Genomic DNA, 57671 nt, shown 5'->3' with positions numbered 1-57671 from the left:
GCCGCGAAGCTTTCAGATGGAGGAGTCGGCAATCCCCGGATTCCTGACACAGAATCCGTTCGGCCAGTTGTTGATTGCGCGCGGCGACGGAAAATCTTCTGCCGACAAAACGGCCGCGGGGCTCGACCGCAATACGGGCTCTGGTTTTCCCGAAAACGGGATCGAGATCGGCTTGGCCCCGTTTATCCTCCAGAAAGGAAGTCCGAGCCCGGCGCATCTGCTCGGGCATATCGCGCGGGCCAGCCCTCTGGCACGGTCGCTGGCAACAGGCATTGAGGCGAGCGTTTTCTTTCTGGGCCCGCACGCCTACGTATCGCCGAACAACTACCTTTCAACGGGGTTGGTCCCGACCTGGAACTATCAGGCCGTTCTGGCCGAGGGCGCCCTCTCGGTGATCCACGACCACGACCAGCTCCGCGAGATCCTCGATAGAACCACTCAGCTGCTGGAAGGCGATAGCATCGATGCCTGGCGACCGGATTGGTCCGAGCCAGCGATGGAAAACCTGCTGTCCTCGATCGTCGGTATCGATCTGGAAGTCCGTCGATGGTCGGGCAAGGAAAAACTCTCGCAAAATCGATCCGACGACGACTACAACCGGCTCCGGAAGAACTTCGCAAACTCATCGGATGGACAGGCCCGATCTCTTGCCGCAGCGATGCCCGAAAGAACAGCCCCCTCCCAGCCCGGTCGCCCACGAAGGAGCTGACTAGCGGCGCCCGAACCTGTGTGGGGCGGGCGGTGCCATGCCTTTGACCGGATGCGCGAGGTAGGGGGCCTCGAGAAGGCGGCGCTCTTCTTGGGATAGCTCGATTTCGACCGCGGCCACGGCATCCTCGAGGTGTTCCATCCGTGTCGCCCCCACGATCGGGGCCGCGACGACGGGATTGCCCAGCAGCCAGGCGTGCGCGATCTGGGCGGGCTTCACGCCGCGCTCTGCGGCCAGAGCGCAGACGGCTTCGACAACATCCCAATCCGAGGGCTGGTCATAGAGAACCTGATCGAGACCGTCGGATGCCGATCGAACGGTCGAGTCGTCGCCTAATTTTTTACGAGTGCCAGCGAGCATGCCACGCGCGAGCGGCGACCAGGGGATCGAGCGAATGCCTTCGGTCTCGCAAAGCGGCAGCATCTCGCGTTCTTCCTCGCGGTAGACGAGATTATAGTGATTCTGCATGGTGACGAAACGGGCCAATCCGTTGGCGTCCGAGAAGGCGAGCGCCTTCATGAACTCCCAGGCATAGAGCGAGCTCGCACCGATGTAGCGCACCTTGCCTTGTTGCACGAGAGAGTCCAGGGCGCGCATCGTCTCGCTGATCGAGGTGCGGGGATCGAGTCGATGGATCTGCAGCAAATCGATCTCGTCCACACCGAGCCGTCGCAGGCTGTCCTCGCAACTTTGCTGGATATGCTTGCGCGAAAGTCCTCCCATATTCGGTTTGTCGTTCATGGGAAAGAAGACTTTCGTGGCGATGACCACCTCATCGCGTCGAGCGTATTTCTTGAGCCATCGCCCCGTGACTTCCTCACTGCGACCCATCGAGTACATATCGGCGGTATCGAAGAAGTTGATGCCCGCCTCGACCGCACGCCGAAAGAATGGCTCGGAGGCTTCCTCGTCCAAAACCCAGGGGCGCCACGCCGGGTCCCCATAACTCATGCACCCCAGACAGATGCGGGAGACCTGCACGCCCGTTTCACCAAGATACGTATACTTCATCAAGGAACCTCGTAGATCTTTGCGGCCGCGCTCTGCTCGGCCCAACGCTCGGCATCCGCGGTAATCCATTGCTCGAGATCACCGGGCGCTGATGCGGGATCATCGACCCATTCCCGCAGCCGCGGCCCGCCGGCGATCACATCGATCGCGAGGCGACCGGTGACGTATTCGTAGGGAAAATCACGCCAGAGATCATAATCGGGGTGGAGATTCCGAATCGATTTGAAAGCCAACGCGATCAATTTGAAGGGGGAGAACCTGTGGTGATCATAGAATGGACCATCGACGTGAATCTGCATCGCGGCACAGAGTTCTCCCGCATATTTGTGAAACGTCGGCTCAAAAAATGCCGGACGAATCCGGCAACCGGCCAGCCACTGCGGCGCGAGTCGCTCCATCTCGCCGAGAATGGCGGGAATATCCAGATCCGGCGCTCCCAGGCCTTCAAGCGGGCGGGTGGTGCCGCGCCCTTCCGATAGAGTCGTGCCTTCCAGCAGAACGGTGCCCGGGTAACAGCGCGCCATGGAAACATTCGGTGCGTTGGGGCTCGGGTTCACCCAGCTCAACTGGCTGTCCGGCCAGCCGTATCCCGGCCCCTCGTGCGGAGCCCACCCTTCCATCGCCACGATATGCAGGTCGGTCGATAGAGAGAAATGTTCCGCATACCAGCGCGCCAGTTCGCCAAGCGTCAGCCCGTGACGCATCGGGAAGGTCGCTGCACCGACAAAACTCTCGTGGCCGGGCTGCAGCGAAAGTCCGCCCACGGGGCGACCGATCGGATTGGGGCGATCGAGAACAATCACGGTCTGACCGGCACCTGCGGCCGCTTCCAGAACATAGAGAAGCGTGGTCGCAAAGGTATAGATGCGGCAGCCGAGATCCTGCAGATCCACGAGCAGAACATCGAAGTTTGCCAACATCTCGGGCGTCGGTCGCCGCGTCTCACCATACAAGCTGAACACGGGAATACCGAGCCGCGGATCAATCGTATCCGCCGTCTCGATCATATTGTCCTGCTTCTCACCGCGCATGCCGTGCTGCGGTCCCAAAGCGGCGGTCACCTGAAGCCCTTCCAACGAAACCAGGGCATCCAGCGAATGCGTCAAATCCGATGTGACCGAAGCCGGGTGCCCCAACAAGGCGACCCGACGCCCCCTGCATGCGCTCCGCAATTTCGGGTCGTCGAGAAAGCGATCGATCCCCAGTTTCATCGCGCGGACCCTCTCACGGGGAGGCCGTCGGAGCAATGGACCCAGCGCCAGGCCATCCGTGCGCCGCCGAGAAAAGGCGCCCGACCGATTGCTTCGGATCGGGAAGCCCGCGAGCGCCGCGCAAGAAGGATCTCAGGCTTCCTCTTGTTTTTTCGTGCGGCAGGGCTCGCAGACGCCGTAGAGTTCCATCCGATGATGCGAGAGCACAAATCCAAGGCGCGCGGCGATCTCTTCCTGCAGACGCTCGATCGACTCGTCGGCAAACTCGACAATTTTCCCGCAATCATCGCAGAGAATATGGTCATGATGTTCCTCGACATCGGCATTCTCGTAGCGCGTATGACCATCGGCGAAGTGTTGCTCCTCGGCGAATTCACAGTCCTTGAGAAGCTTCATCGTGCGGTAGACCGTGGCGTAGCCGACGCCAGGATTGATATCCCTCACCTCGCGATAAAGGTCATCGATGCTCAAATGCTTGCTGCTGGCAAAAAAAGTCCGGGCAATATCATCTCGCTGAGAGGTCGTTTTCAGCCCTTTTTGCTTCAAGGCTGCTCGAAAGGCGACAAATCTTTCTTCCCCGGAAGCCATCTTGCATCACACTTCCTGAAGCAACCGCCGGGTATCCGGCGTCAACTCCACAAGGCTCAGATCGCGGCCCGCAAGCACGCCGACCAGTAAATCCACCTGAATATCAGGAGAGAGATCACTCTCGAGCAGGAGAACCTCTTCGCCTTCCACGCGGCAAAGACCGCTGCGCACCGAGTAGCCGACTTCGCGCTTCAAACGCTCGCGTCGGACACGAATCCCGATCGACTCGGCAACATCACGCAGCTCTCCGACCAGGATCTGCAGTTTCTCATCCTGAGCCGAGGGCTTGGCTTTTTTCGAACCGGCCGCCGTGACCGATTTCTTGCCCCGTAAATCCTTGCGTCTCTTGCCCATCCTCGTTTGCGCCTATCATTCTCTCCGGCCCTGTAAAGACCGCGTGTGCGATCGTTCCGTCCTCGGAGATGACTCGTTCAGTTTGTTGGCGGCTCCGTACTCGCCGACTCCGCATGCCCCGGATCGGCTTTCCCGGCTTCCGCATTCTCCGGTTCGGCTTTCAGGGAAGCCTCTTCCGGGCCTGCTGCATTCTCCGGACGGGAATCCGCCGCTTCCTTTGCCTGCTCGGCCGCTTCCTCCTGCAGAAGAAGACTCCGAATCCGACCTTCGACTTCGCGAAGCCCGGCTTCAAGCTTCTCCAGTTCCGCACCGATGCCTGTGGCGTCGCGGAAGCGATCGATCGAATCGCGCACGCCATCGTCGATTTGCTTCTGCAGATTATCGAGCCGCGTGCGAGAACTGTCGATCACGCCCATAAACGCATCCCGACGCGATACGCCTTCGGCAACCAGGTCATTCACTCGTTGCTCGGCTTTCGAGCGGAAATCATCGATGACCTCGGTTGCCTGACGGGTAGCATCCACGATTGCGTCGCCACCGCCGCGCACCAAATCCTCCAAAAGGGGGATTGATACAAAGCTCTTCTTGCGACGTTCATCTTCCAGAATGATCTGGGCCAGAGTCACGGAGGTCAGATCATCTCCGGAGACGTTATCGAGGACTTGCACCTCTTCTCCGGCACGGACGAAGACCGCAACGTCATCCAGCGAAACGTACCGACTGGTCGCTGTGTCATAGAGTTTTCGGTTCGTATATCTTTTCACGACGCGGGGCATCAAGATCGGAGATACCACTCCGCCCCAGCCGTCGCCACCAAAACGACCCACACGGCCGGAGGTTTTTCAGCCTCCGGCATACGCCCCTTCACCCTGAAAGCGTTCCGTTCGAGGATCCGGCGGGGCTACCCGCCAAATCCTCAGGGCCAATCCAGCGCAAAGCCGGTAAAGGGACTATTGACCCGCTTCAGGTCCTGCAGGATTTCCTGCGCTTCTCCATCAGGAATCCCTTTGAATTCAATCGTTGTGCTGTCGGTAATCCCGCCGTAACGCGCCTCGAATTTGGGCGCCAATTCGCCATAGGTCCCAATCACCGTGAAGGCTTCGAGAACCTCATCAGGCACCTCCGCAGCCATTTTATCCCATTGCCCTTCCTTCGACATGGCATGCAGCTTCATTCCGAGATCCTCCCAGCCATGGATCTCCAGAACCGGGTGGTAACTGCGGGTCGAGCCGTAAAAGGCGATTCGGTAGCGAATCGCTTCGCAAGCCTTCGCCACGGCGTCCGAGTCCTTACCCGTCGCGAGAAACCCGCCACCCCAAACCTCGAAGGTGGACCGGTCGCGTCCCGCCGCGGCCAAACCTTCAGTGATTTTGGGCATGGCGACCTCATCCACGTATCGCTTGGTGGCAAAGCCATGCAGGCGAACGCCATCGCACATACGACCTGCGAGCCGCAGCATGGCCGGGCGGACCGCTGCGATCGTGATCGGGATCGGAGGCAATCCCGCGGGGGGCGGCGCGAACTCCGGGGTCATCAAGGTGAATTGATAGTGCTCTCCTCGAAAATCGAGCTTTTCCTTCTTTTCCCAACAGCGCCAGATGGCCCGCAAAGCCTGAATATATTCTCGCAATCGAGGTAGAGGCGGGGTCCAGGGAACACTGAAGCGCCGTTCGTTATGGCCTTTTACCTGCGTACCTAGCCCCAGGGTAAAGCGCCCCCCGGAGTGGACATGCAGATCCCAGGCCGTGTTGGCCACCACCATCGGGCTTCTGGGGAAACAGACTGCAATTGCCGTCCCGAGGCGGATTTTTTCGGTCGCCAGACAAGCGGGAATCAAGGGAGCGAACGGGTCATTGGTAATCTCGAAGCTCAGAAGCCCATCAAAGCCGTTCGCCTCGGCAGCCGAAGCCGCTGGGCCAACCTTGCGCCAATCCGTGATGGGTACACCGGTTTCAATTCTCATGACGGCGATTCTTGCCACCTGATCACACGAAGTTCGAGAGGAATCGCAAAGAAAAATCACGAATCGGCCTCCCTTGTTGCGCGATTCGCGGGTTTCTGTCGTAAATTCGTGTGTGCTTCGACCCAAACCGATTGTCCGTGGCGCTCGCCTTTTGAGCTGCCTGCTTCTTCTCCTGATGCCAGCCTATGCCAGCGCCCAGATGGGCGGAGGCGGTGGCGGTGGCATGGGTGGGAGCATGGGCGGCGGTGGCGGAGGAATGGGCGGGCAACCCAATGCGCAGCCCCCGGCCGCCAGCGGAGGCGGCAGCGAAGATGCCGAGGACTTCTCGGCGGAACTACGAGACAGCGACCCGACTATCCGTCTTTTTGCCGTGAAGCAGCTGGCGCAATCCAAGGACGAAAAAGCCGTCGAGTATCTCGTCGAGGCCTGCTCGGACGAAGACAACCGTGTGCAACTCAAGGCGATTGACTCTCTCGGAACCATGCGTGCCAGCGGCGCCACGACCTCATTGATCCAGATGCTCTATCTCCGAGAGAGCGAGCCCTGGCTAAAGCAGCGAGTTTTGGTCGCCCTCGGCAAAATCGGGGACCCTCGCGCGGCCCGGCCTATCGGTGACCTTCTGACCCGGGAATCGGAGCGACGCACTGTCGGCACCGGAATTTTCGCCCTCGGAGCGATCGGTGACCCCGCTTCGATCTACCGCCTCGAAGAAGTCGCCAAGGGGAACGACGATGCCGACCTCAAACGACTCGCCAACGATGCCATCGCCAAAATCAAAAAGCGCCAGATCAATCCGGAGATCGTGATCGAGGCGCTCCGTCCGGACCCCAATGAAGTCCAACGTCCGGCCTCGGCCAGTGTCGGCAATCCCCTCGCCTACTGATCGCCCCGAAGCAGGCGATATGGCATCCGAGGACAACAAACTCCGACCTGAAAAAACTCTTTCCGGGTTGCCGTTGCAGGCACTCTACGAAGCCGACCCGGATCGCGAGACCGTGGGTGCGCCCGGAACCTATCCCTTTCTGCGGGGTCCATACGCGACGATGTACCGCAGCCGCCGATGGACCATGCGGCAATTCGCCGGGTTCGGCTCGCCCGAGGACACCAACGAACGCTTCCAATTCCTCCTCGAAGAAGGGCAGGACGGTCTGTCCACGGCTTTCGATATGCCGACGCTGATGGGCTACGACGCGGACCACCCCCGAGCCTTTGGCGAAGTTGGTCGCGAGGGCGTCTCCATCTCGACCATCGCGGACGCCGAGATCTTGTTCCGCGACATTCCCCTTGATCAGGTCTCGACGTCGATGACGATCAACTGCTCGGCTTCGATCCTGCTCGCGATGTATATCGCCCTTGCCGAGCGACGCGGTATTCCTCGCGCGAAACTTTCGGGCACGATCCAGAACGACATGCTCAAGGAATTCATTGCGCAAAAGGAGTGGATCTCTCCACCCGAACCGTCAGTTCGAGTCGTCGCTGACATGATCGAGTTCTGTGCGGAAGAAATGCCGCGTTGGCATGCGGTATCCATTAGCGGTTACCATATTCGCGAGGCGGGAGCGACGGCGATTCAGGAAGTCGCGTTCACCCTTGCGGATGGTTTGGCCTATATTGATGCAGTGGTCTCGCGGGGCCGTCTGAGCATCGATGACTTCGGCCACCGGCTCTCGTTTTTCTTTGATATCCACAATGATTTTTTCGAGGAAATTGCAAAACTCCGCGCAGCAAGACGGCTCTGGGCCAAATTGGTACGCGAGCGCTACGGAGCAAAAAAGGAAGAGGCCTGCCGGCTGCGAATGCACGGTCAGACGGCCGGAGTTTCCCTGACCGCGCAACAGCCGCTGAACAATATCGTTCGAGTGACCTTGCAAGCTCTGGCGGGTGTTCTCGGCGGCGTGCAATCTCTGCATACGAACTCGTTTGACGAGACATTCGCCCTCCCGACCGAAGACGCCGTGACACTCGCCCTCCGCACCCAGCAAATCATCGCCGAGGAAAGCGGAGTGGCCAACATCGTGGACCCGCTCGGCGGCAGCTATGCCGTCGAGGCGCTCACGGATGCCATCGAAAAAGCCGCTCGCGATTTGATCGACGAGATCGACGCACGGGGGGGCATGATCGCTGCGATCGATGAAGGCTTCCCGCAAACAGAGATCTCCGAATCCGCATGGCAAACCCAATGCGAAACAGATCGTGGCGAACGCATCACCGTCGGCGTCAACGGTTTCCGTAGCGAGACCGCACAGGACCTGAAGATCCTGCGCATCCCGCCCGAGCTGGAGAAAACACAAATCAAACGAGTTCAGGAATTCAAGGCGGGGCGAGACCCCAAGTCTGTCGAAAACGCCCTGAATGCGATCCGAAAGGCTGCGGAAGGGGACCAGAACCTGATGCCTCATCTGATCAAGGCTGTTGATCTGGGATGCTCGGTTGGCGAAATCTCGGATATCTATCGCGACGTTTTTGGCGAATATCGAGACCCGGGGCACCTATGAAAATCGCGACGATCTCCGGACTTCTCGGCCTCGCATTTTCATTGGCGCTCACAGCAACCGCAGGGGCATCCACGGTGGCCGGATTTTGTAATCCATGGTTTCCGACGCCCGACGGTGCGCGATGGGAATACGAGGAGGTCTCTGGTGCCGGTCGCGCTCGGGCTATCCGCAGTGTGGTTGTCGCGACCGTGACAAAAAACTCATCGGGTGAAGTCGCGGAGCTTCGCCAAACCGTCCGTGAGGCGGCCCGAAAAAGCCGGGCGCGAGCGGCCGGTATCACTGAAGTCCGCTGCGAGAACGGTAATCTTGCGCTGACCACGCGTGGCGCGGCGGAGGGGAAATCCGGCGCATCCAGAGCCGCTGGCAGGGTCACCGCTGTCATCCCCGGCCTCCCTTCCGAAAAGTTTCTGAAGCCCGGCTATGTCTGGAAATCGCGCAGCCGCATCCTCGCCCAGGAAGGCGATGCCACGATCACCGTGGAGGGAGAACGGGAGAGTCGGGTCGGCCGGACGACCACTGTCGAGGTCCCCGCCGGCACTTTCTCGGATGTCTTGCTCGTCGAGACGAAACAGACCCTCACCCGCGCCGGCACACCGCCCGTCGTTCAGGACATCCGCGAGTGGTATGTCCGCGGGGTCGGACTGGTCCAGCGCGAAACCCGCGTGGCCGGCGGACCGCCGACTTCTTTCACTCTGGAGAAAATGCGCCACTTCTCGCGCGGCGAGTAAGCTCGCCTCCCCGCTCGGGCGGCCTTGCGAGAGGGGAATTCTGCAACCTTTGGCAGGCGGAGACGAGGTGGTAGAGTGTTTCGCATGAAGGAAAAGACAGTCCACGTGGTCAGCCATGGCCCTCATTGTTTTGACGGAGCGGCCGCAGCAGCCAGCATTGCGAGATTCCACGACGGGCAGAAGGTTGTCGCCCATTTCCCCTCCAATAAAACCGTCGGGGACACGATTCGACGCCTCCATCCCGCCCCCGGCGAGGAACTCTGGATCACGGATATTTCCTGGAACGACGAGGCGACAGAAGATCATCTGCGCCAACTCATCGCTTCCGGTGTCATCGTGCATTGGATCGACCATCATAAAACTGCGATGGACCGGCTTGCTGCGGGTGGCTACCAGCTCGATTTCGCAACCAAGATCGTGCGCGACGAGTATTCTGCAGCGAAATTGACGTACCAGCACCTCGCCAGTCTCGGAGGGGACAACCTCTCGCCCCGATTCAAGGCCTTTGCCCCGATGGTCGAGTCCGCCGACGATAATGATCGCTGGATTCATGCGGTGGAGGGCTCGCGCGATCTCGGTCTGATCCTGCGCGTCATGCCGGCCCGCGAGGGCTACGAGGCCTTTGTCGCCATGGATGACGATCTCTCCGACACGCCCGCGATGGCAGCCGCCCGCACGCGCGTGCTTGGCGAGCTGAAGCGGAACCGAAACCTGGCCACGGATACGCGCATCGACCGAAAACTCGAGGGCATGACGCTCACCTCTGCCTTATGCGACGGTTACGCCGGCGAAATCGCTGACGAGTGGGGCAAGTCGAGTCCACGCACCGTTTTCGCACTCTTCGATGTGCGAAGCCGTGCCATGTCGTTCCGCCGTTCTCCCGATTTCGATTTTGATCTCTCCAAACTCGCCGAAGCATGCGGCGGTGGCGGGCACCCCGCGGCGGCCGGTGCGACCATTCCCGGATTACCGGAGGCTCTCGGCGAGAGCGTTGGCGAGGTCATCCACCGATCAGGAATGGGACAATGGACCAAATAGACACGGGGCAAGACTGATTCACCTGAGAAGGCAGCGGAACTGGAGCTTTTGACTTGACGCTGGGCCTTCCGAGTTGGAGAGTTCCGGATGCTTCGAGAACTTCTCCACCGGATCAGAGGCCACCAAAAATCAGCGCCGGCCGGGATTCCTATCCATGATCCTTTCGCTCTCCTCGTACCCCTGATCCTGCCCCTGATCTTCGTCCTTCTCTGCCCCGTCACCGCCAGCCTCGCCTCGGCGCGGGGAGACGCTCTCGAGGGCATCCTGGCCGACGAGACTCCGAATACGTCACGTCGAGGTTTTGAGCTCCGCGGGCAGGCACCCCGGTCATCCGGGCCACCCCTGCGCCGGATGACCCAACTCGAATACGCCTACGCCCTCCGAGATCTTCTTCATATTGACGAAGATGCGGCGATTTTGATCAGTGAGTCGCTACCGCCCGAAGCAGACGCCGGCGGCTTTGATACCGTCGCCGAGAGCCAGGGAATCTCGGCCTTGCACATCCGCAGCTATCTCGAGGCCGCCAACCGCGCTTTGGATACGGCTCTGGTCCTCGGCACTCGACCGAAAAGCCTGGAGAGAAAAATTGACTATAGCCAAGGCTTGATGGCCTATTTCGCACTGTCGGAAACCTTTGGTCTGGGCGTGGTCAAGATGCTGGATGATGCCGCGGTTCAATTCGATGGTGCGGTCTGCACCTACACCATGGACTCCGAGCGCCACTACGTCCCCATCCTGCAAGAAGGGCGCTACAAGGTCACGCTGGATGGATACCGACACCAGGCCGACTCGCTGGTCGTCATGACTCTGTTCAAGGGAAAAACGCAGGGCATCGTCGCCTCGCTGGATGAACTGATTGGCAGTTGAGATCTTATTGACGACGAGACGCGGGTCGTCTCGACCGAAGTCTTCCTCCAACCAGGAGATCTGGTCGCACCGTGCATCGCTGAAGCCGACGTTCCCGCCGACGATCCTTTCTACCGCTATTTCGAAGCCAATATGCTGGCACAAAATTATACCGGCGAAGGAGTCGCATTTCGCTCCATGGTGATCGAGGGACCACTGACCGACGAGTGGCCGCCGGCAAGCTTCCGGGGGCTGCTGCCGGGGATCGAATTGGACGAAGCCGGAACCCTCCTGCTCAGTAAAAATCCCGAGGAGCACCTCATCGAGATTGTGGCAGACTTTGCACCACGCGCGTTCGGCCACCCCCTCAGCGAGCGTTCCATTGCCAGGATTGCACGGCTTGGGCTGACAGCTCTGGATGAAGGTCAGCCCTTTGTCGAGGCGTTGCGTACACCGCTTCTGGCGATCCTCACAGCCCCGAATTTCCTCTACCAGATCGACCAGCAGGGCATTTCGAAAGACTACGATTTCGCCAAGCGGCTGGCCGCATTTCTGTGGCGCGGCCCGCCCGATCAGGAACTCATCAACCTGGCATCACAGGGCCTTCTTCAGGATTCCTACCACCTCGACCTGCAAGTCGATCGCATGCTCGACGATCCGAAAAACACGCGGTTCGTGGAAGACTTCAGCGGACAGGCCTGGCGGCTCGACGAGTTCCGCGCAACATCGCCCAACCAGACGCTTTTTCCAGCGTACAATTCACAACTTGGTCAATCGATGGAAGCCGAGACGAACCTCTTTCTTGCCGCCCTGATTGCCGAGGACCTGGGCGTCGACCATTTGATCGACAGTGATTTCACCTTTGTAAACCGACCGCTGGCGCAACTTTATGGAATCCCGGGAGTTTCCGGACAGGAGATGCGGCGCATCGCGCTGCCACAGGACAGCCCACGCGGAGGCCTGATCACACAGGCCAGCATTCTGAAAATCACCGCGAACGGGACTTCGACCTCACCGATTCCGCGTGGCAACTTTATTCTCGAACACCTCCTTGGCACACCGATGCCACCACCGCCCGCAGGCGTCCCCGGCCTTGAACCCGACACCCGTGGGAGTTCCACGATTCGGGAGCAACTCGACTTGCACCGGACCAACCCGACCTGCAACGCATGCCATCGCTCGATTGATCCGCCGGGGTTTGCCCTCGAGTCGTTTGATGCTGTCGGCGCTTTCCGCGACGAATATCCGAATCGCAGACTTGTCGACCCCAGCGGAACCACCCCGACCGGAAGGTCTTTTGCCGGCATCCGCGAGTACAAGAAAATTCTTCTCGAGGAGAATATCGATCAGGTCGCGCGCCACCTGTTCCAGCAGATCGTTATCTTCGCGACTGGAGCGGAGACCGAGTTTGAAGATCGCGATGAAATCGATGTGATGCTCGACCGACTGAGCACGGATGGATACGGAGTGCGCAGCATGATCCATGAAATTGTTGCGAGTTCGCTCTTCCAAAAAACTTCAAGGCTGGATGTTCGCGACGAACCCGGCAGTGATGCTGCGCGCCAGCCTCTCGGAAGGCGGGAACGATGAACTGGAATCGACGAATACAACGACGGACGGTCCTGCGCGCGGGAGGGGTCGCGCTGGCCCTGCCCCTTCTTGAAGCCATGCGGCCGGTGCTTGGGCGAGCCCAAGCCGAGCCCGTCCGGCGGATGCTGAATATCTGCGGCACCCTCGGCTTCTACGCACCCTCCTGGCGACCCGAGACCACGGGCGATGCCTATGAACCCTCGGAATACCTGCAACTCCTCGACAGGCACCGATCACGTTACACCGTGATCTCGGGGCTTTCCCACGAAGACCAGCAAGGCCGACAGCCGCATAACTCCGAGATTACCTTCCTGAGCGGGGCGCGACGTCCCGGCATGGACGGCTTTACGAACACGATCTCGATGGATCAGGTGACGGCCAACCATCTCGGATACGTGACACGATTCCCGTCACTGAGTTTGGGCAGCCTGAAAGCTCAGAGCCAGTCCTACCTGTCCAGTGGCGTAATGGTCCCTGCCGAAACCAGTCCTTCCTCATTGTTCCGATCCCTATTCCTGCAGGGAAGCCCTCAGGAAGTCGCGCAAGAGATGGGACGATTACGTGAGGGCAAGAGTATCCTCGACCATCTGCGCCGACAGCGTGCCGCTCTGCTCGCCGATCTCGGCGGAGAGGACCGCCATCGGCTGCATTCATATTTCGAATCGGTTCGTGGCGCTGAGCGTGAATTGTCGGAGATGCAGGCTTGGGTCAATCGACCCAAACCCGTTGTCGGCTCAGAGCAGCCCACCGACATCGCCGGTGCGGGCGATCTCATCGGGCGTATTCGTCTCTTCTTCAACTTGATCCCACTGATTTTCGCTACCGATTCCTCGCGGGTGATCAGCTTGATGATGCAGGACCACTCCACGGTATTGGAGGTGCCCGGAACAACCAACGATCAACACAGCTTGTCGCATCACGGCCAGGAGGAGGGCAAGATCGACCAACTCCGCCTCGTCGAGAAGGCCATTCTCGTGGCCTTCGGAGAACTGCTCGACTCCCTCCACGCCGGCGTCGATGGCGGGAGTTCTCTGCTCGACAGTACGAGCATCCTGCTCGGCAGCAATCTCGGCAATGCCAATGCACATATAGCTTATGACTTGCCGATCATGGTGGCCGGTGGCGGCTTCGACCACGGCTCGCACGTCGACGTTGGAGGCGGCGGCAACCAGCCGCTATCGAACCTCTTCCTCACCCTGCTGCAGTCAATGGGGGTCGATACCGAATCGTTTGGCCAAAGCACGGGAGCTCTGCGCTGGGGCTGAGAGCTGCCCGATCAGGGATTGACCCTCTCGCGCCATAGACGCTCGACTTCGAGGCGTAGCTCGTCCGAAGTCCCATCGTTGTGCACGAGGACGTCGGCTCGCGATCGTCGCTCCTCATCTGACATTTGCTTGGCCGCGCGCGCATCCACTTCCGCTTCGCTCAAACCCCTCGCCTCGGCAAGACGTCGACGAATCTCGACGGGATCAGAAACCACCACCCATACTTCGTCTGTAATCGCATCCCAGCCACTATCAAGCAGGATGGCGGCTTCGAGCACCAACACCGGCACTTCCGGATCGCGGCGCGCGGCCGCGATCCGATCATCAACCATCTGCCGAATCCGCGGGTGAACGATTGCGGTCAACTTTTCCAGTTCCGACGCATCCCCAAAAACTTTCGCACCAAGTTGGGCGCGGTCAATCTGCCCGTTCGCATCGACAACTTCCGTGCCGAACGCCTCGACTACGGCAAGAAAACCTTCGGTCCCGGGCGCGTAGACTTCGTGACCAACCTTGTCAGCATCGACCACCCGCGCGCCGAGAGATTTCAGGATTTCGGCGACAAGGCTTTTGCCTGCACCGATTCCTCCGGTCAACCCAATTACGTGCATGACGCACTCCTGTCCGCGCGCGATGGGAGATTCGACGGATACGATCGACTGATTTTCATGGCGTCAATCGCTCCAACATCCTCGGGAAAGGAATGGTCTCGCGAACATGGTGAATCCCGCAAATCCATGCGACGGCCCTTTCGATGCCAAGGCCGAACCCCGAGTGGGGAACCGACCCATAACGTCGCAGGTCGAGATACCACTCGAAATTTTTGGGCTCGAGCCCGTGCTCCAACACCCGGGCTTCCAGCGCATCGAGATTCTCCTCGCGCTGCCCTCCCCCGATGATCTCGCCGTAGCCCTCGGGCGCCAGAACATCCACGCAAAGCGCGAGGTTCGAGTCCTCCGGATCCGGCTTCATATAGAAAGCCTTGATATCCGCTGGATAGCGGTGCACGAGAACCGGACGGTCAAATTCGTTGGCCAGAAGAGTCTCTTCCTCGGCACCAAAATCGGTGCCCCACTCCTTTTCATGACCCAGCTGCCGAAGTCTCTCGACAGCTTCCGTGTAAGTCAGCCGAGGGAAAGGGGCTTGGACGGCTTCGAGTTTGGAGAGATCCCTCTCCAACAACTCCAGCTCCGGACGGCGCTCGGCCAAAACCTCGGCTACGATCGTGGCGAGAAAGTCTTCCGCCAAATCCATGTCGCCTGCCAGGTCGAGATAGGCCACCTCGGGCTCAAGCATCCAGAATTCGGTCAAATGTCGGCGGGTTTTCGACTTCTCCGCGCGAAAGGTGGGGCCCAGACAATACACCTGCCCCAGTGCCATCGCGGCGGCCTCCATATAGAGCTGTCCGCTCTGCGTGAGGTAGGCTGGAGAACCAAAATAGTCGACCTCGAACAGATTGGACGTTCCTTCACAGGCCGATGGCGTGAAGATCGGAGCATCCACCAAAGTGAAATCCCGGCTGTCGAAATAACGCCGGCAAGCCGAGATCACGCTCGCTCGCACCCGCAAAATCGCGTGCTGTCGACTCGAGCGAAGCCAGAGGTGCCGACGATCATGCAGAAAGGATGCCCCATGGTCCTTGGGGGTAATTGGGTAATCCGCAGCGGCCGCGACGATCTCCAGGCCGCTCACGGCAAGCTCGAAGCCCCCGGCCGCACGAGCATCAGGCTTCACCTCGCCAGTGACGACAATCGAACTCTCCTGCCCAAGACCGCGCGCTTGCGCGAACAACTCGTCGCTCACATCAGGCCCGAACACCGTGCATTGCAGGGTCCCGGAACCGTCCCGTACCTGCAGAAAGACCAACTTCCCGCTGGAGCGTTTTCCTCGCACCCAGCCGCGGATCTGGACTTGCGTTCCGGAGTGCGCGCCAACCTCACTGATTCGCGTCCAATGCATTTGCGGCATTTAAAGGGTCGCTGGCAAACAGGCAACCGCACGGCTGGTTTTAACGCAGAGCATCAATTTTCGGACGTTTGCTGCTGGACGGGTTGACGGCTGATGGTAAGATATCTACTAATTCATACCAGATAGGTCTGAATAGGCTTTCTGCCCGCGCCACGTTCGGGCATTTCCCGAGGTTCTACAGGAATGTCATCGGAAAAACGCAGAATTTACATGGATAATCACGCGACCTCCCCACTCGATCCTCGAGTGCTGGACGCCATGATGCCCTACCTGACCGATTCGTTCGGCAACGCATCGAGCCGTAACCACCCGTATGGGTGGGAGGCTGAGCAGGCGGTAGATCAAGCCCGCGAGATCGCCGCCGGCCTGATCGGGGGCAAAGCCAAAGAAATCGTCTGGCTCTCGGGTGCAACCGAGTCGGATAACGTCGCCATCAAAGGCGCCGCCGAGTTCTACAAGGACAAGGGCAACCACATCATCACCTGTGTCACCGAGCACAAGGCGGTTCTCGACACCTGCAAGGCCCTCGAGCGCGCCGGTAAAGCCCGCGTCACCTACCTGGGCGTGGATACGACCGGTCGGGTGGACCCTCAGGAAATTCGCGATGCCATCGGGGACGATACGATCCTGCTGTCTTTCATGATCGCGAATAATGAAATCGGCACCATTCACCCGATCCGCGAGATCGGCAAGATCGCCAAGGAAAAGGGCGTTCTCTTTCACTGCGACGCCACGCAGGGCTTCGGCAAGATGCCCATTGACGTCAATGATCTGGGAATCGACCTCCTCTCGGCAACAGCCCACAAAATTTACGGCCCGAAGGGCGTCGGCCTTCTCTGGGTCCGATCCCGAGGACCGCGCGTCCGCATCACTTCCCAGATGGACGGGGGCGGACACGAGAGAGGCATGCGATCGGGTACCCTGAACGTGCCGGGAATCGTCGGATTTGCCAAGGCAATCGAAATTGCCCAAGAGGATATGCAGGCCGATCATGACCGCGTCCTCGGGATGCGCGAGCGACTTCACAAGCTCCTCGCCGACGAACTGGACGAAATCTATCTCAACGGACACCCGTCCGAGCGACTGGCGGGGAACCTGAACTTGAGTTTCGCTTATATCGAGGGCGAATCCATGCTGATGGGTCTCAATGGATCCGCTCACCCGGACGAGCCTGCGGTAGCGGTCTCCTCGGGTTCCGCCTGTACTTCCGCTACACTCGAACCCTCCTACGTCCTCAAAGCATTGGGCGTCGGCGATGAATTGGCTCATACCTCGATTCGCTTCGGTCTCGGCCGCTTCAACACGGACGAAGACGTGGATCAGGTGGCCAAACTCGTCATCAGCGAAGTGAAAAGACTACGCGAACTCTCTCCCCTCTACGAAATGGCAAAAGAGGGTATCGACCTGAAGGACTACTTCGCCGGCATTTCGCATTGAAATGGCATGGCAGAGGAATAGAAAATGGCTAGCTACAGCGACAAAGTTCTGGATCACTACTCCAACCCCCGCAACGTCGGTTCGTTTGAAAAGGACGAAGACAACGTCGGCACGGGGATCGTCGGCGCTCCCGAGTGCGGCGATGTCATGAAACTTCAATTGAAGATCAGCGACGACGGGGTTGTCGAAGACGCCAAGTTCAAGACATTCGGCTGCGGCAGCGCCATCGCGAGCTCGAGCTATGTCACCGAACTCGTCAAGGGTAAGGGCGTCGAAGAAGTCGCCGGGATCTCCAACGAAACCATCGTCGAAGAACTGTCGCTGCCTCCCGTCAAGATCCATTGTTCCGTTCTCGCGGAAGATGCGATCAAGGCGGCCGTCAACGATTGGAAGTCTCGGCACGGGGACACTTCGGAAGATTCCTGAGCCTGCCTCGGGAAACAAGAAGGAGCGAACGTTGGCTATCGGCCCCAAAGGTATCACACTGAGCGATCAGGCGATTGAAAAAATCCTGTCTCTGACGGCAGAGGATGCCCAGACAGAGAAAGGTCTGCGCGTGAAGGTCGTGGGCGGAGGCTGCTCGGGACTGTCCTATAAAATGGACCTGGACGAGGAGCGAAAGGGCGATCGTGTCTTCGAGCGCGATGGCGCCCGGATCATCGTCGATCGGAAAAGCTACCTCTATCTGAACGGCACAGAGCTCGACTACAGCGACGACCTGATGCAATCGGGCTTCCAACTGAACAACCCGAATGTTTCACGCACCTGCGGGTGTGGGCAATCCTTCGGGATCTAGAAGACCGATCATGGGTCGGATTCGATGCTGGCGCTGCTCGAAAGAGCAGAGCCCGGCCTTTTTCTGCACCGAGTGCGGCGCCGTCCAGATGCTACCCTCCAATACGGACTACCTCGAGGTTCTGGGCCTCCCCGATCGTCCCTCCGTCGACGTCGGAGCTTTAAAAGAAACCTGGTACGAGCTTACCCGGCGCTTGCACCCAGACCGCTTTCCGAACGCGACACCGGAGGAACTCCGCGCCAGCGTCGCCGGCTCTGCATTGCTGAACGCGGCCTGGCAAACACTGCGCGACCCGGAGAGTCGGGGCCGCTGGTGGTTGGAGCGACAATCCGAGCCTCTGGGGAAAAACAACAATCAAGTCCCGCCAGCACTCGCAGCATTGGTCTTCGAGGTTCAGGAAGAATTGCTGGCGATCGATGAAGGGCCGGGAAAAGTCCGAGACAGTCTCGAGGAAAGACTGGAAAATCTCGAATCGCGACGAGAATCCGACCGCACTCGGATCGAAGAGATCCTGCAGGAATGGCCTGCAGACGGAGACGAAAAATCGGGAGCACTCGCTGACCTGAAGAACATTCTCTCCGAACTGTCTTATCTAGCCACTCTGGTTCGCGATATTCGTCGAGCCCTCAAGGAAGCGTAGAGCATGCCACCCATTATTGGAATCGATCTCGGTACGACAAACTCCCTTGTCGGAAGGCTGCATGAGGGGAAACCCGAATTGCTCGCCGATCCACAGAGCGGTCGTCTGATCCTGCCCTCAGCGATCTCCCTGCTCCCTGATGGAAGTTTTCTCGTGGGCGACAGCGCCCGAGACCGAGCCCCTCTCCACCCCGAAGCTTCGCTGCTTTCCCTGAAACGATTCATGGGCATCGGCCGCGAACATCTCGATGCAGCCGATCAGGAGCGCTACCGATTCAAGGACACCGAGGGCCATCTACAGATGGAGGTTCGAGCCGGTGATGCGCAGGAAACAGTCACACCGCCGGAGGCGTCCTCCCTGATTCTGCGAGAACTCAAGCGAAGAGCGGAAGCATATTACGAGGAACCTGTGACTCGGGCGGTGATCACCGTGCCCGCATACTTCGACGACAGCCAACGTCAGGCAACTCGCGACGCAGGCCGGCTGGCCGGCCTGGAAGTCCTTCGCCTGGTCAACGAACCCACCGCTGCCGCTCTGGCCTATGGTCTGGAAGCCCGCGAAGAAGCACGCATTGCCGTTTTTGATCTGGGCGGCGGAACCTTCGACGTTTCCATTCTCCATATGCGAGAGGGACTCTCCGAAGTGCTCTCCACTGGAGGCGATACCCGTTTGGGCGGTGATGATTTCGACCAGAAGATCGCCACACTTCTGGAAGAGCGCTGCACGCTATCCGATGCCGAAGTTGCCGACCCCCGCACCCGAGCGCTGCTGCTCGCAGCTGCCGTCGAAGCCAAGCACGCGCTGACCGAAGAGACCTCCACCGTGGTCAATATATCCCTACCCGGAGGAACCAGAGTTCTCGAGATCCTGCGAGAGGATTTCGAGCAGGCCATCGAACCCCTCGTTCGGAAAGCCATCGAGCATTGCAAGCGAGCGCTGACAGATGCCGGCGTAGATGCCGCAGAAATCGACGAAGTTATTCTGGTCGGAGGCTCAACAAGAGTTCCGAAGGTCAAAAGCGAAGTGGCCGCACTCTTTGGCAAAAAACCCCTCGACGATGTCGATCCCGATGGAGTTGTCGCCATGGGGGCATCAATTCAGGCGGGAATCCTCTCGGGGAGCAATAGCGATATGCTGCTGCTCGATGTCGTCCCTCTCTCGCTGGGCATTGAAACCATGGGGGGGGTTCTCTCGCGACTGATCGATCGGAACACGACGATCCCCGCTGCAGCCCGGGAACAATTCACCACCGCGATCGACAACCAGACGCATGTCGAGGTGCACGTCCTGCAGGGCGAGCGAGAACTCGCAAGCGATTGTCGAAGCCTGGCGAAATTCCGCGTGCCCATTCCACCCCAAATCGCCGGCCTCCCGCGCGTCGAAATCACTTTCATCATCGATGCCAATGGTATTCTTTCGGTTTCGGCGCGCGACGAGCGAACCAACACCGAACAATCCGTCGACGTGAAGCCCAGCTATGGAATCGACGATGAGACCATCGAGAATATGCTCGAGGAGTCTTTCGATCTGGCCGAAGAGGACTTCGCGGCCCGCCAATTGATCGAGGCTCGCATCGAGGCGGAAACCCTTCTGCACGGGAGCGATAGTGCTCGCGAGTCTCACGGGCAACTACTCGATGACGCCGAGATCCAGACGATTGACGCGGCAGCCGGCAGCCTCCGCGAGGCGTGCCAGGGGGATGATTACAATCATATTCGCGACCTCACTGAAAAACTCAACGAGGCGAGCGGACCCTTTGCGCAACGAATCATGGATGCATCCATCAAAGTTGCGGTCTCGACCCGAAACGTCGACGAACTGACGGGGGAGTCATGAAACATAAAGTAACCTTTCTCAAACAGAACATGACGGTCGTCGTTGATGACGCTGACTACCCCTATAGTCACGACGGAAAGCCGGGATCGATTCTTGATATTGCGCTGCAAGCCGGCATCGACCTTGAACATAATTGCGGCGGCAACTGCGCCTGCGTGACCTGCCACGTGATTATTCGGAAGGGCGAGGAGAACCTTTCCGAGATGGCCGAGGATGAAGAAGACAAACTGGACGAAGCCCCGGGGCTGACCCCCTATTCTCGACTCGGTTGTCAGGCCGTGGTCGAAGGCGACGTCGAAATCGAGATTCCGGAAATCTGATGAAAATATCTCTGGAGGCGATCCCATGTCCTTGATGCAAGTGAGCAGACGCGTCGATTATGCCCTGCGTGCAGCCATTCACCTCGCTCGGCAAGAGCCGGAACAACCGGCCTCGGTTTCCGAGATCTCCGAGGTTGAAGGAATTCCGAAGAAATTTCTGGAAAAAATCCTCCAGGATTTGATTCAGGACGGTGTCGTTGTTTCGCGCCGCGGTGCGCGCGGGGGCTATCTGCTTGCTCGCAGTCCCGACGAGGTTTCCTTTCAGGAGGTGATGGAGGCTGTCGAGGGGCCACTCGCTCTGAATGTCTGCATCGGAGAAAATGATCAATGTTCCATGAGTTCCAGCTGCGGCATGCGCAGAATTTGGGCAGAGGGACAGCGACGCCTCGATGATCTATTCTCAGCTACCAAACTCGCGGATTTGATAATTTCAGCCCATCCGGCGCAGATTTCAGAGCAATCATCGGCAAACCTCTGAATACCCGAACGCCCGCCCCGTCTATCGAGGCATGGAATATTCGGTTCTCACTCGGGAAGATACGGACTCGGGCCTCCTCCAGCCCGATATCGTAACGCCAACTCAGTTTTCTGGACTTTTCGCCAGTGCAGCAGCACTTTCCGGGGAGCATCGACTGCTCGCCGCCGTGCTGCAGGATGGGCTGGAGACCTTTCAGAAATTTGCCTTCGCTACCGACCCCAATGGGCGCGCGCTCTTCAGCGAAGCCCTGCGCTGGGTCAGTGACCCCTCGCGGGACGACCTTTTTTGCTACGGAACGATTTGCGACTCACTCGATATCAATGCCGAGCATCTGAAAAAGGGCCTTCTCACCTGGTTTGAGGAAAATCGTCACACCCGCGTTCGTATTCAAGCGCGACACCTAGACGACCCTCGACGCCGCATTCAAAAAGCAGCCTGATCGCAGCGGATCTGGCCGGCGCTCGGGAGTCTCGGACGAGACTTGCCTGGCTGCAGGGAACCTCCTAGGGTTGGGGGACTGCGATGCCGGTTCATTCCTACCCACCCTGCCCCGAATGCGGCGAAAAGCTGATTCGGAAACCCGCGGGCCGATGTCCCCATTGTGGGACCTCGGTGACCGAATTCGTCGTCGCCGAGAGAGATCGCGAAGAGCGCATCGAGAAAGTCGTTGCCATCATTTCGACAATTCTCGTGGTCACCGTGATGATCCTCGGCGGGGGTTTGGGCGTCGTTGAGGGTGTCCTGATGTATGCAGCCGCCGGGGCTCTGGTCTGGTACCTTGCCAAGGGAACCTTCTGGAGCAACACCTTGCAAGAAGCCGATCCGGAAGACGATTAGACGGTCAGGCCTCTCTATTGAGCACCGTCATCCGGGGGTCGGCTACCGGATTATTTCAGCATCAAACAGTCACGCACCAACTCGGCGAGGGAACCTGCGGACATCTTGGACATGACTCGGGCCCGGTGAATTTCGACTGTCTTCTGGCTTAGCCCCAAGTGAGAGGCAACTGATTTGTTGGGGTTACCAGCGACAACCAGTTCCATCACTTCTTTTTCCCGGGGCGTCAAAGATGCCTTCCGAGCGCGGATCGTTTCCTTGACCTCATCGGTTTCACTGGCCTGCTGGTCATTATGGAGAGCTTGTCGGACGCGATCCAAAAGCAATTGGTCGCTGAATGGCTTCTCGATAAAATCGATAGCTCCCGTTTTGAGCGCACGCACCGCCACCGGCACATCGCCATGCGCGCTGATCATGATCATGGGGATTGTAATACCGCGCCGAACGAGTTCGTCCTGCAAATCAAGTCCACTCATCCCCGGCATCCGAACGTCCAGCACCAGACAAGCTGGTCGTTGCCCCCCGTACTCCTCCAGAAATGACGTCGCACTCTCAAAAACATGCACCTGAAAATCAACGGACTCCAGGAGCCATTTCAGGGAATCACGCATCGCTGGATCATCGTCCACCACATAAACAGAAGAAGATTCGCTCAATTTTCATTACCTCCAAAGATGGGGAGCGCCAGGGTGAAAACGGTTCCCTGTGGCGCATTTTCTTCAGCCCAAAGTCGCCCGTGATGGGACTCTGCAATCGATCGACTGATCGACAAGCCCATCCCCAGACCACTTCGTTTCGTTGTGAAAAATGCATCAAAAACGCGATGGAGGAGTGCAGGGCTCAGACCCGGGCCATTATCAGCAACCGAGATCGCAACGCTTTCGTCTCCTTCACGAAAAGTTCGGATTGTCACCCGTTTCGGGTCGGATTGCTCGAGCATCGCCTCACAGGCATTTCGGACCAGATTCAAAACTATTTGCTCGATCTGAATCGGGTCCACCAGCACCGGCGGAATTTCGCGAGCCAGATCCATCACAATCGTCACGTCCTTGGCCTGCACCTCCGACTCGACCAGACGCAAAGTCCTCTCGGCAATTTCCTCGAGCGGCTGTCGTTCGCGCTGGACCGATTCCTTTCGCGCAAGGCTTTTCAGGCGACGAACAATTTCACTGGCCCGCATGGCTTCCGAGGCGATGCGCGAGAGGGCGTCCTGAATCACGCGCATGTCCTGCACATCACCTGATTGCAAACGCCGCGTCGAGCCATTGGCATAGTTCACGATTGCCGCGAGCGGTTGGTTTACTTCATGGGCGATACCGGCCACCATCTCCCCCAGCATAGCCAGGCGAGTCGCATGAGCCAGTTCAGCCTCGTGCACTCTCGTCTGCTCCTTGGCCCGCCGGGCCTCGGTGATATCTTCGATCATCTCGAGCCCGAGTACGCCGCCATCCTCGGTATCGATCCGCGTGACGGTGACATCGGCGAATCGCTCGGGCCGCGAGCCTGACGGGTAGCGGCGTTGCACCTTGTATCCCTGCACCTCACGGCCCAGAAGCCTCTCGGCAAGCAAACGCTGACCTGCCGCCTCATCTGGCTGGAGAATACTCTCGCACGATGCTCCCATGAGAGCTTCTTCGGTGGTGTCGAGCATTTGGGCCAGCGCACGATTGACGAGAACGAAACGATACTCGGAATCGAAAAGTGCCATCCCGATCGGAGCCTCGGCAAAAACCCGCTGGAATTGCTCTTCACCTTGGGAGACTACCGGGGTCAAATCACTGCTTGCTGGGGCTTTCTCGGACGAATCCACGGGTACACCCCTAGCAGCCTAGGCGCTTATGGAACAGCCCAAAACTCCTCGTGGCGCTGAAGCCGCGATGCTCGCGGCCGCATGGAGAGCCTTCCCTATGGCGAACTCCCGATCCTTGTTTCAAGATGCGTTTTTCGGCAGCGAAAACTCCTGCAAGACCCAAGCACGAGCGCTCTTCGCCTCCAGGAACACCCCTTCGAGTTGCGCGTCATAGGTCGCATCGAGAATCTCTCGCATGCCCGGCCCGGCTTTGTACCCCAAGGCAAGCAGGTCCGCCCCTCTCACCAGTGGCTCCGGGGCCACCTCGGCGCTCGACATCTCTCGCTGTTGATTCTTGAGAAAATGCCATAGATCGAGATTGCCCGAACCCGCGAGCGTGTCGATCCGGATCAACTCCAGAAGATCGTCAAAAAACGGCTCGGCCAAGAATCTCTTCAGAGTGGAAAGCCGCATCTGACGCGCATTCAAATGTCGCAGGTGGTGGGTCACCAGCCAGCTCACCTTGTCGCGAACCGCGTTGCTGTAACGAAGCCTCTCGCAGATTTTGCGCGCCATCTCGCCGCCACGCTCGCAGTGCCCGTAAAAACGGATGCGTCCGTCCCCGTCGGTTTCGGCACAAAGCGGCTTGGCAACGTCGTGCAGCAGAACGGCCAGCCGAAGGGCCTCGTCATGGCCCTCCTCGAGACCCGCGACGCAGAGGCGGGTATGCGTGAACACATCGCCCTCGGGGTGATGATCAGGCGATTGAGCCACACCCTGCATCGCCTCGATTTCGGGTAGAATCCGGGCGAGCAGGCCGGTTTCGGAAAGCAGGGCCAAGGCTCTGGAGGCCTCTCCGTCTGCCAGGATCTTGCGTAACTCGTCGCCAATTCTCTCCCAGGCAATATCGAGGATTTTCGGTGCTTTGGCTTGTACCGCCGCAAGCGTGGGCGGGTCGATGGTGGACCGCAATTTTGCAGCAAAGCGAACCGCCCGAATCATGCGGAGTCGGTCCTCCCGGAAACGTTCCTCCGGATCCCCGATCGCGCGAACGAGTCCTGCCGCAAGGTCGGCCTGCCCCCCTACATAGTCGATGATCTCATCGGTCCGCGGATCGAGAAACATCCCGTTGATGGTGAAATCCCGTCGGGCAGCGTCGCCGCGAGCGTCGGAATAAGTGATCTGGCTGGGCCGTCGGTGGTCGAGATAATCCCCATCGCTGCGAAAAGTGGTGACCTCAAAGGCGCCCTTTTCGGTCACGACAAGCGTGACGCCAAACCGCGCACCCACGGGAACCGTCCGCGAGAAAAGCGCCGCTACATCATCGGGGCGGGCCGAGGTCGCAATATCGAAATCGACAGGATCGGTGCCGAGGCCCAGATCACGGACACAACCGCCGGCAAAAAGAGCCTCGTAGCCGGCCTCGTGCAGTCGACGGCACACCTCTTCCGCTCCCTTGCGAACTTCGCCGGAGGAAACCGGAACCTTCTCTTCGCCGCCCGACTGCATCGTCCGACAAATTCGCAACACCCGGGCCCAAACGCAAGAATTTGTCAGCAAAACCTCCTGAAAACTGCTCCCGAGGCAGGCAGGGCGCGGCGATACTCACTTGCAAGACACGTGTTCACTGTGTAGAATTCGGGGTGCTGTTCCGGTGCGTTCCGGCTGGCATTCTCCCTGAAAGGAAGTTCCTGTGGACTTTGATTTTTCCCCCCAAGAGCAAAAATTCGCGAGCGAAGTCGAACAATGGCTGGTCGAAAACCACGACCCCGTGGTGATGGATCCACATCGCGAGAATTTCTCCCAGCTAGCCGACTCACCCGAACGACGAGACTTCATGAAAAAACTGGCCACCAAAGGGTGGTTGGGGATGTCCTGGCCCAAGGAGTATGGCGGCAAGGAAATTGAGGGCGTCTACGAGTTCATCCTGAACGAAGCTCTCTCGCGGCACGCGGCACCACAAATCGGCAAGGGCGTCGGCATCATCGGAAAGACCCTGATCCGGCATGGCAGTACCTACCTCAAAGAAGAGTTCCTGCCGAAAATCCTCTCGGCCGATGTTGAGTTCGCCGTCGGTTATTCGGAGCCCCAGGCGGGATCCGATGCCGGTAATATGCAGCTCAAAGCCGAGAAAGTCGGGGACGGCTGGATTCTGAACGGACAGAAGATGTGGACCACGTCGGCCCACTTCGCCGACTGGTATTGGGTGGGAGCCCGAACCGATCCGGACAAACCCAAGCACCAAGGTATCAGTTTGTTCATGATCCCGATGGACAACCCGGGACTCGAAGTCCAGAGCTTGCCGACCATCGGCAAGGACACGACCAATCAGGTTTTCTTCACCGACGTTTTCGTACCGGACGAGTATTTGGTCGGAGAACGTGGCCGTGGCTTCCAGATGATCTCCGAGGCTCTCGACCTTGAACGTTTCACCATGTTCACCCTCTCGCCAATCGCCGATCGCACTCGGGTTCTGGTCGATTGGGTCAAGGAGGCCAAGCGCGACGACCAGCCCCTCAAGGATGACCCGAATATTCGGCGACGGATTGCCAATATCGTCACCGATACGGCCGTAGCAAAGGGCTTGAGCACTCGTTTCGTGTGCGCGGCCAAGTCCGGCGGCAAACCCCCGACCATCCAGTCTTCGCAGTACAAATTATTCACCACCTCCCTCTCCCAGCGCGTCTGCCGCGAGGCTCTCGACATCACGGGCGCCGATGGCACCATCATGGAGGGACAGGACGAGGCACCCCTGCGCGGTCGGTTCGAGGGCGCCTATCGGGCCACCGTGAACGAAACCGTCGGTGGGGGTTCATCCGAGATTCAGAAAAACATCATCGCCAGGCGCGAACTCGGACTTCCGAAGAACTTCTAGAACGTTGTCCACCCGCCCCGCAGCGCTGCACGGAGTCACCATCCTTGACCTCTCGACCGTCGGTCCGGCAACGCGCTGCGCGCGGGTGCTTTCGGATTATGGCGCTCGAGTCATAAAGGTGGGGGTGCCGCCTTCCAAGATGGCGTTGCAGACGCAACCTGCCTTTTGGAGCTACTCGGCAAATCGCGGCATGGAGCAAACCCGGATCGACCTGAAAGCTCCCGACGGCAAGGCGGCATTTCTCGCACTTGTCGCCAAAGCCGACGTTGTCATCGAGAGCTACCGCCCCGGGGTCATGAAAAAACTCGGTCTCGCTTTCGAGGACCTCCAAAAAACAAATCCTCAAGTGATCCTCTGTGCCACGAGCGGATTTGGTCAGTCCGGGCCGGCCGCACGTCAGGCGGGTCATGACCTCAACTACCTCGCCAGCGGTGGTTATCTGCATACCAGCAACCGGCGCGGTGACGGAGGCCCCCCCATTCCCGGAGCCACGGTCGCCGACAGCGCCGCAGGTGGAATGCATGCCGCGATGGCGATCATGGCAGCTCTCCTCCGACGGGCACAAACCGGCGAGGGCGAATTCCTCGATGTGGCCGTGGCCGACGGCGTCCTCTGGTTAACCTCACTCTATGTAGACCAGCACCTTGCCACCGGAGAAAACCCCGGACCCGGACACGATGTTCTGACCGGCCGCTACGCCTGTTACGACACCTATGCTTGTGCCGATGGAAAGTGGATTTCGGTCGGCGCAATCGAAGGCCAATTTTTTCGCAATCTTCTCGCTCTCCTCGACCTCGAAAAATGGGCTGAGGACCAGTACCGAGATGAAGCTCAGAATGAAATGCGCGCTGATTTCGCGCGAGTCTTTGCCACACGCGACAGGGATGACTGGTGCGCGGAGCTTCCCGCATCGGACACCTGTACAGCGCCCGTCTACGAGATCAACGAACTGGTGGAAGACCCTCAATTTCAGGAACGAGAAGCTTTTGTGCAGGCCGAGCATCCGACGGAAGGCTCTTTTCGCCAACTGGCCCCCGTTCTTGCCGGCATGGACCGCCCTGACGGGCCCATTCGGGTCCCGGACTGGAGCCTGACCAATACTGATGCTTTGCTGACCGAGATCGGATTTGCCGAGAGCAAAATCAAGGACCTGCGCGAGCGCGGCATTATTGGCTGAAACGCACCGAAAGGATTCCCATGTCGGAACTACCTGCTGACGTAAAGGATATGATTGGACAAAAGCTCTACCCGGAAGTGGGAGAGTTCGACGTGGAGCGAGGCTATATCTTTTCCAGCTGTGCCTCCGTCGAGAATGGCAACCCTCTATTCTGGGACGAAGCAACGGCCCGGGAGCTGACCGACGGCTTCATCGCCCCCCCCAGCATGATTTCGGTTTGGTTCCGTCCTCATTTCTGGGCTCCCTACCGCAAGGAAGAGGGCAAACCGATGCAGTCGCACTTCGACCTCAAGGACAAGCTGGACTTGCCCGAGGCTGTCATGACAGACAATACGATTATTTTCGGGGTACCTGTGCGGGTCGGTGATCGGCTCAAGACTTACCAAGTGGTCAATTCGGTCAGTGACTTCAAAACGACAAAGCTTGGCACAGGCCGTTTCTGGGAAATCGAGATCGTCTACGAAAACCAGAATGGCGAACACGTCGGCAAAGAGCTCTATACGGGCTTTGGCTACAAAAGGAGCTGAACCATGTCAGCGGACATTCTCCTGAAAGATTTGAAAAAGGGGCAGTCTTTGCCCCAACTGGATATCGACGTTTCGGTGACCAATGTCGTTCTCGGGGCGCTCGCGACACGCGACTGGCGCCCCATGCATCACGACAAGGATTTCGCGGTCGAGCGCAACGGCACCAAACACGTATTTGTGAACACGCCTCATAATGCAGCTTATTTCGAGCGCTACCTGACAGACTGGACCGGACCGCGCGGTCGCCTCGGACGAATCAAATTCCGCATGAAGGACTCGGTCTTCCCCGACGACCGCATGACTTTTGTTGGTCAGGTGCAGGAAGTGCGAACCGACGACACGGGCTGCGGGTGGGCCGATGTCGCCGTCGTCTTGAAAGTCGGCGAAAAAATCACCACCACCTGCGAAGCGAGTATCGCGATCCCGACCGACGGGTCGGACAATCCCTGGAAGCGCTCCGGCGCCGATTGGAAACCCTGAAGCGCACGCATCCGCGTATCGCGAAACAAGTTGGCACGAGGGAAATTCGATGGAACTGGAACTGACAGAAGAACAAGTACTGCTGAAAGACATGACGAGAAATCTTCTCGATGATGAGTCGTCTACGGAAATTGTCCGCAAGCTGGAAGATGATCCCAAGGGGTACACAGATTCCCTTTGGCAGAAAATGTCCGAGCTCGGACTTGTCGGCCTGACCATTCCCGAAGCCTATGGCGGGGCAGGCCAGAGCCTCATCGAGGCAGGTCTGCTTTACGAGGAGCTCGGCTACCACCTGACACCTTCTCCTCATTTCGTCAGCTCGGTCCTCAGCGCCGGGGTGATTCTCGAGGCTGGCTCCGAGGAACAAAAGTCTTCCCTCCTTCCCCAGATTGCCTCGGGCAGCTCTGTCGTGACGGCCGCCTGGATCGAACCCGAGCGGGGATACGGTGAAATCGGCGTGCAGATGCCGGCAGTTGCCGATGGGTCTGACTTTGTTTTGAACGGAGACAAACGCCACGTTGCTTACGCCAGTTCCGCCGACAAACTTATCGTCCTGGCGCGGACGGATGCCGGGGTCGATCTCTTCCTCGTGGATGCCCGAGCCGAGGGCATCGAGATGAAGCAAGTTCTCTCTCAGGGCAGAGATCCGCAATACTTCCTCGAGTTCCGCGATGTCCGAGTCTCGGGCGACGCGCGCATTGGTGAGCCCGGATCGGGTTGGCAAACCTGGCACAAGGTCATGCTCGACGGGATCACCCTGCTCGCAGCGCAGGCCATCGGAGGCGCCAGCAAGGCTCTGGAGATCACGGTCGAATACTCGAAAATCCGAGAGCAATTCGACAAGCCGCTTGGTGCCTTCCAATCTTTGGCTCATTATATGGCCGACTGTTCCACAACGATCGAAGGGGGCCGGGTTCTGGCTCAGGAAGCGGCCTGGAACCGTGCCATGGGTCGCTCGATTGAGCGATTCGCGCCGATGGCCAAGTTGTTCTGTGCCGAAACCTATCGAGAAACCACTCGCCAGTGCGAGCAGATCTGGGGCGGCGTCGGCTTCACCATCGAATACGATATCCAGATGTATTTCCGTCGGGCCAAGGCACTCCAACTCTCTTGGTGGGACACCCCCTATCTCGAAGAGTTGATCGCTGCCGACGTCCTCGACCGCTGACCATCCTTCATTTTCACTCCGATATCGATCCTCCCCATTGACCTGAGGGGTGGGTCGATAGACGATTGAAAGATGGACGCTCTTCCCTTCGACCCCCTGGTCGCCGGCTGGTTTCGTCAGGCCTTCGCGGGAGCTACACCAGCACAGGAGGCCGGGTGGGCAGCGATCGGCCGGGGCGAGGATACCCTGATCGCGGCACCCACCGGTTCGGGGAAAACTCTGGCAGCCTTCCTCTCGGCGATCGACGGTTTGGTCCGACGAGCTCAGGAAAACCGGCTCCCCGAGGGCACCTGCGTTCTCTACGTCTCTCCGCTCAAGGCACTGGGTAACGATATTGGAAAAAACCTGGAACTGCCTTTGGCCGGCATCCGCCAGCGCGCGGAGGAGGCCGGCCTTTCACTTGACGATATCCGCGTCGCCGTCCGAAGCGGTGACACTCCTGCAAGCCAGCGGCAGGCCATGCTTCGCAAACCACCGCATATCCTGATCACCACTCCAGAATCCCTCTATATTCTTCTGACAGCCGTAAAAAGCAGACAAATTCTTCGCCATGTCGAGTCGGTGATTGTCGATGAAGTACACGCGATCTGCGGCGACAAACGTGGCGCGCACCTCGCACTGAGCCTGGCGCGGCTGGATCGACTCGTCACATCCGAGGAGGATCCTGCCAGCCCAGCGCGCACCCGCCCCCAACGCATCGGGCTGTCCGCCACCCAGAAACCCATCGATCAAATTGCACGTTGGTTTGTCGGAACCGACGGACTCGATCCAGACGATGCGGCTCGCTGCACGATCGTCGATACCGGACACAAGCGGGCCATGGATCTTTCTGTGGAGACGGTCGATCTGGAGCTCTCGTCTGTAGCCAGTCATGAGATGCGCGATGCAATCTACGACCGAATCGCTGCACTTGTGGAACAACATCAAACGACAATTGTTTTCGTTAATACACGCCGACTCGTCGAACGTGTGGCTCATGCTCTCGGCGAGCGACTCGGAGCCGAGCGTGTCGTCGCCCACCATGGGAGTCTCGCCCGCAAGATTCGCCTGGAAGCCGAAGATAAACTAAAAAGCGGGGCGGTTCCGGTTGTGGTGGCCACCGCCTCTCTCGAGCTCGGCATCGACGTCGGGCATGTCGATCTGGTTTGTCATTTGGGTGCCCCCCGAGCCATCGCGACGCTGCTGCAAAGGGTTGGCCGCTCCGGTCATTGGTTGGGCCAGATCCCGAAAGGAATTTTCTTCCCCCTGACGCGCGACGAGATGCTGCAGACGGCGGCCGCCGTATGGGCCATCCGGCAAGGAGAACTCGATAGGATTCAGATTCCCGAAACGAGCCTTGATATTCTCGCCCAACAAATCGTCGCTACCGTAGCCAACGAAGACATCTCGGTCACCGACCTCCGCGAGTTGATGCGTCGCGCAACGCCTTACCAGAAACTCACCGAGAAAGACTTCGGCGACACTCTCGAAATGCTCGCCGAGGGCTTCTCGACACGACGCGGGCGTCGTTCGGCCATGCTGCACTTTGATCGCGTTCACCAAATCCTGCGACCGCGCCGCGGCGCCCGCCTGCGCGCCATCATGGGAGGCGGAGCCATTCCTGATACCGGTGACTACGACGTCATCGAAGACCCCACCGAGGCACGCGTCGGAACAGTCAATGAAGATTTCGCAATCGACAGCACCCGTGGCGATATCTTCCTGCTGGGAAACCACTCCTGGCGTGTGCGGCGGGTCGAAATGGGGAAGGTTCGGGTCGAGGATGCCGGCCAGAGCCCTCCGACAATCCCCTTCTGGCTTGGTGAAGCCCCCGCAAGGACTCGAGAGCTGTCACAAGCTGTCTCTGATCTTCGGGAAGAAGTGGCTGGGCGAATCGAGGACGCCACAGCCGCGCTCGATTGGTTGGCAGCAGAATGCGGGATCGATCGCGGCGGCGCCCAGCAAATCGTCAACTATATCTCCGAAACCGTAAAAATATTAGGGGCTGTCCCAACCTGCGAACGCGTAATTGCGGAAAGATTTTTTGACGAAAGTGGAGGAATGCAGTTGGTGATCCACTGCCCTCTGGGCGGCGACATCAATCGTGCCTTTGGCCTCGCCCTGCGGAAAAGGTTTTGCGTGGGCTTTGATTTCGAACTGCAGGCAGCAGCCACCGACGACGGAATCGTGCTTTCTCTCGGCGAGCAGCACAGCTTTCCCCTCCCGTCGATTTTCCAGATGGTCCACCCGGACCGTGTCGAAAAAGATCTAGTGCAAGCAGCCTTGCAGGCGCCGCTCTTTACGAACCGCTGGCGCTGGAACGCAACACGCTCCCTGGCGCTTTCACGATCATCTGGTGGAAAGAAAGTCCCCATTCATCTTCAGCGCATGCGTGCTGAAGATCTTCTCGCCGCTGTTTTTCCGGCCCAACTAGGTTGCGGGGACAACCGAGCCGGACCCATCCCTCTGGTCGATCACCCTCTCGTCAATGAGACCATCGGGGACTGCCTGCACGAGGCCATGGATACCGCGGGTTTGCAGAAACTCTTGCGCGATATTCGCAAGGGTGACGTGATTACGAATACCATCGAAACTCCCACACCTTCGCCAATGGCGCACGAAATCTTGAATGCGAACCCCTATGCGTTTCTGGATGATGCACCTCTTGAGGAACGACGTGCGCGCGCCGTCACCTTGCGACGCACCGACGACTCACTCGCTCGCGGGATGGGCGCACTCGACATCGAAGCGATCGAGGCTGTTCGCGAGCAAGCGTGGCCCGATATTCGCGACGTGGAAGAGCTTCACGACGCCCTCCTGGACTTCGTATGGCTGCCCGAGCAACTCGCAGAAAAACATCAGGATTGGGCCGCCGAACTGGTAGCCTCCGGACGAGCCAGTTTTGCGACCGTATCCAATGGCCTCGTTCCGGCCACTCGGGCTTTGATTGCTGCTGAACGAGCTGCTCTGGCACGGGTGGCCATGCCGGAACTGGTTCTCGAGACAGAGATCCCCGACATCGAAGGCGGTCCTCAGGCTGAGTCCCGCGACGATGCGCTTGTGGTGGCTCTGCGCGGATGGCTGGAATCGCTGGGACCCGTGACCGCTGTCGGAATCAGCGAACTCCTCGGACTTCCCCTCACGGATGTAACCGTCGCCCTCGCCCGTCTGGAATCCGAGGGGGTCTGCTTGAGGGGCCGTTTCACGCCCGAACTGGAAACCGAGGAATGGTGCGAAAGGCGACTGCTTGCACGAATTCATCGACATACCCTCGGAAAATTACGCCGCGAAATCGAGCCGGTATCGCAGGCCGACTTCATGCGTTTTCTGTTCCGCTGGCAACATATCGGCGACCAGAAACGATTGCATGGAAGCGAAGGTACAGCCGCCATCGTCCGCCAACTACAGGGGCTCGAAATACCTGCTCCGGCCTGGGAGCAATCCGTTCTGCCCCTGCGCGTCGACAACTATAAAGCCAAATTTCTTGATGAGCTCTGTCTGGGCGGCGTCATTGCCTGGGGGCGTTTTTCTCCACCGACAAGTGATCCCAAATCACCGCATCGTCGCGTCTCGCCCTCGCGCAGTGCCCCGCTCGGTCTGGTCCTGCGCGAGGACCTTCACACCATCCTTCCTCCCGGTGGAATCCCGGAAGCGCCGCGGGTCAGCCCCGCGGCACTGGATGCGCTCAAATTCCTGCAAGAAGAGGGGGCCTCTTTTCTGGCGGACATTGCCCGCGCAACGGGACTCCTGCCCTCAGCCGCCGAGGAGGCCCTGTGGGAATTGGTGGCTCGCGGCCTGGTTTCCGGAGATGGCTTCGCCGGACTGCGCATGCTCTTGACGAGAGAGGAACGCAAACGCCCCGACCGTCGCTTGCGGGGCATGCCCGGCCCCCGCGGCCGAACGCGCGGCCTCCCCATCGGCCGCTGGGCCTGTCTCGGGAGAAACTCCCCGGAAGCATCAACTTCGGCAGCAGCCGAGGAACTCCGGATCGAGGAACTGGCGCGACTCGCACTCCAGCGCTGGGGCGTTGTTTTCCGTGAGGTTCTTTCTCGAGAGAGCTTGCTGCCTTCGTGGCGAGAATTGCATCAAGCCTTGCGTAGGCTCGAAGCCAGAGGCGAAATCCGTGGCGGTCGATTTGTCTCCGGATTTCAGGGCGAGCAGTTCGCCACCCCCGAAGCGGTGGCCGGGATACGAGCGGTTCGCAATGCGCCCGACCCTGATGAAATTATTGTCCTTGCGGCCGCCGACCCCCTCAACCTTACGGGAATCATCACGCCCGGAACCAGACTTTCGCCACAAAGCACCACCGTAACGGCCTACAAATCCGGCGTGCCCCTCTTCAGCGGCGACCTCGGCGAGGTCCGCAGTCGCCTGCAAAAAGCCTGACAAGGGAAGGGGTCGATTCGCTCCCGGCAAATGTGCTATTTACCTTCAATGAAGCACTTTGGATGGATCTTTTTCGCTATCTCTTTGATTTCTTTAGGGTGCACTCGTCAGGAACTTCCGGAGGCTGGAGGGACCGAGAACGCGCCTGCCTGGGCTGCAATTCCGATGACCGAAGACCGCATTCTGGTTCTCATCGATAACGGGCCGGTCAGGGAGGCCGTGGTCGACGTCAAATGGGATGACGCCACACGGAAGCAAGCTCTTTCTGATGGATTTACCCGTGCCATGAAGGCAGTCAGCACCCGTGCCATTTACCGCTTCAATTGCGAAACGCTCAGTATTCAGACCCAATCCTATACCGTCCTGAGTGAACGCGGCGAGACCCTGACCTCTCAGGTGCATATGGCGCCCAAAAGCTCGCCGGTGGAGCCCGGAAAACCAAGCGCTCGCTACCTTGCAGCCGCATGCGAGGATCGTCTTCGCCCCAAGCAGCTGCAAAAACTTCAGCTGAATTAAGCATCCTGATTGGGAGAGACACCGGGCATGACAACTTGATTGTCTGGCCCGGCCCACCTTTCCGGCAGACACACCCCTTTCATCCCCGGGATCCTGTGGCTAGTCTTTGGAAAGCTGGAGGTAATGATGGATCCCAAGGAAACTTTGAAACTCGACGATATCGATCTCTCGAATCCGGAATTCTGGAAACGCGGGTGGGCCGAGCGGGAAGGCGCATTTCAGACGCTTCGCCGCGAAAGACCAATGGCATTTTTCCCCGAGGCCGACCTTGGGCTGCCGGTACCTGCGGGAGAGGGCTATTGGGCCGTGACCAAATACGCGGATATTCGCGAGGCCAGCCACAATGCCAAGACCTTCTCCTCCGCGCGAGGAGCCACCAGTATCCCCGACCTGCCCCCGGAATTTCTGGAATTTTTCGGTGGCATGATCAACATGGATGATCCTGAACACCAACGTTTGCGGAAGTTGGTGTCAGCCGGATTCACGCCGCGGCAACTGGCCAAGATCAACGAAGATGTCGACCGGGCAGCGAAAGAGATCATCGGAGCTGTTTCCGAGCAAGGCAGTTGCGATTTTGTCACAGACCTCTCTGCGCCTTTTCCTATTCGCATCATCTGCGACATGATGGGCATCCCCAAAAGCCAACATGACTTCGTCTTCGAGCGAACCAATATCATTTTGGGCGCCGGCGACCCGGAATACGTATCGGACCCGATGGAAATCATTCCGGCGCTACTTGGAGCCGGCGCGGACCTGGTCGAATTGATGAAGGACCTCAGGTCCAGTCGGATCGCCAACCCGACCGACGATCTGACCTCGGCAATGGTGAACGCCGAAGTTGATGGAGACAGGCTGACGGAATCCGATCTGGGAAGTTTCTTTGTGCTCCTCGTCGTGGCGGGCAATGAAACCACCAGAAATTCGATCAGCCACGGGATGAAGGCCCTGTGCGACTACCCGCAACAGCGCCAACTCTTCGTTGACAATTTCGAGGAAGTCTTGCCTTCAGCGATCGAGGAGATCGTGCGCTGGGCATCCCCGGTGATTTTCATGCGACGCACCACGACAGAGGATTGCGTGCTTGGAGGTCAGTCATTGAAGGCAGGTGAGAAAGTCGTTCTTTTCTACAACTCGGGAAATCGCGATGATGAGGTCTTCTCCGACCCCTACCGCTTTGATCTGATGCGCTCCCCGAATGAACACGTGGGCTTCGGCGGGCCCGGACCTCATTTTTGTCTGGGCGCGAACCTCGCCCGTCGGGAGATTGGCGTGTTCTATCGGTCCCTATTCGAGCATCTCCCCGACCTCGAAATTAGCGGCGAGCCCGAAAGGCTGGCGTCCTCCTTCATCCACGGAATCAAGCATATGCCTTGCACCTTCACTCCCCGAAAGATTGTCTGATCTCGCCGGCAGTCAGTCGTCAGATTCGAACGCAGCTGATACTCCTTCCTGATGGATCTCCGCTCTCTGCCCAGCGTGGCTGCACTTCTGGAAAGTCCGGAAGGTCTCGAAATGTCCCGGCAGTTCTCGCGAACCGCAGTGAGGCGCGCGGTCCGAGAGGTCCTGGAAACAACACGACAAGAGATCAGATCCAGCACTCGGAAATCCGAAACTCTGTCATCGGATCGCCTGCTCGCCACTGTCCAAAAACATCTGGAAGTCTCCTCGCGCCCGGAAATTCCTCGGGTGATCAATGCAACTGGGATCATTCTGCATACAAACCTCGGGCGATCACTTCTCTCCGACACGGCACAGAAGGCGATGCTCGCTGCGGCAACACATCCGGTCGCCCTGGAATTTGATCTGAAAACAGGCCGACGTGGGCACCGCGACAACCATATCCGAGACTGTCTTCAGGCTCTGACAGGTGCCGAGGATGCTCTTGCCGTAAATAATAACGCGGCAGCTTTGATGCTTGCCGTTGATACCCTCGCACACCGACGCGAGGTCATTGTCTCACGAGGAGAACTGATCGAGATCGGTGGCAACTTCAGACTACCGGATATCCTGCGGCGATCCGGAGCGATTCTTCGCGAAGTGGGCACCACCAACCGCACCCGGCTCTCGGACATCTCCGAGGCCATCACCAGGCGCACGGCCCTCATCCTCCGCGCACACCCCAGCAACTACCGGATTACCGGTTTCACCGAAATGCCCGACCGGAATGAACTGGTAGCACTCGCACGTCAGACCGGTGTTCCTCTGATGGAGGACCTCGGAAGTGGTGCTCTGCTCGATCTCCGCACAGCCGGCCTTCCCGACGAACCGGTCGTCCGCACCTCAATCGAGAGCGGCGTCGATCTGGTCTCGTTCAGTGGCGATAAGCTCATGGGCGGACCGCAAGCCGGACTCATTGTGGGCCGACGAGATCTTGTCACCGCGATGAATCAGAATCCTCTCAAACGAGCCCTACGTCTCGACAAGATGACCATCGCCGCCCTGCGCGCCACTTTGGTAACGCTGGATTCCGACCCCGACGCACTGAACACGCTGCCGATGATGCGATTTCTCATGCGCACTCCCGCCGTGCTCGAAAATCTGGCGGAAGAAGGTTGCCGCCTTTTGCAGGCCCATCTCGGCTCGGACTTCACCTGCCGTATTGTTTCGTCAACCGCCGAAGTTGGCAGTGGTGCTCAACCGACCCTACCAATTTCCAGCCGTGCCCTCACGGTCATACACCGCAACTGGCCCGCAGAGACAACCGCAGCCTTTTTTCGCTCGGCCGATCCGCCGATCCTCGGCAGAATCCAGCAGGAAGAATTCCGACTCGAACTCCACGCCGTGGAATTGCCGGCGGATCTGCTACCCAAGCATGCGGAGCTACCATCATGAAACCTTATGGAAGACGCATTCTCGGCACGGCCGGCCATATCGACCACGGTAAAACTCGACTCGTTCGGGCCATCTCCGGGAAGGAAACCGATCGACTCAAGGAAGAGAAGGAGCGTGGAATCTCAATTGAATTGGGATTCGCCCACCACGAAATTGACGGTCTCCAGTTCGGCATCGTGGATGTTCCGGGCCACGAACGATTTCTCAAGCATATGCTGGCCGGGGCTCAGGGGATTGATGTGGTTCTCATGGTCGTCGCGGCCGACGATGGCGTGATGCCCCAAACCGAAGAGCATTTCGATATCGTCCACCTCCTGGGGGTCGAAAACCTGATTTTCGTGGTCACCAAAACCGATCTGGTTTCCGCCGAACGTCTCACCGAAGTCAAGGAAGAGATCGAGATCCTGGCGGTAGGAACCAAGTTCGAGAACGCTCCGCAAATTGCCGTCTCCTCCGAAAGCGGCGAGGGCATACCTGCGCTCCAATCCGTGATCCGCGAAACCTTGCTGGTGCTCGAGCCCCGCGAAACCAACGGGCCTTTCCGGATGCCGATCGATCGTTCTTTCGTCTTGCACGGGCACGGCATTGTCGTAACGGGTACGGCCAACTCCGGTGCCGTCACCGAAGGCGACGCCTTGACCATACGCCCATCCGGGGTTGAAACTCGAGCCCGCACCCTGCAGGTGCATGGCGAACGCTTGTCGCAGGCTGGGGCAGGCCAACGCATCGCTCTGAATCTCGCTGGCATTGATCAGGCGGGGGCTCCTCGCGGCGCCTGGGTGACCGCACCGAGCGTCTGGGCGGTCACGGACCGATTCGACTGCGAGTTGGAAGTTCGCCCCGGGGCCCCGCGACCGTTGAGCAGCTTTGATCGGGTGCGCGTGCATATCGGCACATGCGAGGTGCACGGTAAATTGATTTTCCTCGGAGAAACATCGCAAGTCGCTCCCAAAGAGCGTGCCTTTTGCCAGATCGCTCTGGATGAACAGATACTTGCCGCACGTGGCGACCGCTTCGTTATCCGTATGGAAGCCGCAAACCGCACTGTAGGCGGCGGCATGGTCCTGCATCCCTCCACCGAGCGCCATAAACCCGGGCAAGAAGATATTCCCGAGTTCCTTTGCTCGCTGCGTGATGCCAGTCGCAAAGAGCAAATTGCTCCCTTCATCGAACTTCTGCCCGCCTTCGCCGCACCCGTCTCTCTGATCGAACAAGGTCTCTTGATGCCGAGTGACGAGCTGCACGCTGCCGTGCTCGCGGACCCGGGACTGGTGGCCCTTCCCAATCGGCAAAAACCCGAGACCGTCACCACCAAACGCAAATGGGACACACTGTCCCGACAAGTGGGTGATGCCCTTTCGCATTTCCACCGGTCGCACCCCATGAGTCCAGGCATGGACCTCGAGTCACTTCGCTCGAGACTCCGCATTTCAGTTCCACAGAAACTCTTTCGAGCGGTCACCGAACTTCTGGAATCCACTGGAGTTGTCGTGCGCGAAGAAGCAACCATCCGGTTGCCGCGTCACACAATTCAGGTGCCCCGGGACGAAGGGCGCATTCTCGAGAAACTCATGCAGGAAATCACGGCAGGGGGAATGTCACCACCGGACGCAAAACAACTCGCATCCGGCCTTGAACTCTCTCCAGATCGCACGCTGACTCTTCTCAAAGTGCTTGTCGATCAAGACAAGCTCATCCGCGTCTCGAGTGAGATCCACTATGATCCTGCATCGCTGGATCAGGCGACCTCGCTTTTACGCGAGCACCTCCAAAGCCATCCGGAGATTACGGTTGCCGAATTCAGAACCTCGATCGCGGCTAGTCGAAAATACGCTCTGGCTTTGATGGACTATTTCGACAAATCCTCTCTGACCGTCAGGGTCGGAGATGCGCGCCGTCTTCGCTAGACCTTTCGGAGTCGCGACCATCAATGCGCGCTGGACTTCTCCTTGGTGACCTTCACCATTCCAAGGGCCCGATCCATCGCCTCCGGGTCCATCGAGGCGGTATACGAGTCTTTCAGTCCCTGAAAGAATTCAGCTTTCCGTGCGTCGATAGCTCGCCGCAACAGCAATGCACGGATCTTTGCCTGCACCTCGGTCAGAAGGCGCTCACGCCCGGGCCGGAAATCAGTGGCCTGAATAATATGAAAACCTGAAGGAACCTCGACAATCGCGGATATTTCGAGGGGCTCCTCCAGCGCAAAAGCCGCTTCCTCAAACTCCGGTGCCATCTTGCCATAACCAAAGAATCCCAAATCGCCGCCATTGGAAGCGGAGGATTTATCCATCGAATAGCGCTTTGCCAGTGCGGGAAACGCCGCAGGGTCTTGTAACGCTTCCTGATGAACCTTCTCTGCCGTCGCCCGATCCTGCAGCAGGATATGCCGTGCACGAATCTTCCGGGTCGCAAACTTGGAGCGTTTTTCCTGGTAGTAATCCGCAACTTCCTCCGGCGAAACTTCCACCGTCAGGGCAAGATCTGCCATCACCCGATTCTGCACTAATTGTCGCAAATAGCCCGCCAGCTGATCCTGAATTTCGGGATCCTGAGCAAGCCCCGCCCGGACTCCCTCCGCGAACACCAGTTCCTGCAGGACAAGAGCCTCGAAGAGCTCATTGCGGCCCTCCGTTGTCATCTGAGCTCGGCTACGAACCGGAACCCGCGCCATTCCGCGAGCCAATTGCTCTGCTCCGAATGTCAGATCCACAGCACCAGCCTCGATCACCACCGGCCGCCCCAACTCACCCTCTGGAGAACTGAGGGGAGAGGCCCCCCCGCAGCCCGCGAAAACCAGCGCTATTCCAAGCAACAGAAACTTGCCGAACCGCAGTTTATTCATAAAATCCATCCTGAATTCCTTACCCAAATTCCAGCTCCTCAAGAACTGGTTTCAACTCCAGAGAGCAGATAGTTTGACCCAAGCCACTGCGCTCCGTTAGCAAAACCAGAGCGGAAATCTTCCTTTTCCGCTGGTTCTCCCCCTACTTTCAAATCTCTGTTCCTCGAATGGCGGCTGCTCGGCTGAGCCAGAAACTTTGCATGCGTTTTCACGACCCCGAAAGATTCGAGAAGTATTGCATTGCCAAACGCAGGACCTATCTGCGTCAACTCGCCGGCCGCCCCAACCCCCGAGGATTCTTTGACCTATGGCGTGGTGAGTTTGAGCTGACATCCCGACGATTTCAAATCGGTGGCGTCTCCGAATCCGAGACCAGCGAAGTCGCCAGAGGCCTGCGCTGGCTCCTCCTCTCCGATCTCTATGCGTTTGCCCGGAGGTCGATTCCCGACCTCCCACCAGCTCCGCAGACCGTTCTGGAGAACCTTACGGGAGGATTGCATCAAATCAGGCGTGCACGCTCGATGTTGATCACCGGCGAAGACGGAGCCGGCAAGGAGCAATTGGCCTGCCTGCTTCACACTTTGTCCGGCCGGCCCGGCGCTCTCGTCCGAATCCATGCCGGCGAACTGGGGCGCAACCCGAAAGCGAGCGCCAAACAACTTCTCCCCGAGCGGGGATCGGTTTTCTTGCGCGACATCGAGGATATGGCACCCGACGCCCAGGAAGAACTCCTCACCTTCCTCAACGGCGAAGCTCGCCGCCGTGACCTGCTGTTTTTTGCCTCCACGCAAGCCCGCTCCTGGGATCTGGCCTCGGTCCATGGCATCCGTCGCGAGTTGCTGATCCGTGTGAGTCAAACAGAAATCCGACTGCCCGGAATCGCGACCCGGGAGAAAGACCTCCTGCGCCTTGCTGAAGATGTGACCTACGACACCGTTCGTCTCGAGGGACGTCGGGTTGCCGATCTGCGACTGGAAGCGGACAGCCTCGCAACCGAATGGCAATCCGATCGCGGCATCCCCGCACCCCAGGACTACGACTTTGTGAGCGAATCTCTCAGCTATGTCTTGTGGCGCGAGAAGACCTCGATCGCCAGCCGAGCCCTGACGGCGCTCCCCCTCATCGCTGTGCCGGCCGAGGGAAGTTTTCGCGCCATCGCCAGAGTTGTTCGGGGGTTTCTGGAGGAGTCGCCGTCCGGGTCCGCTGATCAGGATCGACACAACCAGCCAGCCGAGTCCGTCGAAAAGCGAGCTACCGGCGCCCGCATTCCCACCTCATGGACGCGACGAGAGGTTCTTCAGGCCTATTATAAAGCTCTCCTCCTCGAGGAAGAAGGCGATCTGGATCGAGTTGCCGCGCGAGCGGGGCAGAAAACAACTGAAATCGCTCAGGAATTATCCGATCTGAAAATCCTGCCGAATCCGGAACCCATGACCGAAACGCCCCGGAAGAAATCTCCGAGTTTGGGGATTTCGTCTCACCCCGCGAAACCCGGGTCTTGATCGCGACGGCCTGCTGCGAGAAACTTCGAAACAGGCCCAATGCTATACTACCTTTCGACCCAGACATCTGGCGTGACCGAGGAAGAACCATTGTCATCATCCCCAATGAATCCGAACCCCGAGCAACCACCACCCACTGAGGCCACCCCTCCGAGGAATAAAGAGATGGATGATATTCTGAGACAAGCTGAGGCTCTGCTGCGTTTCTCTGGCGAAGTCGAGAACCGGATGGCCGAAAGTGGCCTTGGCGGTGTCGACGGGGTCATCGAACGCTACGTGCAGTTGCGCCAAGCCCTCGACAGGCTGAGCCAGCGAGAGCTCGATTGGGCCAAGACCGAAGTAGATCGGCTTATCGAGACACTGACCGAGGTCGCCACACAACTCGAACAATTACGCGCGATCAAGCTCGCGATCGTCGACCCGAACTAACTCGGCGCCATCGATACAGAAGATAGCCGAACCCCGCGCCCGTGGTATCGAGGAGAACATCCTGAGCCGCTCCGACTCGCGTCGGCACGAAACTTTGGTGATACTCGTCCAGTCCGGCCCAAAGCACGCAAATCGCGATTGTCTGCCAACCCAGAGCCGCGGAAGATCGCTCGGGCCGCGCCAGCGCCCGCGCGACCAATCCTGCCAGGATCGCGAACTCGGCCAGATGAGCAAATTTCCGCATGAGTCCATGTATATGATCCAGCGACTCGGGCTCCAGATAGGGAAATAGCGCACCCAGAATCGGCAGGAAAAATCCTCCCGTACCGTCGCCATCAAACCAGCCCGTCGAGAGCGTCCATATGACGCCAGCCCATAGGGCAACTGGCACCCACCGACTCAACCAGGAGGGTTCGGCAAGAAGCGCCCCGGGCGCGTCGCCCTCAGTTCGAGCGGTTGCCACTCGCCTGCAGGTCTTGCTCGATCGCGAAAGCGTAGAGGAATTGTTGGGGTGTAATTCCGCCTTTCAACATCCGACCATTGATAAAGATCGTCGGGGTCGACGCAATTCCGAGGGCGTTCCCTGCCGCGAGGTCGACCTGGATAGCATCTCGAGCCGCAGGCGAATCCACGCAACTCTCCAGATCTTCCACGTTCATGCCGAGACTCTTGCCGATCGCGGGGATGGATTGTGGCGAAAGAGTTTTCTGGTTGGCAAAAAGGGCTCGATCAAATTCATGTCCCTTGCCGACCTCATGGGCACACCACGAAGCAAATGCCGCATCGCATGCCATGTCGTGAGCAGTTCCCTTGACCGCCGGGTTACAGTCGGGGTGCAGGGGGAAATTGCGGTGGTGAACCTCGATATTCAGATCACTCGCAGCGATCGCCTGCTCCAGATCAAAGAAGGATCGTCGGCAGTGAGGGCATTGGAAATCAGAGAACTCGACAACGGAGATATCCGCCGTTCCAGCCGAGACCCCCGCCGGCAGTGGATGCTCCATTACTGGCTGCGAGGTATAATACACATAGAATCGAGGGTCTTCGCGACGGATCTCGGATCCTGACGCCGCGGCGTCGAGAGCGGCCGGTGGCTCTTCCTGCGAGGCAACAAGCACCCCGATCGCGAGGAGAGCTCCGACTGCGGCGCCCCCGAGAATCGGCTTGGGCTGCCAGCTTTTGGGCGCACCCGGTTGCAACAGCCTAACCTGCCACGCGGCCACGGCAAAAAGCGCAAGAGCCGTTGCGTCGAGCGACAGGCATATCGGACACAAGACACCGATGAGGACGGTCGAAACCACGAGATAGTAAAGAGAAATTGCCAAGATAACGCCGCTGAGAGCCAGCAGATAGGTTGCCCGAGCGACTCGCTCGCGTCCCTTGGCCGCGAATGTCCAGACGGACAGGCCAAGCGCCATCAGCCATCCCAAAATGCCCCAGCTAGCGACCGGTGTCCCCAGAAACGTCGCGTGAGTACTTCCCAGCACGGCATCACAGGACATCTCCTGATTCACATCACAAAAACTTGAATACGCGCCCTGACTCGACGCGATCTCCTGATGGATGTAGAGACCGGTAACACCCAGAGCGATGCCCAGGATCGATAAAACAATAGCAGCAACAGGAAGCATGCCCGTTGAAGGCGTCGAGTCTGACACATCGGTATTCGGCCGCGTTTTTCCCATGGTAGGCCTGAATCCTATCGCTGGCACATCCTTACTTCAACCGCGATTCTGGGCGCTGCTCACATCCCTTCTGGTCGTCCTCCTGCTCGGCGCTCCATCGCCGGCCGCAGCCCAGAACCTCCTTCGGAACGGAAACTTCAGTCAAGGTACGGCCGAGAAACCCGCCAGCTGGGTCTCGGACCTTTGGGCCAGAAACGTCGGAACCGAGTTCCGCTGGGAAGCCCCCGAGCAGGGACTTGGCATCGTCGTCATTGAAAGCCGGAAACCAAATGATGCCCGGTGGACACAAAGCGCTCGGGTGAAAGCGCGGACCTGGTATCACCTCTCCGGCTGGGTTCGCGGAAAAAATGTATCCGCTGCTGGTCTGGGGGCCAACCTGTCCATTATGCGTGGCTTTGATAACGCTGGCGGCTTGCATGGAGAAGATACCGGCTGGCGCAACGTCTCCATGTATTTTCGGACCAACCCCGGCGAAGAACTCGTCACCGTTGCCTGCCGGCTTGGCGGCTACGGACAGGAGTCCAGCGGCGAGGTGCAATGCACGGGAATTGACCTCTCCGAGGTCGGTGGTCCGCCGGCACATGCTGCATTTATCTACGGCGACCGCAATCCTGAACAGGAAGCGTCGGGGATTCCCGCCGGCATGGCGATCTTGCTGCTTCTCGCATTCGCGGTGGTGAAATTCGGATGGCCGACTGCCGATACCCCAAAACCCGAACTCGGGATCCTTGCCGTCATTCTGGTTTTGATTCTGGTTGCGAAGGTCCTGATCGCCCCCCTTTATTCCTACAGGGTCGACTTGGGAACTTATGCGGCATGGGCTTCGCGGCTGGCCCAACTCGGACCGGCGAACTTCTACGCCTCAGGATATTTTGCCGACTACCCGCCCGGCTATATGTACGCGCTCTGGGCGGTCGGCGGGGCGGTCAAAGCACTCGGGATCGCATGGAGCAGCGCGACTGCCATCATCCTTCTGAAACTCCCTGCCCTGCTCGCAGACTTCGCGATCGCCTGGCTGACATATATTCGCCTGCGGCCTGGAGGCAAAAGTCTCGCATGGGGTGCCGCGTTGGCATTCGCCCTGAACCCGGCCCTGATCTTGAACTCGGCTGTCTGGGGGCAGACCGACTCCATCTTGTCCCTGCTGCTGCTGCTCGCGTTCCTCGCGCAGGGAAAACGACAATTCGAACTCTCCTTCGCATTGCTTGTTCTTGCGATCCTGACCAAGCCGCAAGCGCTCCTGGTCGCGCCGCTGTTTATTTTCTGGCCGTGGGGTTGGTGGCGCAGCGGTCGTGCCGTCACAACGGCTCTGATCGCACTGGCGACGACCTTCTTGATTGCCGATCCATTTCGCTCCGGCAGACCCTGGTCGTGGCTGATCGAACTGTATAGCGGTACCGCCGGAAATTATGCCGAGACCTCGGTCAACGCCATGAATCTGGCGGCGGTCCTGTTCGGCATGCGCGGCCAGGATGCCGTTCTCCATGGCGGCCTGCCCGCACAGGCCTGGGGCTTCATCATCGGCCTCGGCATTGGCCTGGGGTTTCTGGTCGCTTACCTTCGCGCGCGCGACCGGGTCTCTTATACCCAGTTACTGGCCGCGGCGACTTTGGTGGCATTCGTCTGCCTCACGCGAATGCACGAGCGCTACCTCTATCCCTTCTTCGTATTTGCCGGCCTTCTTGGCGTCAGTGGTCGCAACGGGATTCTCTACTGGCTTCTCTCGGGGCTCTTTCTCACCAATGAGTTGGTGGTCTACCTCGAGCAAGCTCAGGCTACAGCCGGACCCGTCTGGCTTTGGCAATCCGTCGGCGTTTTGACCACCCTCGGGATGCTCGCCTGGCTGGCTCTGGCGACGAAAACCGGAAAAGGCACCTTCGAACCGCCGGGTGCAGCGGTGCTGAAAATTGACGATCAGCAATGGGCGGATTCTCACCATGAGGAACAGGTTCCTCTGCCAACACCGCCCCCCGACCCGGACCGGCAAAAGCGCCCCGCTTGGAGCCTCTCCGAAGTCGCCGCCCTGAGCCTTTTGATGATGGCCGGAGCCTGTTTACGCTTCTGGAATCTGGGCGAGCCCGCGGAAATCGTTTTTGATGAAACCTATTTCGTCGAGCAGGCCCGTCAATATTTGAGCGGCGTTGATTTCATGGACCCCCATCCGCCTTTTGCGAAATGGGTGATCGCTTCGGGAATCGCGATTTTTGGCGACGAACCTTTCGGGTGGCGGGTCATGAATGCCTTTGTCGGCACAACCTTGATCGGCCTTATGTATCTGCTCGGGCGCGAATTATTCCGGCAACGCTTCGCGGCGTTTGTGGCGGCCTTCTGTGTCACTTTCGATGGTCTGCTCCTTGTGGACTCGCGCATTGCCGTGATCGATATTCACTATATCACCTGGGCCGTCGGGGCTTATATCCTGACACTGCGTCTCGTAGCGGACCATGACTTCCGGAATATACGAAGACTGCTGACCATTGGCGCCGTGCTCGGAATCTCGGTGGGAGCAAAGCTCTATATACCGTTCTTCAGCTTCCTTCTTGTTCTGGCGACAATTAGTTGGCTGGGGTGGCAAGAGGCACGGCGTCGGCGAATCCAACCCGTTCGATTCCTCCTGCTACCGATCAATATCGTGGGATGGACCGCTTTCGCGTTCTACACCCTGACATTCGCAGGCGACTATTTCTGGGGTTGGTGGCATTCGCCGGTCGACCTCGTGCGCTATATCTTCATCGACGTCCCCGGCTATCAAGCCGCCGTGGCTGATGCGACTCACCCCTACAGCTCGCAATGGTATACGTGGCCACTCCAGCTGAAACCCATCTGGTATTTCTGGCGCGATGCCTCACAGGAACAGGGAACTGTCGTGGGCATCTGGGGGCTCGGGAATCCGATTCTTTGGTGGGCTTCGGTCCCCGCGCTGCTGCTCGCTCTTTTCCACACTTTCAAATACCGAAGTTTCGTCTCCGGATTCATCGTGGCCGGCTGGCTGCTCCATATCTTGCCCTGGGTCGGGATCGGACGAACCCTCTTCCTCTATCATTATCTTCCCAGCCTTCTGTTCGGCTTCCTCGCACTCGCGTGGATGATTGATCGTCTAGCGCGGGGCGTGGGTGGACCCGCTGAAAGAAGTTTTACGGGACTGATATTGATAGCCACGCTTCTACCTTTTGCCGGAGAAGCCGCGGGCAGGTGGGGGTGGTGGTGCTTGATCGGATTGCTTGCTGGCTATCAGGCAATTATTCTTTCCCGGCGGGCAAACCCTGTTCGACTCGGTCAGGTTGTCGCCGTCGGTTTTCTCCTGGCTGCGATTGGAGTTACTGTTTATCTTCTGCCTATCTGGCTTGGCACGCCAATCACCAAAAGCGCCTGGGAAGCACGCATGTGGATTTCAAAGGTCGGAACCATGGGGTGGTTATGATGCAATTCATTTCCCGACTCTCAGTCCTTCTCGTATTCATATTCATCTCCCCGGCGATGGGCGCTGAACAGTTGGTGCGCAATGGACTCTTTGATCAGGGCGCCGAGAACAAGCCTGCACATTGGATGCAGTCCGGCTACGCCAAGGGCGACACCACCAGCAACTTCAGCTGGTCTGTCGGTGCCGATGGATTAGGCGCGATCGGGATCGAAAATGACAGACCCAATGATGCCCGCTGGGTGCAAAGTGTGCCGGTATCCCCGGACACCTGGTACCGCATCGCCGGCTGGGCCCGCACCGAACGGGTAGGCTCCGGCAAGATGGGGGCCTATCTCTCCCTGATGGGAACCTTTCACAACACACAGGACCTTCGCGGCACTCAATCCTGGAAGCTGTTGTCCATGTGGGTTCGTACCGGCTCTCTCGATACCCGACTCGAGATTGCCGCGAGGCTCGGTGGCTATAGTTCCGAAAATACCGGACAGGCCTTTTTCACCGGAATCACTGTCGAGGAAGCGGGGTATCCAGCCCTCGGAACTTCCTATGTCTACGGCGGGACGGCGGGCGAAGTTCCGGAGAATAATCCCCTCTGGGTGGAAATTGTCGGCCTGCTGTTGGTGGTCGGCACGGCATTGCTGATCTGGCGCTATGTCGCCGGCGCCGAGAACCGTTTGCCCCGATGAAATCTCGGCTGCTCCTGCTGCTCCTGCTCACTCTGTCTGGTGGATGGTTACGTTACCAGAATCTGGATTTCGGCTTGCCGGGACTCTATCGACCCGACGAGGAATATCTCGTCTCTCGAGCCATCTCTTTCGAAGAAGACCTCAATCCTAATTTCGCCGTTTATCCTGCATTGCAGATGTATGTGCAGGCAGCAGCGCTCCAGACGCGCTCGTGGTGGAACAAAGACACGCGTCCACTATCCGAAAAATTTGCCGCGGAGGGCATCCATACCGCACATCTCTCCGGACGAGAGGTCGCTGCCGGCTTCGGCACACTCACCATCCCGGCGATCTACTGGGCAGCCTCAGCCACCTATGGGCCTGTCGCTGCTCTTGCGAGTGCCGCGAGCATGACCGTTGCCACCATTCATGTTCGCGAGTCGAAATATGCAACGACTGACGCCGCCGCGACCTTCTGGCTGACGTTGGCCATCGGAGCCATGCTGCGCGTTCTTTCCGATGGTCGCCTGCGTTACTCCCTGCTGGCCGGTGCCCTCACCGGACTTGCCATCGCGACGAAATATCCAAGCGGCGCCCTGCTGGCCGGCCTCGCATTTGCGCACGTCGGCGCGCGATGGAGAGAGGGACGCTCCCTATGGCGAACGTTTCGAGATATCCGACCGTGGCTGACTCTGTATACCGCGTGCGTGGTGACGTTTCTCGGCACTCCCTACACATTTATCGACTGGCAGGAGACGGTTCAGGGATTTGAATATCAAAGTGGTTTTGTCGCCCGGGGAGTCGGCAATCCCTACAGCAGTTGGGGCTGGGAGTGGTTCCTCACTCGGGTACTTCCGGACAGCTTTGGGCCGGAGCTGGCACTCGTTCTGGTCCTGGCGACATTATGGGTTTTTTTGCGCCCACGACTTGGGACATGGTCCCTGCTGATCTTCCTCGCCACGGCACTCGTGGGTATCACTCAAAGTCGCTACACTTTTTATCGCTATATCATGATCCCGCTTCCGGTCTTTCTGATCTTTTTCGGGATTCTGATGGCCGATCTCCGACGAGCGCTGATGATAATGATGCCTCGGCCTCTGGCGGCACTCGCAACCGGACTACTTGTGGTCGTTCTCCTCGTCCCGTGCCTGATTCGAGACTATAAACTCAATCGACTCCTGAGCCGCCGAGACTCGCGCGAAGTTGCCCTGCAATGGATCGGAGAAAATATCGCGCCTCGAGAAATAATTGCGGCAACGGATCACGGCACACCCTACGGTAAGCCGCAGGCAAGAGGGCGACCCCGCTTCGTCGCGCTGGCCTCGCCCGAAGAACTGCGCCGAAAGGGGGTCCGTTGGATCCTCTCGGACTCCGATATTCTGCCCTTCTACTCAAAGGGGCCCACCCCAGCTCAACGGCGATGGCTCGAGACGGAAGCAATTATGCGGTTTGAGGTCGACCCCCGAAAGCCGAACACACCGCCTCCCTTGTTCGATGAGGCGGATGCCTTTTACGTGCCGCTCCGGCACGGGTCGAGCATCAAGCGACCGGGGCCACGGATTCGCATCTGGGAACTCCTGCCGGAATAATTTTCACGGCCGGGAAATCGGCTTGCAGACCTCACCGCGGGGCGATAGCCCACGGCGATGGCCGAATTTACTATCTACCACAACCCGAAGTGCTCCAAGTCCCGCGAGGCTCTCGCCATTCTTCAGGAAAAAAACGTGGACCTCGAGATCATAGAATATCTGCAGACACTGCCGTCAGCCCGGATGCTCGAGGAATTTCTTGAAAAGCTCTCCGGCGAACCCGAGGCACTCCTGCGCAAGGACAAACGTTTCGCGGAGCTTGGTTTGAAAGCCGAAGACTATACGACACCCGCAAGGGTGATTGCCATTCTCGAAAAACACCCCGAGTTGATGCAGCGCCCAGTCATCGTGCGCGGGCAACACGCCGTGATTGCCCGACCAGGTGACCGAGTTCTCGAACTTCTCGATTGAAATTTCAGACCACTCCGGCCCCCTGGGCCGACTCCCCGCTAGCGAATATCCTTGACCACGATTTCATCCGAGTCAGGGGGCAAGTTGATCAACAAGCCGTCAAAACTGATTTTCGTACCCTCGGGACGCACCTCCGATACACCTCTCAGCCAAACCCACTCGAGGAGAAAATTATCCGGGTAGGGCACCATATGATAATACGCGAGGAAATCGACGTTGGCGCGATTGGCCACTTCCGCGACTTCTACCGGCGTTGCATGATAATCGAGAATATCATGTGTGATTTTTGCCGCCCTGGGACGGCCCAACTGGTTCGCCTGCGAGGACATGCGCTCCACGATATGCGCCGCCAGAGCCTCGTGAACCAGAACATCCGCATCACGACTCAGGGACACCACTGCCTCCGAGGCCGTCGTATCTCCACTGATCACCACTGACCGGCCGCGGTAGTCGAAGCGATAGGCCACGGCCGGATCGACCGGTGCGTGCTCGACCTTGATCGCGCGAACGCGCAGTCCCTCGTCCGCAAAGACCAGGACCTCTGTCCCGGTCGGGTCACCTTCGCCTATGCCAATTGGCATTGCACGCAAATCGCCGACATCTTCCGGCAGGAGATCCGCACCATGGTGCGCGGTACGGTACTTGTGAGAGTGCTTGTAAGCCAGCTGAAATCCGGCCACCACCTCAGCCACTCCTTCAGGCCCATATACGGGGAAAGGTGCCTCCCGTCCCCCTACCCAACTCTGCAGGTTCATCGCCGGAAGGTCCTCAATATGGTCCGAATGAAAATGAGTCAGCAGAACGCCGGCAAGGGAGGGGCCCGGGACCCCCCAAAGCTGCAAGTTCTCGGCGCTACCGTTACCCGCATCCACGATCCAGACGCGACCGCCTGCCGCAACAGCGACGCAGGGCCCCGCAGCCTCACGCGAGGGTAGCGGAGAGCTCGCCCCGCAGATCAAGACCTGAAGGCCCGGGCCGGAAAGTGGATCGGTCTGGCCTGCCATGCGGCTTGCGATCGCACGGTCCACCAGCTGGTCCTGAACCCCTGCTGTGCAACCAACCATCAGAAGTAGGGAAAAGCCGCATGTCAGGACAAGGCCCGACCATCGATGCACCATCGGAATACATTTCATGTACAATTTGATGACAAACCTCTTCGAGGTTTACTAGGACTCACCTCGGACGACCTAACCATTCCACTCGGGCAGACGATCGCATCCGGCCTGCAAGCTCTCCGATTTCGGGCCCTGCGCCCAGAAACAAATCCATTCGCGTCGGCCCCTTGATCGCAGCACCTGCATCCATGGCAATCACGATGGTATCCAGAGATCGGCCATCCGGCAGCAGGCCTCGGAGCCGGCCGACGCTACCCGGAGGATGAACGGTCGGATCCACTGCAACCGAATGCCATGGGACCAGAGGCACTCCCAAACTCCCGAGGGGACCGATCGAGGGGTCGAGACCGAGCTCCCGGAAGTAGATATAGCGCGGATTCAGCAATAGGGTCGCCGCGACTTTTTCCGGATTTTCGGCAAGCCATTTTCGGATCCCGGGTGCCGTCGCCGCAGCGAGCGTCAAATCACCACGCTCGACCAGCACCCTTCCGATGGATTGGTAGTCGTGCTCGTTATGGGCCGCGTAGCCGAGGCGAATTCTTGTGCCATCGGCAAGCCGCAGGCGGCCAGAGCCCTGAATCTGCAAAAAGAAGAGTTCGACCTGATTATCGGTCCAGAAGAGCTCGAGACCCTGACCGCCCAACGCGCCCTCCTCAATCTCGCGACGACTTTTCGCTCGTTTTACGGGATCGGCAGGTGGGCCATACACAGGGTAGCGAAACCGCTTCGATCGATTTCGGCGTCCTTCGAGGATCGGTTCATAATAACCGGTGAGAAGAACCTCGGTCCTGCGCAAATTACCAAGCCCTTTTTGAACCGCTTCCGGTTCCACACTCCCCCCGGCCGATAGATAGCTCGACAACGCCTTCAGGGGCGGAGGTACGTCTTGCTCATTTGCGAAACCTCGAGATGCCGCACGAACGGCTTGCCCGAGGCCGTCTCCGGACGGGAGAAAGGCAGGGGGAGCTTGTCCCGGAACCCGAACAGCGGTCGAGGTCTTTCGATTCACCTTGATTTCGATTCCCGGGAGAGTCCCCGTAGCAAGAAAAGGAACCTCCATCTCGCCTGATGCCCGCAACCAGGGCTTGGTGCCGGGAACGATGGTCGAAAAATATTTACTGTCCGCTGGGTCGAGAAGGACCTCGCCCGCTACCCGCAGCTCTCGATTGGGTCCGACTTGGCCTTCACCCGACAGTTCAAATCCTTCCGCCTGAATTCGAATGTTCCGGCCATCCAGCATCCCGTCTTTCAGGCGCAGATCGGCTGTCAGTGTTCGGAAACGGGTATTATAGTTTTTTGCCGCACGAACCTCGGAATTTCGAAGTTCTTTTCTCGGTTCAGGTGCCAGCGATGCCATCAGATTCTTCACCAGCGAAAACCCCGGCAGTGCCCCCGGGCCCACTTCCGCTCGGCCGGCACCACCGAGGCTATTCATGAGCGAATCAAAATCCCGGCCAGTTGCGGAAATTTGCCCCTCGAAATGCAAACGTCCTCGGATCACATCGGCCGCAGGCCCCAACAGACGAAGTGGAACGCCGCCAAAGGCTGCACGTGGGAAAACATAGGACGGTACTCCCCCGTCCCCAAAGGAAACCTCTCCTTGAAGCCGAAAGGGCGCCTTTGTCAGAGAGGAAGACCCCGAGATGCTGACCTGAACCGGTCCCGGCCCCTTGATCGAATCGATCTGCGCACCGACGCCACTCAGCACGAAGTTCCCGGTCTTTCCAGCGCCCAGATACCGGATGGTTGCACCCTTGAGATAGACCGCGGCAACTCCGTGCTGCCATGCTGCATCGCGAATTGCCTTGGGCGGCCTCGCACCCGGCAAGAGGGGATCCACCGAATAGCGACCCGGCGCCGTCTCGACGATCGTAATCGTGGCCTCGTCCAACGCGATCGACGCCCGAAACTCACCCGCCAACAAACTTGAGAGGATGGGCCTCAGAGTCGCCTCACGGGCGGTGACCGTCGGGGCTGTTCCTTTATGAAGCGCGAGGCTTAGTTCCGAAATCCTGAGCGTCGGTCCGTCCTCGAAGGTCAATTGCACATCCGCTGCCGAAACACCTCCGCCCATCATCTGATCCAGCCGGCCCATTGCCAATAACTCGATCTGCGCACCGGTGATGCGTCCAAGCGAGAGCGCCGCAGCCACGCTGCCCGCAACCAGCAGAAAGGACGCGGCCATCCGCCATAGGTGTCGACCCTTCCGGGGAGAGGCAGGCTCCGAAGCCGCACGCGAGGCCATCAGAAGGACTTCCGAGCAGGATGCGCACGCCGCGAGATGTTTCTCCACACGGGATCGATCAGGTTCGACCAGAACGCCGTCCGCAAATGCCGCTAACGTGGTGTCCGACGGATGGTTCAGATCATCCGGCGTGCCATGCCCCAGAGCATCCTGAATCATCCCACGAATTACCTGATCTTCCTTGCCAGCGTGTTCTTTCATGAAGCGTGCTCCAAAAGACTCCGTAGACGGCGATGCAGCCGCATCTTGCGAACATAAGCGGCATTCCGACTGATCCCCATCACCTTGGACACTTCTTCCATCGTCGCATCCTGATAGTAGAACAAGCGGACAAATAGTTGGTCCCCCGGTGAGAGTTCTGCGATCAATCCCAAAACATGCTGGCGCTGCTCGGAGGCAACAGCAGCGCTCTCGGGTCCGCTGTCTTCGACAGCGACATCCGGAATTCCAGCCGGCGATCTCGTCTCGAGACTTTCCACATTCTCTCCAGCTGCAAGACTGCGGATTCGGTCGATTGCCAGGCGGGTGACCACCACCCGCAACCAGGTAGCCAGGCTGGCACCATTGCGTCCCTCATATTGACGCAGCTTCCGCGAATTCTCGCGGAATAAAGCCAGCAGGACCTCCTGCCGCAGATCCTCCAGATCTTCCTCCTCCAATCGACGGCCGTAACGACGGAAAGTCCCAACCAGAGTCCACCGAATCAGCCCATCCGTCGACATCACGAATTCTTCCCGAGCCTCCGAATCCCCATCCAGACACCTCGAGAGCAGATCCACATCCGCGACCGTCATGACCCTCGCCTCAGACGAGGTTATCTTTCGGATTTCGCGCGCCATTCCCGAGCACACGCTACCCGAGCCAGCTTCTGGCCTAAAACGGCTGCGAATTGTTAATTCCTCGAGAAAACCGCCGTGAGGCCTCCCTTCAGCATGGAAACGGGCGTGGCGGCAGTCTACCATGTGGAACGGGTGCGACGGGACGGTTGGATGAAAGATTCTCCGATCCCCTCCGTCCATGGTTACGATGTTGACAATTTTCCTCAGTTTTTCAGCCTTCCTCGTCGGGCTCGCTCTGGTCTGGCGTTTGGCCTACCGAGCAGGCTTCGCAGAGGGACGCAGCACCATTCCCCTCCACCTGATCCGGGCGCTCGCAAAGCACCGCGTGTCCTGCGACGGAGAAGCACCACAAATCGTGGCCGCTGACCTCGGGGAGGCGCTTCTTCTGCCACCCGACGAGATCCGCCGGTTGCAGGAGATTCGGCCGGAGGTCGCCGAAAAAACACCCGTACCCGGGAAGCTCCGCCCCGCATCCTGAAGCCGCGAGGTTCTTTTCTCCCACCGCCACCGCCCTGATTGAAGGTGGGCCTTCGGTCTGACAGTCTCGGGGAATGGCCCCGAGAAATCCGCACCTGAGTGCACGAGAGCGGCAGAAGATCGAAACTCGCCAGCGCCTCTACGATGCCTCTCTGGGATTATTCCAGAAAAAAGGTTTCGATCAGGTGCAGGTTGACGAGATCGTCAAAGTCGCGGGAGTCGCCCGAGGCACCTTTTATCTCCACTACCAGGGTAAAGAAGAAGTCCTTCAGGCGTTCCGCGACAACGTGGAGGAAGGCCTGAAGAAGCGCCTCGAAGCGATCGAGGCACCCAAATCCATCGACGAGCTTCTTTTGCGGGTCACGCAAGCCCTTCTCGAGACACGCGAAGAGCCCGAAACCGTGCGGGACCTCGTCGGGCTCGCCTTTCGAAGCCCCGCCACCCATGACTGGAAAGAAAGCCCGCAAATCGAGCCGATCTCACGATGGATCGAAACCTTCCAGAAGCAGGGCAGCATTCGGCAAGACCTGCCTCCCAACGTGATCGGGGCTCTGTTCATCGCCGGCGTTTTCGGTTTCCTGATCGGCCCGGCCGCCCCCCGTCGGGGCCGCCGCAGCGCAATCGATCAATTCCGCGAAATCTTTGTGGCTGGCCTGCGCCCCTGAAAAACCTCTGATTCAGCTGACGGAATTGCCATCTTGCGCGCCAATTCCCATCAGGCTACCCGATGGAGAGCATCAAATGTTCATCACGACGGCACCATCGGGTGGTAGGAACCATGTCTGAAAATCTTCAATTCTCTGCAAATATTGCCATTATCGGAGGTGCCACAGCCGGCGCCGAAGCGGCCTCTCGACTCCGCGAAGCCGGCGCATTCTGCGTCGTATTCGAGCAAAACGATCGTCCTTACGGAAAAGTCGAAGATGGATTGCCCATGTGGCACCACGCTCTGCGCAATAAGGAATACCGGACAATCGACGAGAAACTCGATCAACCCGGAATCTCCTTTCTCCCTTCCACCGGGATCGGTCGCGATATCACCTTCCATGAGCTTCTCGAAGATTGGGGATTTGATCTCATCCTGCTGGCGAATGGTGCGTGGCGAGATCGCGCTCTGCCTGTTTCGGGAGCCGATACCTACATCAACCGTGGTCTGGTCTACCAAAACCCATTTATTTACTGGTTCAACCATTACCGCGAAGCCGGCTATGACGGTCCAACCTACGAGGTCCAGGATGGGGCGATCGTCGTCGGGGGTGGGCTGGCTTCCATTGACGTCGCCAAGGTCCTGCAGATCGAGACCACGCTCAAGGCCTTGCGCGAGCGCGGGATTGAAGAAGATGTCGTCGAACTGGAAACGAAGGGCATCCCGGCCACCCTCACGAAACATGATCTGACCTGGGAAGATCTCGGCTTGGAAGGTTGTACGATTTATTATCGCCGCCGGATCGAAGATATGCCCCTTGCCGATCCTCCGCCCAACGCTACGGCAGAGAAGATCGCCAAAATTGAATCCGTTCGAGTGAGAATGCTGGAGAAGGCTCGCAGCAAGCTGCTCTTCAAAGTCGAGCCACTCTGGTCGCCGATCGGCTTGTTGACCGAGGGTGACAAGCTGGCCGGCCTCCGATTTGCGCGCACGCGTCTGGATGAAAATGGTAAAGCCGCCATCGTCCCCGGCGACGTTCGCAATGCAGACGCATCCTTGGTGATTTCTTCGATCGGTTCGATCCCCGAACCCATCGAAGGTCTGCCGATGGATGGAGAACTTCTCCGCCTTGAAGACGCGGACAAGGGCAAGGTTGTTACCTTCGAGAATGTTTTTGGTTGCGGCAATGTCGTTACCGGGAAAGGCAACCTTGTAGCCTCTCGAAAACACAGCGCTTCGGTGGCGAGCTACCTTGCCGAAAAGGTTGCTGCGGTAGACTCTTCGAACACCGAAAAGATTTCACAAAAGGCAGCTCAACGCCACGAAGCCATCGGCTATGGCGGATACCGCGCATGGGTCGACGCGCACACGCCGAAAGACTGATCGCGCACCGATGAGCGACTCCCCAGGCCGCGTGGTTCAAGGCAATATGATCGGGCTTACGATGTCCGATATTGACGTCTGGAGCGACCGCGTGGTGACAGTTCTGGGGCAAAACCCGGGACCCTTTACCGGGCCGGGTACCAATACCTACCTGGTCGGAACCTCCGCACGCCCGCTTCTTCTCGACACCGGAGATGGCACGCCCGCCTATATGCCTCTCCTGATTCAGGCACTCGACGAGCATCGCGACAGCCGGGAGCTGCAAGGAATTGTCGCCACCCATGCTCATCCGGACCATATCGGCGGTATCGCGAACGTCCGCGAACATTTTGGCGATCTGGTCACATCCAAGCGCCCCTGGAAAGGTATGGATGGGCCGATTGACGGACCTGTTGTGGCGATCGATGGCGAGGCAGTTATCGAAACCGAAGGTGCAACTCTGCGGGCAATTTTCACGCCCGGACATGCATGTGACCATCTCTGCTACTGGCTGGAGGAAGAGCGGGCGATCTTCACCGGCGATGTCGTCCTCGGTGCAGGCACGACCGTGATTCCGGAACATGGTGGGGACCTTTTCGACTATATG

At 58.9% G+C, this 57671-nt stretch carries 54 protein-coding genes (2 of these 54 cut by a window edge); 37 read left to right on the top strand and 17 right to left on the bottom strand.

Going from position 1 to position 57671, the window contains the following annotated elements; all coding sequences use genetic code 11:
- Window positions 1-709 carry the 3' portion of an FMN-binding negative transcriptional regulator gene (locus tag P8K07_07545; protein MDG1958377.1) on the top strand. It extends 8 nt beyond the left edge of the window, so 709 of the gene's 717 nt are visible here — the last part of the coding sequence; its start codon lies off the left edge, out of view; the stop codon is at window positions 707-709.
- Here P8K07_07545 and P8K07_07540 read toward each other — a convergent pair whose 3' ends face one another.
- The 6 genes from P8K07_07540 to P8K07_07515 form a co-directional block, all read right to left on the bottom strand.
- Window positions 710-1720: an aldo/keto reductase gene (locus P8K07_07540; GenBank protein ID MDG1958376.1), complete on the bottom strand. Its 1011-nt coding sequence runs from the start codon at window positions 1718-1720 to the stop codon at window positions 710-712.
- Window positions 1720-2931: a DUF1343 domain-containing protein gene (locus tag P8K07_07535; GenBank protein MDG1958375.1), complete on the bottom strand. Its 1212-nt coding sequence runs from the start codon at window positions 2929-2931 to the stop codon at window positions 1720-1722. Before P8K07_07535 ends, P8K07_07540 begins: the two co-directional genes overlap by 1 nt.
- Before the next feature lie 132 nt (window positions 2932-3063).
- Complete coding sequence (locus tag P8K07_07530; GenBank protein MDG1958374.1) at window positions 3064-3519, bottom strand: Fur family transcriptional regulator; 456 nt, start codon at window positions 3517-3519, stop codon at window positions 3064-3066.
- 6 nt (window positions 3520-3525) lie between these two features.
- Window positions 3526-3873, bottom strand: a complete 348-nt coding sequence (locus P8K07_07525) for a hypothetical protein (protein MDG1958373.1) — start codon at window positions 3871-3873, stop codon at window positions 3526-3528.
- A 77-nt stretch (window positions 3874-3950) separates the two neighbouring features.
- Entirely contained in the window at window positions 3951-4700 is a 750-nt protein-coding gene (locus tag P8K07_07520; GenBank protein MDG1958372.1) for a polyhydroxyalkanoate synthesis regulator DNA-binding domain-containing protein, read from the bottom strand.
- Between the two features lie 89 nt (window positions 4701-4789).
- Entirely contained in the window at window positions 4790-5836 is a 1047-nt protein-coding gene (locus tag P8K07_07515; GenBank protein MDG1958371.1) for a TIGR03617 family F420-dependent LLM class oxidoreductase, read from the bottom strand.
- Window positions 5837-5948: 112 nt separating this feature from the next.
- Between P8K07_07515 and P8K07_07510 the strand changes: the two genes are divergently transcribed.
- The 7 genes from P8K07_07510 (at window position 5949) to P8K07_07480 (ending at window position 13798) form a co-directional block, all read left to right on the top strand.
- Window positions 5949-6719 (top strand): HEAT repeat domain-containing protein, encoded by a 771-nt coding sequence (locus tag P8K07_07510; protein MDG1958370.1) that lies wholly within the window; start codon window positions 5949-5951, stop codon window positions 6717-6719.
- 19 nt (window positions 6720-6738) lie between these two features.
- Entirely contained in the window at window positions 6739-8331 is a 1593-nt protein-coding gene (locus tag P8K07_07505) for a methylmalonyl-CoA mutase family protein (protein ID MDG1958369.1), read from the top strand.
- Window positions 8328-9059, top strand: coding sequence for a hypothetical protein (locus P8K07_07500; GenBank protein ID MDG1958368.1), 732 nt, complete (start codon window positions 8328-8330; stop codon window positions 9057-9059). The genes P8K07_07505 and P8K07_07500 overlap by 4 nt, the downstream gene beginning before the upstream one ends.
- 84 nt (window positions 9060-9143) lie before the next feature.
- Window positions 9144-10097: a DHHA1 domain-containing protein gene (locus tag P8K07_07495; protein ID MDG1958367.1), complete on the top strand. Its 954-nt coding sequence runs from the start codon at window positions 9144-9146 to the stop codon at window positions 10095-10097.
- Window positions 10098-10184: 87 nt separating this feature from the next.
- The gene (locus tag P8K07_07490; protein MDG1958366.1) at window positions 10185-10964 is read left to right on the top strand and encodes a DUF1587 domain-containing protein; all 780 of its coding nucleotides are present in this window, start codon (window positions 10185-10187) and stop codon (window positions 10962-10964) included.
- Window positions 10965-11096: 132 nt separating this feature from the next.
- Window positions 11097-12533: a DUF1592 domain-containing protein gene (locus tag P8K07_07485; protein MDG1958365.1), complete on the top strand. Its 1437-nt coding sequence runs from the start codon at window positions 11097-11099 to the stop codon at window positions 12531-12533.
- Window positions 12530-13798, top strand: coding sequence for a DUF1552 domain-containing protein (locus P8K07_07480; protein ID MDG1958364.1), 1269 nt, complete (start codon window positions 12530-12532; stop codon window positions 13796-13798). Before P8K07_07485 ends, P8K07_07480 begins: the two co-directional genes overlap by 4 nt.
- Window positions 13799-13809: 11 nt before the next feature.
- On the opposite strand, the gene coaE is transcribed toward P8K07_07480, so the two are convergent.
- Window positions 13810-14409, bottom strand: coding sequence for a dephospho-CoA kinase (coaE, locus tag P8K07_07475; protein MDG1958363.1), 600 nt, complete (start codon window positions 14407-14409; stop codon window positions 13810-13812).
- A 55-nt stretch (window positions 14410-14464) separates the two neighbouring features.
- Window positions 14465-15766, bottom strand: coding sequence for an asparagine--tRNA ligase (asnS, locus tag P8K07_07470; GenBank protein ID MDG1958362.1), 1302 nt, complete (start codon window positions 15764-15766; stop codon window positions 14465-14467).
- Between the two features lie 183 nt (window positions 15767-15949).
- On the opposite strand from asnS, the gene P8K07_07465 reads away from it, so the two are divergent.
- The 9 genes from P8K07_07465 (at window position 15950) to P8K07_07425 (ending at window position 22110) form a co-directional block, all read left to right on the top strand.
- Complete coding sequence (locus P8K07_07465) at window positions 15950-17203, top strand: IscS subfamily cysteine desulfurase (GenBank protein MDG1958361.1); 1254 nt, start codon at window positions 15950-15952, stop codon at window positions 17201-17203.
- A 24-nt stretch (window positions 17204-17227) separates the two neighbouring features.
- The gene (gene iscU / locus P8K07_07460) at window positions 17228-17629 is read left to right on the top strand and encodes a Fe-S cluster assembly scaffold IscU (protein MDG1958360.1); all 402 of its coding nucleotides are present in this window, start codon (window positions 17228-17230) and stop codon (window positions 17627-17629) included.
- A gap of 31 nt (window positions 17630-17660) precedes the next feature.
- Window positions 17661-17999 carry an iron-sulfur cluster assembly accessory protein gene (locus tag P8K07_07455; protein MDG1958359.1) on the top strand — a complete coding sequence of 113 codons (339 nt, stop codon included), beginning with the start codon at window positions 17661-17663 and terminating at the stop codon, window positions 17997-17999.
- 10 nt (window positions 18000-18009) lie between these two features.
- Window positions 18010-18639, top strand: a complete 630-nt coding sequence (locus P8K07_07450; GenBank protein MDG1958358.1) for a hypothetical protein — start codon at window positions 18010-18012, stop codon at window positions 18637-18639.
- Between the two features lie 3 nt (window positions 18640-18642).
- Window positions 18643-20475 carry a Fe-S protein assembly chaperone HscA gene (gene hscA, locus P8K07_07445; GenBank protein ID MDG1958357.1) on the top strand — a complete coding sequence of 611 codons (1833 nt, stop codon included), beginning with the start codon at window positions 18643-18645 and terminating at the stop codon, window positions 20473-20475.
- Window positions 20472-20795 carry a 2Fe-2S iron-sulfur cluster-binding protein gene (locus P8K07_07440; protein ID MDG1958356.1) on the top strand — a complete coding sequence of 108 codons (324 nt, stop codon included), beginning with the start codon at window positions 20472-20474 and terminating at the stop codon, window positions 20793-20795. Before hscA ends, P8K07_07440 begins: the two co-directional genes overlap by 4 nt.
- A 25-nt stretch (window positions 20796-20820) precedes the next feature.
- Complete coding sequence (locus P8K07_07435; protein ID MDG1958355.1) at window positions 20821-21273, top strand: Rrf2 family transcriptional regulator; 453 nt, start codon at window positions 20821-20823, stop codon at window positions 21271-21273.
- Window positions 21274-21304: 31 nt separating this feature from the next.
- Complete coding sequence (locus P8K07_07430) at window positions 21305-21712, top strand: hypothetical protein (GenBank protein ID MDG1958354.1); 408 nt, start codon at window positions 21305-21307, stop codon at window positions 21710-21712.
- 83 nt (window positions 21713-21795) lie between these two features.
- Window positions 21796-22110: a hypothetical protein gene (locus tag P8K07_07425; protein MDG1958353.1), complete on the top strand. Its 315-nt coding sequence runs from the start codon at window positions 21796-21798 to the stop codon at window positions 22108-22110.
- A 50-nt stretch (window positions 22111-22160) separates the two neighbouring features.
- Here P8K07_07425 and P8K07_07420 read toward each other — a convergent pair whose 3' ends face one another.
- The 3 genes from P8K07_07420 to P8K07_07410 all read right to left on the bottom strand — a co-directional run bounded on the left by P8K07_07420 (window position 22161) and on the right by P8K07_07410 (window position 25408).
- Window positions 22161-22766 carry a response regulator transcription factor gene (locus P8K07_07420; protein ID MDG1958352.1) on the bottom strand — a complete coding sequence of 202 codons (606 nt, stop codon included), beginning with the start codon at window positions 22764-22766 and terminating at the stop codon, window positions 22161-22163.
- Window positions 22763-23920, bottom strand: coding sequence for an ATP-binding protein (locus P8K07_07415; protein MDG1958351.1), 1158 nt, complete (start codon window positions 23918-23920; stop codon window positions 22763-22765). The genes P8K07_07420 and P8K07_07415 overlap by 4 nt, the downstream gene beginning before the upstream one ends.
- A 120-nt stretch (window positions 23921-24040) precedes the next feature.
- Entirely contained in the window at window positions 24041-25408 is a 1368-nt protein-coding gene (locus P8K07_07410; protein MDG1958350.1) for a CCA tRNA nucleotidyltransferase, read from the bottom strand.
- A 184-nt stretch (window positions 25409-25592) separates the two neighbouring features.
- Here P8K07_07410 and P8K07_07405 point away from each other — a divergent pair, with 184 nt between their 5' ends.
- The 10 genes from P8K07_07405 to selB all read left to right on the top strand — a co-directional run bounded on the left by P8K07_07405 (window position 25593) and on the right by selB (window position 39746).
- The gene (locus tag P8K07_07405; GenBank protein MDG1958349.1) at window positions 25593-26774 is read left to right on the top strand and encodes an acyl-CoA dehydrogenase family protein; all 1182 of its coding nucleotides are present in this window, start codon (window positions 25593-25595) and stop codon (window positions 26772-26774) included.
- A 4-nt stretch (window positions 26775-26778) separates the two neighbouring features.
- Complete coding sequence (locus P8K07_07400; protein ID MDG1958348.1) at window positions 26779-27951, top strand: CaiB/BaiF CoA-transferase family protein; 1173 nt, start codon at window positions 26779-26781, stop codon at window positions 27949-27951.
- A 20-nt stretch (window positions 27952-27971) separates the two neighbouring features.
- Entirely contained in the window at window positions 27972-28478 is a 507-nt protein-coding gene (locus P8K07_07395) for a MaoC family dehydratase N-terminal domain-containing protein (GenBank protein MDG1958347.1), read from the top strand.
- A 3-nt stretch (window positions 28479-28481) separates the two neighbouring features.
- The gene (locus P8K07_07390; GenBank protein MDG1958346.1) at window positions 28482-28958 is read left to right on the top strand and encodes a MaoC/PaaZ C-terminal domain-containing protein; all 477 of its coding nucleotides are present in this window, start codon (window positions 28482-28484) and stop codon (window positions 28956-28958) included.
- A 49-nt stretch (window positions 28959-29007) separates the two neighbouring features.
- Window positions 29008-30126, top strand: a complete 1119-nt coding sequence (locus P8K07_07385; GenBank protein ID MDG1958345.1) for an acyl-CoA/acyl-ACP dehydrogenase — start codon at window positions 29008-29010, stop codon at window positions 30124-30126.
- 72 nt (window positions 30127-30198) lie between these two features.
- Complete coding sequence (locus P8K07_07380; protein ID MDG1958344.1) at window positions 30199-34491, top strand: DEAD/DEAH box helicase; 4293 nt, start codon at window positions 30199-30201, stop codon at window positions 34489-34491.
- Window positions 34492-34539: 48 nt separating this feature from the next.
- The gene (locus tag P8K07_07375; GenBank protein ID MDG1958343.1) at window positions 34540-35007 is read left to right on the top strand and encodes a hypothetical protein; all 468 of its coding nucleotides are present in this window, start codon (window positions 34540-34542) and stop codon (window positions 35005-35007) included.
- Between the two features lie 123 nt (window positions 35008-35130).
- Window positions 35131-36408, top strand: coding sequence for a cytochrome P450 (locus P8K07_07370; GenBank protein MDG1958342.1), 1278 nt, complete (start codon window positions 35131-35133; stop codon window positions 36406-36408).
- A gap of 51 nt (window positions 36409-36459) precedes the next feature.
- On the top strand, window positions 36460-37839 hold the full coding sequence (selA, locus tag P8K07_07365) for an L-seryl-tRNA(Sec) selenium transferase (protein ID MDG1958341.1): 1380 nt from the start codon (window positions 36460-36462) through the stop codon (window positions 37837-37839).
- The gene (selB, locus tag P8K07_07360) at window positions 37836-39746 is read left to right on the top strand and encodes a selenocysteine-specific translation elongation factor (protein ID MDG1958340.1); all 1911 of its coding nucleotides are present in this window, start codon (window positions 37836-37838) and stop codon (window positions 39744-39746) included. The genes selA and selB overlap by 4 nt, the downstream gene beginning before the upstream one ends.
- Before the next feature lie 20 nt (window positions 39747-39766).
- Here the strand turns inward: selB and P8K07_07355 are convergent, their stop codons facing one another.
- Window positions 39767-40690, bottom strand: coding sequence for a peptidylprolyl isomerase (locus tag P8K07_07355; protein MDG1958339.1), 924 nt, complete (start codon window positions 40688-40690; stop codon window positions 39767-39769).
- A gap of 191 nt (window positions 40691-40881) precedes the next feature.
- Between P8K07_07355 and P8K07_07350 the strand changes: the two genes are divergently transcribed.
- Window positions 40882-42183: a hypothetical protein gene (locus P8K07_07350; GenBank protein MDG1958338.1), complete on the top strand. Its 1302-nt coding sequence runs from the start codon at window positions 40882-40884 to the stop codon at window positions 42181-42183.
- Window positions 42184-42348: 165 nt separating this feature from the next.
- Window positions 42349-42612 carry a hypothetical protein gene (locus P8K07_07345; protein ID MDG1958337.1) on the top strand — a complete coding sequence of 88 codons (264 nt, stop codon included), beginning with the start codon at window positions 42349-42351 and terminating at the stop codon, window positions 42610-42612.
- On the opposite strand, the gene P8K07_07340 is transcribed toward P8K07_07345, so the two are convergent.
- Together P8K07_07340 and P8K07_07335 are read right to left on the bottom strand one after the other, a co-directional pair.
- Window positions 42584-43075, bottom strand: coding sequence for a VanZ family protein (locus tag P8K07_07340; protein MDG1958336.1), 492 nt, complete (start codon window positions 43073-43075; stop codon window positions 42584-42586). The genes P8K07_07345 and P8K07_07340 overlap by 29 nt on opposite strands.
- Window positions 43056-44297: a thioredoxin domain-containing protein gene (locus P8K07_07335; protein MDG1958335.1), complete on the bottom strand. Its 1242-nt coding sequence runs from the start codon at window positions 44295-44297 to the stop codon at window positions 43056-43058. The genes P8K07_07340 and P8K07_07335 overlap by 20 nt, the downstream gene beginning before the upstream one ends.
- Between P8K07_07335 and P8K07_07330 the strand changes: the two genes are divergently transcribed.
- Genes P8K07_07330 through arsC form a run of 4 tightly spaced genes read left to right on the top strand, consistent with a single transcriptional unit; the run spans window position 44242 to window position 50380 of the window.
- Window positions 44242-47718, top strand: a complete 3477-nt coding sequence (locus tag P8K07_07330; protein MDG1958334.1) for a phospholipid carrier-dependent glycosyltransferase — start codon at window positions 44242-44244, stop codon at window positions 47716-47718. The two genes, P8K07_07335 and P8K07_07330, sit on opposite strands and share 56 nt — an antisense overlap.
- Entirely contained in the window at window positions 47715-48401 is a 687-nt protein-coding gene (locus P8K07_07325) for a hypothetical protein (protein MDG1958333.1), read from the top strand. Before P8K07_07330 ends, P8K07_07325 begins: the two co-directional genes overlap by 4 nt.
- Window positions 48398-49969 carry a glycosyltransferase family 39 protein gene (locus tag P8K07_07320; GenBank protein MDG1958332.1) on the top strand — a complete coding sequence of 524 codons (1572 nt, stop codon included), beginning with the start codon at window positions 48398-48400 and terminating at the stop codon, window positions 49967-49969. The genes P8K07_07325 and P8K07_07320 overlap by 4 nt, the downstream gene beginning before the upstream one ends.
- A 57-nt stretch (window positions 49970-50026) precedes the next feature.
- Entirely contained in the window at window positions 50027-50380 is a 354-nt protein-coding gene (gene arsC, locus P8K07_07315) for an arsenate reductase (glutaredoxin) (protein MDG1958331.1), read from the top strand.
- Between the two features lie 38 nt (window positions 50381-50418).
- Here arsC and P8K07_07310 read toward each other — a convergent pair whose 3' ends face one another.
- From P8K07_07310 to P8K07_07300, 3 genes are read right to left on the bottom strand one after another with little or no spacing between them, the layout of a single operon-like run.
- Window positions 50419-51498, bottom strand: a complete 1080-nt coding sequence (locus P8K07_07310) for an MBL fold metallo-hydrolase (protein MDG1958330.1) — start codon at window positions 51496-51498, stop codon at window positions 50419-50421.
- 55 nt (window positions 51499-51553) lie between these two features.
- On the bottom strand, window positions 51554-53941 hold the full coding sequence (locus P8K07_07305; protein MDG1958329.1) for an MltA domain-containing protein: 2388 nt from the start codon (window positions 53939-53941) through the stop codon (window positions 51554-51556).
- On the bottom strand, window positions 53938-54534 hold the full coding sequence (locus P8K07_07300; GenBank protein ID MDG1958328.1) for a sigma-70 family RNA polymerase sigma factor: 597 nt from the start codon (window positions 54532-54534) through the stop codon (window positions 53938-53940). The genes P8K07_07305 and P8K07_07300 overlap by 4 nt, the downstream gene beginning before the upstream one ends.
- 223 nt (window positions 54535-54757) lie before the next feature.
- Between P8K07_07300 and P8K07_07295 the strand changes: the two genes are divergently transcribed.
- The 4 genes from P8K07_07295 to P8K07_07280 all read left to right on the top strand — a co-directional run.
- Window positions 54758-55057, top strand: coding sequence for a hypothetical protein (locus P8K07_07295; GenBank protein ID MDG1958327.1), 300 nt, complete (start codon window positions 54758-54760; stop codon window positions 55055-55057).
- A 73-nt stretch (window positions 55058-55130) separates the two neighbouring features.
- Entirely contained in the window at window positions 55131-55721 is a 591-nt protein-coding gene (locus P8K07_07290) for a TetR/AcrR family transcriptional regulator (GenBank protein ID MDG1958326.1), read from the top strand.
- 113 nt (window positions 55722-55834) lie between these two features.
- Window positions 55835-57085, top strand: a complete 1251-nt coding sequence (locus P8K07_07285) for a hypothetical protein (GenBank protein MDG1958325.1) — start codon at window positions 55835-55837, stop codon at window positions 57083-57085.
- A gap of 10 nt (window positions 57086-57095) precedes the next feature.
- Window positions 57096-57671 carry the 5' portion of a beta-lactamase-like protein 2 gene (locus tag P8K07_07280; protein ID MDG1958324.1) on the top strand. Its footprint extends 306 nt past the window's final position, so only the first 576 of its 882 coding nucleotides appear in the window; the start codon lies at window positions 57096-57098; the stop codon falls past the right edge of the window.

It is taken from the genome of Candidatus Binatia bacterium, assembly GCA_029248525.1.
In the GTDB taxonomy this organism is placed as follows: domain Bacteria; phylum Desulfobacterota; class Binatia; order UBA12015; family UBA12015; genus UBA12015.
The sequence above is the reverse complement of the archived record's forward strand: the minus strand, read 5'-3'. Positions and strand labels throughout refer to the sequence as shown.

Excerpts from the sequence above, each read along its gene's own strand:
- P8K07_07285 (MDG1958325.1), top strand. The coding sequence starts at position 55,835 with ATGTCTGAAAATCTTCAATTCTCTGCAAATATTGCCATTATCGGAGGT.
- P8K07_07375 (MDG1958343.1), top strand. The coding sequence starts at position 34,540 with ATGAAGCACTTTGGATGGATCTTTTTCGCTATCTCTTTGATTTCTTTA.
- P8K07_07295 (MDG1958327.1), top strand. The coding sequence starts at position 54,758 with ATGGTTACGATGTTGACAATTTTCCTCAGTTTTTCAGCCTTCCTCGTC.
- P8K07_07330 (MDG1958334.1), top strand. The coding sequence starts at position 44,242 with ATGCCCGTTGAAGGCGTCGAGTCTGACACATCGGTATTCGGCCGCGTT.
- P8K07_07435 (MDG1958355.1), top strand. The coding sequence starts at position 20,821 with ATGTCCTTGATGCAAGTGAGCAGACGCGTCGATTATGCCCTGCGTGCA.
- coaE (MDG1958363.1), bottom strand. The coding sequence starts at position 14,409 with ATGCACGTAATTGGGTTGACCGGAGGAATCGGTGCAGGCAAAAGCCTT.
- arsC (MDG1958331.1), top strand. The coding sequence starts at position 50,027 with ATGGCCGAATTTACTATCTACCACAACCCGAAGTGCTCCAAGTCCCGC.
- P8K07_07320 (MDG1958332.1), top strand. The coding sequence starts at position 48,398 with ATGAAATCTCGGCTGCTCCTGCTGCTCCTGCTCACTCTGTCTGGTGGA.
- P8K07_07305 (MDG1958329.1), bottom strand. The coding sequence starts at position 53,941 with ATGAAAGAACACGCTGGCAAGGAAGATCAGGTAATTCGTGGGATGATT.
- P8K07_07290 (MDG1958326.1), top strand. The coding sequence starts at position 55,131 with ATGGCCCCGAGAAATCCGCACCTGAGTGCACGAGAGCGGCAGAAGATC.
- P8K07_07390 (MDG1958346.1), top strand. The coding sequence starts at position 28,482 with ATGTCAGCGGACATTCTCCTGAAAGATTTGAAAAAGGGGCAGTCTTTG.
- P8K07_07410 (MDG1958350.1), bottom strand. The coding sequence starts at position 25,408 with ATGCAGTCGGGCGGCGAAGAGAAGGTTCCGGTTTCCTCCGGCGAAGTT.
- P8K07_07385 (MDG1958345.1), top strand. The coding sequence starts at position 29,008 with ATGGAACTGGAACTGACAGAAGAACAAGTACTGCTGAAAGACATGACG.
- P8K07_07345 (MDG1958337.1), top strand. The coding sequence starts at position 42,349 with ATGGATGATATTCTGAGACAAGCTGAGGCTCTGCTGCGTTTCTCTGGC.
- P8K07_07450 (MDG1958358.1), top strand. The coding sequence starts at position 18,010 with ATGGGTCGGATTCGATGCTGGCGCTGCTCGAAAGAGCAGAGCCCGGCC.
- P8K07_07500 (MDG1958368.1), top strand. The coding sequence starts at position 8,328 with ATGAAAATCGCGACGATCTCCGGACTTCTCGGCCTCGCATTTTCATTG.
- P8K07_07395 (MDG1958347.1), top strand. The coding sequence starts at position 27,972 with ATGTCGGAACTACCTGCTGACGTAAAGGATATGATTGGACAAAAGCTC.
- P8K07_07495 (MDG1958367.1), top strand. The coding sequence starts at position 9,144 with ATGAAGGAAAAGACAGTCCACGTGGTCAGCCATGGCCCTCATTGTTTT.
- P8K07_07525 (MDG1958373.1), bottom strand. The coding sequence starts at position 3,873 with ATGGGCAAGAGACGCAAGGATTTACGGGGCAAGAAATCGGTCACGGCG.
- P8K07_07335 (MDG1958335.1), bottom strand. The coding sequence starts at position 44,297 with ATGGGAAAAACGCGGCCGAATACCGATGTGTCAGACTCGACGCCTTCA.
- P8K07_07425 (MDG1958353.1), top strand. The coding sequence starts at position 21,796 with ATGCCGGTTCATTCCTACCCACCCTGCCCCGAATGCGGCGAAAAGCTG.
- P8K07_07325 (MDG1958333.1), top strand. The coding sequence starts at position 47,715 with ATGATGCAATTCATTTCCCGACTCTCAGTCCTTCTCGTATTCATATTC.
- P8K07_07480 (MDG1958364.1), top strand. The coding sequence starts at position 12,530 with ATGAACTGGAATCGACGAATACAACGACGGACGGTCCTGCGCGCGGGA.
- P8K07_07515 (MDG1958371.1), bottom strand. The coding sequence starts at position 5,836 with ATGAGAATTGAAACCGGTGTACCCATCACGGATTGGCGCAAGGTTGGC.
- P8K07_07370 (MDG1958342.1), top strand. The coding sequence starts at position 35,131 with ATGATGGATCCCAAGGAAACTTTGAAACTCGACGATATCGATCTCTCG.
- P8K07_07430 (MDG1958354.1), top strand. The coding sequence starts at position 21,305 with ATGGAATATTCGGTTCTCACTCGGGAAGATACGGACTCGGGCCTCCTC.
- selA (MDG1958341.1), top strand. The coding sequence starts at position 36,460 with ATGGATCTCCGCTCTCTGCCCAGCGTGGCTGCACTTCTGGAAAGTCCG.
- P8K07_07490 (MDG1958366.1), top strand. The coding sequence starts at position 10,185 with ATGCTTCGAGAACTTCTCCACCGGATCAGAGGCCACCAAAAATCAGCG.
- selB (MDG1958340.1), top strand. The coding sequence starts at position 37,836 with ATGAAACCTTATGGAAGACGCATTCTCGGCACGGCCGGCCATATCGAC.
- P8K07_07355 (MDG1958339.1), bottom strand. The coding sequence starts at position 40,690 with ATGGATTTTATGAATAAACTGCGGTTCGGCAAGTTTCTGTTGCTTGGA.
- P8K07_07505 (MDG1958369.1), top strand. The coding sequence starts at position 6,739 with ATGGCATCCGAGGACAACAAACTCCGACCTGAAAAAACTCTTTCCGGG.
- P8K07_07300 (MDG1958328.1), bottom strand. The coding sequence starts at position 54,534 with ATGACGGTCGCGGATGTGGATCTGCTCTCGAGGTGTCTGGATGGGGAT.
- P8K07_07310 (MDG1958330.1), bottom strand. The coding sequence starts at position 51,498 with ATGGTGCATCGATGGTCGGGCCTTGTCCTGACATGCGGCTTTTCCCTA.
- iscU (MDG1958360.1), top strand. The coding sequence starts at position 17,228 with ATGGCTAGCTACAGCGACAAAGTTCTGGATCACTACTCCAACCCCCGC.
- P8K07_07465 (MDG1958361.1), top strand. The coding sequence starts at position 15,950 with ATGTCATCGGAAAAACGCAGAATTTACATGGATAATCACGCGACCTCC.
- hscA (MDG1958357.1), top strand. The coding sequence starts at position 18,643 with ATGCCACCCATTATTGGAATCGATCTCGGTACGACAAACTCCCTTGTC.
- P8K07_07350 (MDG1958338.1), top strand. The coding sequence starts at position 40,882 with ATGCGTTTTCACGACCCCGAAAGATTCGAGAAGTATTGCATTGCCAAA.
- P8K07_07535 (MDG1958375.1), bottom strand. The coding sequence starts at position 2,931 with ATGAAACTGGGGATCGATCGCTTTCTCGACGACCCGAAATTGCGGAGC.
- P8K07_07380 (MDG1958344.1), top strand. The coding sequence starts at position 30,199 with ATGGACGCTCTTCCCTTCGACCCCCTGGTCGCCGGCTGGTTTCGTCAG.
- P8K07_07440 (MDG1958356.1), top strand. The coding sequence starts at position 20,472 with ATGAAACATAAAGTAACCTTTCTCAAACAGAACATGACGGTCGTCGTT.
- P8K07_07540 (MDG1958376.1), bottom strand. The coding sequence starts at position 1,720 with ATGAAGTATACGTATCTTGGTGAAACGGGCGTGCAGGTCTCCCGCATC.
- P8K07_07485 (MDG1958365.1), top strand. The coding sequence starts at position 11,097 with ATGCTGGCACAAAATTATACCGGCGAAGGAGTCGCATTTCGCTCCATG.
- P8K07_07530 (MDG1958374.1), bottom strand. The coding sequence starts at position 3,519 with ATGGCTTCCGGGGAAGAAAGATTTGTCGCCTTTCGAGCAGCCTTGAAG.
- asnS (MDG1958362.1), bottom strand. The coding sequence starts at position 15,766 with ATGCCGCAAATGCATTGGACGCGAATCAGTGAGGTTGGCGCGCACTCC.